This is a genomic window from Candidatus Eremiobacteraceae bacterium, from assembly GCA_036511855.1.
Taxonomy (GTDB): Bacteria; Vulcanimicrobiota; Vulcanimicrobiia; order Eremiobacterales; family Eremiobacteraceae; genus JABCYQ01.
Genome location: DATCBN010000022.1, coordinates 1 through 51,602, shown reverse-complemented (window position 1 = coordinate 51,602; position 51,602 = coordinate 1). Strand labels below are relative to the sequence as shown.

Genomic DNA, 51,602 nt, shown 5'->3' with positions numbered 1-51,602 from the left:
GCGCGCCGGGTTGCGCATCGCCCGGCTGTGTCTTTCGGATGTGTTCGACGCCTCGGTGGCGGCCATTGATCTTTCGCCGCGGCACGCGGTGCGGATCGATACTCAGGCGACGGAAATATTTCTTGAGGCCGACCTCGACCGCCTCACGCGGGCGTTCGCGCATCTTATCGGCAACGCCGATCGGTACTGGCCGGGCGACGGCGACATCGTCGTGAACACCGAACTCGACCACGACGGAGTGTCGATCGCGATCGTCGATCGCGGTTCGGGCATAGATGACGCCGTCGTCGGCGATCTCTTTTCGCCCTATCACCACGCGGCGCGCAAACACAATAACGCGAGTCAGGGCCTCGGGCTGGGTTTGAGCCTTAGCAAACGCATCGTTGAAGCCCATGGCGGACGGATATCGGTCGAGCCTACGCCGGGCCGCGGGACCACGGTCCGGGTGTGGTTGCCCCTGGGCTGACCGGTCATTCTTTGGCGAGCATCACCGACGATGACTTAATGACGGCACTGACCGCGTCACCGACGTGAAGATCCATGTCTTCGACGGATTCGCGCGTGATGACGGCGACAAGGCAGTTGTCGCCGCAGCGCATGGTGACTTTCGCGGTGATGCCGTCGACTTCGATGCGCTCTATGACGCCCGGCAATTTATTTCGCGCGCTGAGCTTCATGGTACTCCTTCTTGGGCACCGCGCTGGACGCCACCGCGAATGCGGCGAGAAGTGCTGCGGCGACTTCCGGATGATCGATGTCGGCGCCGAGCAATGAGCGCACGCGATCCAGCCGGTAGCGCACGCTGTTGCGGTGCAGGAACAACTTTTCAGCCGTCTTCGCCACACTTCCGCCGCATGCGTAGTAGCCGCGCAAGGTGTCGAGCAGCCGGCTTGCGCGCTCTTCATCGGCCCGTTCAAGCGGCAGCAATAAGCGGCGGCAGACGCCGGCCGCGACGGCATCCGCGTTTTCCGCGACTGCGCGGAGCACATCGTTGGCGGCGATGCCGTTCTTAGAAAACATTGAACGTCACGAGCGTGCCGTTGGGATCCAGACCGTAGATCCCGGCGCCGTCCGCATGCAGGTTGGTGAGCGGTACCTTGAATGAGGTGCCGATGGGCGGTTTAGTGACGCCGTTGAAAGCGACCAGCGTGACCGCCTGAATGGTGTAGGCGAGCGGATCGGTGCCAACGGCGTCATATCGTGCGATCGAGTACAGTCCTGCGGATGGCGATCCGGTGAAGCCGTAGATATCAACTCCGTTGATGGTCGCATTGCCGATATTCGTGGGCACCGGATTCAGAGTCGGTCCAAGCCCGGTGGTTGGTGGCGACGTCAACTGGATCTCGTGCGTCGTGCCATCTTGATGGAAGAGCAGGAACTGGCTGACCGAACTTCCGATCGATACGACCGCGTCTCTTGGATAAAGCCCCTTGCCGGTTCCCGAGGTGTACGTGTATGAGCCCGTTCCAACGTTGTTGGCAGCGAGATCGAACGCCGACCACGTGACAGTGCCGGCCCCATCGTCTCGTGCGATGAAGAGATGCTGGCCGTCTGCGGCGATGTATCGCGTGCCGCCGGTCGCAAGCGCATCGAAGAACGGAGCAGGGCTTGGCGTACAAACGGTTGGCCCGATCTGACAGCCGTCTACGAGACCGCTGCCGTTCACGAACCACTCCTGGTTGGTGGCCCCGCCGTCGATTGCGACCGCCGCCGGCTGGTATCCCACCGGCAGCGTGTATTGCGACGTCACCCCATCCGATGAGATATCGCCAAGCTCGAACACCGACGCCGACCCCGACGAGCCAGCAAGCAGCGCGCCGAACTGGCCCGGCACGAGCGGATCGAGCGTCACGTCGAAGGGCGTCGCATTGCTCAACCGGAGCGGAATAACGCTGCTCGGCGTCTGCGCAATCTTCGGGGATCCCGAGCTCGGCTTCTCGGCGTGATGGTGAATCGCCGCAATGGCAATGCCTAATCCGAGGAGCGCGAGCACGGTGTAGATCGGCTGGCTCTGTGCGGGGATATTGCTGCCCGTGTCGATCGGCGTGGAACAAGCGCCGAGGTTCACGCACAGCGTGACGACGATGACTGCGAGCGCGAGCGTTCGGCGCAACGAAGATTTCCTCCGGAATCGGGGAATGTGAGGGCTGGCGTTCTAGTCCGCGACGCGCCATTCCCTTTCTGTCCGCACGGGGGACAAGCAGTCACGTGTCACAGCAAATGAAGATCGGTTTTTCGTCCATCGTCCGGATCGAACAGATAACGGCGCTCGGCACCTTTGCCAATGTGGCGCACGCGATAGCGGAAACCGGCGGCCGGATCGGCGCGGTCGACGTCAATCGCGTCGGCAAGAAGACCGTGCTGCGCGATATAAGCATCGACGTGCAGGATGACGATCACCTGCTCGCGGTGGTGGCGGCGTTACGCAACGTGGACGGAGTCCGCGTGATCAACGTCAGCGATCGCACATTTCTTGCGCATTTGGGCGGCAAGATCGAGGTCGTTCCGCGAATGCCGGTCAACAACCGCGAGATCCTCTCGCGTGTTTACACGCCGGGCGTCGCACGAGTGAGTCTCGCCATCGCCGATGACCCAGCGAAGGCTTATGCGCTCACCGTCAAACGAAACATGGTGGCCATCGTCACGGACGGCACCGCGGTGCTCGGGCTCGGCGATGTCGGGCCATACGCGGCGCTCCCCGTGATGGAGGGCAAGGCCATGCTGTTCAAATCGTTCGCCGGCGTCGACGCTTTTCCGATTTGTCTCGACACAAAAGTCGTCGACGAGATCGTTGACACCGTCGTGCGCATCGCGCCGGTCTTCGGCGGCGTGAATCTCGAGGACATCTCGTCGCCGCGCTGCTTTGAGATCGAGCGCAGACTCGACGACCTTCTCGAAATCCCGGTGATGCACGACGATCAGCACGGCACCGCCATCGTGATCCTGGCGGCGCTGCTAAACGCGCTCAAAGTAGTCGGCAAGAAAATGTCGCAAACGCGGATCGTGGTCAACGGCATCGGCGCGGCCGGCGGCGCATGCGCCAAGATCCTCATCTCTGCTGGCGCGGCCGACGTCATCGGCGTCGATCGCGACGGTGCGCTCGTCGCTGGCCGCTCGTATCCCGGCAACGAGATGTGGCAGTGGCTCGCAGACAACGGCAACAAAGACCGGCGCGAGGGATCGCTCTCCGCCGTGCTACCCGGCGCAGACGTCTTCATCGGGTTGTCGCGTCCGGACGTTCTGACCGTTGCGGATCTGAAGACCATGGCCAAAGACCCCATCGTGTTCGCGATGGCCAATCCTTTGCCCGAAATCGCGCCCGATATCGCCGAACCTTACGTGGCGGTGATGGCAACAGGCCGGTCCGACTATCCGAATCAAGTCAACAATCTTCTCGCGTTCCCCGGCGTCTTCCGAGGCGCGCTCGACGCGCGCGCGCGCCGGATCAACGAGCCGATGAAACTTGCGGCGGCCAATGCGATCGCCGCCGTGATCGGGGCGGACGAACTGTCGAACGAATATATCGTACCTAGCGTGTTCGACACGCGCGTTGTCGAAGCAGTCGCCAAGGCGGTCTCCAATGCCGCGTTCGAGTCCGGTGTCGCTCGCAAAACGGTGACGCACGACGACGGAATCGAGATTTAGGCCGAACGCGTCCCAGGAATACGCGGCCGCACGGAACGAACCTCGCTCCTCATGAAGAGCGAACCGAGCGTTCGCGAGACGTTGCCGGAGGGACTCACCCCCGATCGTCTGCGCGATATGTATTATTTCATGATTCTGACGCGGACGTGCGACGATCGCGGATTCGCGCTCAACCGGCAGGGCAAGATACCGTTCGCCGCAACCTGCCAGGGACATGAGGCCATTCAAGTCGCGGCTGCGTTCGCATTGCGGCGCGGCACCGACTGGATCGTCCCTTACTATCGTGACACGTGCATGGCGCTTTCGTTCGGCGTGACGCCGCGCGAGCAACTGATGTGCCTGTTCGCGCGCAAAGCCGACGTGTTTTCGAGCGGCCGCCAATTCCCCAATCATTACAGCGTGCCGGATCGCAACATCGCGAGCATATCGTCCATCATCGCGGCGCATGTGACGCATGCCGTCGGCATGGCGCTCGCGCACAAGATGCGCAAGCAAGATGCGGTCGTGCTGACATCGTTCGGCGAGGGTTCGACCAGCGAAGGCGAATGGCACGAAGCGCTGAACTTCGCCGGCATTCATAAACTGCCGATCGTCTTCTTGTGCGAGAACAACGAGTATGCGATCTCGGTGCCGCAATCCATGCAGATGGCGGTGAAGAACGTCGCCGACCGCGCGGTCGCCTACGGCCTGCCGGGCGTGATCTGCGACGGCACCGATCCGATCGCGTCATACGTCACCGTGCGCGAAGCGGTCGATCGCGCGCGCGCGGGCGGCGGTGCCACGCTCGTCGAGGCAAAATGCTATCGCGCGATGTCGCACACGACCGACGACAATCAGCTCACGTATAGAACGCCGGACGAGATCGAAGCAGTCAAGAAACGCGACCCGGTGCCGCGCTTTGAGGCATGGCTCGCCGATCGCGGCTACCTCGACGAGCCGGCTGCCGCCGAGCTCAAGGCGCGCGCACTTGTTGAAGTCAATGAAGCAACCGATTGGGCCGAAATGCAACCGTCGCCCTCGCCTGAAGACCTGTACACGCACGTCTATGCCGAAGGCCCGCTTTCCTAACGTGTTCTATGTGGCCGATTCCGTTAGGGCCGATTCCGTTAGGGCCGATTCCGTACTAGGGCAAGCATCGCTTGCCCATTGCGTCACGAACGCCTCGAGGATCTAGATGGCAGTCAAAAATCTACTGGAAGCCGTGCGCGAGACATTGCACGATGCGCTCGCGCGAGACGAACGGGTCTTCATCCTCGGCGAAGATGTCGGAGCACGGGGCAACGTCTTCCTCATAACCAAGGATTTTCTCGAGGAGTTCGGCCGCGATCGCATCCTCGACACGCCGCTTGCAGAAGCGTCGATCATCGGAGTGGCCATCGGCGCCGCAATCGCGGGCTTGCGGCCGATCGCCGAGATCCAATTCGCGGATTTCATCTATCCCGCGTACAGCCAAATAGTCGGCGAAGCGGCGAAAATTCGCTACCGCAGCGCGGGCGGCAACACGTGTCCGCTTGTCATCCGGACGCCGTATGGCGGCGGAGTCGGCGGCGCGTTGTCGCACTCGGTGAGCATCGAAGCGTTGTTCTACCACGTGCCGGGCCTGAAGGTGCTCGCGCCGTCCACGCCCGCGGATGCGAAGGGATTGCTCAACGCCGCGATCGAGGACGAAGATCCGGTCCTTTTCCTCGAACACAAGAAGACCTACCGGCTGATAAAGGGCGATGTGCCCGATGGAAGGCACACCGTGCCCATCGGCAAGGCCGATATAGCGCGGCCGGGCCGCGATCTGTCGGTGATCACGTACGGCCTTATGCGGCATTTCGCGGTTCAGGCTGCGGAAGAATTGATCAAGGACGGCATCGACGTCGAAGTTCTCGATCTGCGATCGATCCGCCCGATGGACCGCGAGGCGATTCTCACTACCGCCACCAAAACGCGCAAAGTGCTTATCGTTCACGAGGACAACAAATTCGGCGGCGTCGGCGCGGAGATCTCGGCCATCATCGCCGAGGAAGCGTTGTTCGAACTCGATGCGCCGGTCCGCCGCCTCTGCGGGCCCGACGTGCCGGCGATGGGCTACTCTAAGGTCTACGAAGAAGCATTCATGCCGAGCCCCGAGCGCATCGCTGCGGCGTTGCGCGATCTCGCGGCGTTCTAGAGGGTCGCATCATTGGCAAAAGTCACCATGCCGCAACTCGGTGAGACCGTCACCGAGGGCACAGTCGGACGCTGGCTCAAGAAAACGGGCGAAGCCATCGCCAAATACGAGCCGCTGCTCGAAGTCGAGACCGATAAGGTCGCGTCGGAGATCCCCTCACCGTTCGGCGGTACCGTCGGAGAGATTCTCGTCCAAGAGGGCGAGACCGTGCCGGTGGGCGCCACGGTATGCGAAATCATCGAAGCGGGAACGGCAGCGCCGGCGGCCGCGACAAGTGCTCCGGCCGCAGCAGCGGCAAGCCATGTAGCTTCGGCAGCGCCGAGCGCAAGCTCGCCCGGCAATTCTCGAACGGCCGCGCCGCCCGCGCAGGCTAACGGCGCCCGCTATTCTCCGGCAGTGCGCAAGCTCGCGCGCGAGCATCAACTGGATCTTGGCGGAGTTGCGGGAACTGGGCGCGCCGGCCGCATCACCGCACGAGATGTCGTAAAGGCGGTTGAAAGCGGCGTGGCCACGAGGTTCTCGCCGGCAGCACAAGTAGCGCAAGCAACCGCCGCATCCGCTGGATCGAGCCAAGCCCGGACGGCAGCCCCGCCGTCCGCGGCGCATGCCCCCGTTCTCGCGCACGCCGGCGACGACGACACCATCATCCGCCTCTCGCAGATGCGCAAGACCATCGCTGAGCGCATGACGCAAGCCGCCACCACCATCCCGCACGCGTGGTGCATGATGGAGGCCGACGTCACCGAACTTTCACGCTGGCGCGACCGCGAGAAGGCCGCCTTCAAGGCGCACGAAGGCGTCAATCTCACATACTTGCCCATCGTCGTGCAAGCCGTCTGCCGTGCGTTGAAAGAAAATCCGCTGGTCAACAGCGCGTGGGGCGGCGATCATGTCATCCAACGCAAGCATATCAACGTCGGCATCGCGATCGACGTCGAAGAGGGACTGGTCGTTCCGGTCGTGCGCGACGCGGACCGCTTGAGCCTAGCCGGTCTTGCGCAATCCATCGCCGAACTCGTCGACAAAGCGCGGCGGCGCCGGCTCACCATGCCCGATCTCACCGATGGCACCATCACGGTCGACAACACCGGCGCGCTCGGCAATGTCGCTTCGGTTCCGATTATCAATCCGCCGCAAGCCGCGATCATCACTATGGAAGCAGTCGTGAAGCGTCCCTGGGTGGTCAACGATGCGATCGCGATCCGCTCCATCATGAATCTATGTCTGTGTCTGGATCACCGGGTGCTTGACGGTGCAGTGGCCTCGCGCTTCCTCAGCTCGGTCAAAAAGACGCTGGAGAGCTATCCGCAGTAAATCTTTTCGCCGGGCTTCACGCCAGCGCGCGCACGTCGCTGCGCAACGCGAGTAATGCAGCGGCCGCGACCACCAACGCGCCGCTCACGGCAAACGTCAGCGGCAATGACGTCAGGCTCGCGGTCCATCCGAGAAGGCCCGAACCGAGCGGCATAAAGCCGAGCACCGTCATGGTATAGATGGAGATCACGCGTCCGCGCATTTCGCTCGGCGTGTAGGTCTGGATCAGCGTGTTCGACATGCCCATGAACACCATGATCGATCCGCCGAGCACGATGAGCGCCGTCGAAGCCGCCCACACCGATGAGCTGTAGGAGAACCAGACGAGCGCAGCGCCGGCAAACGCCGCGCTGCCGACCATCAGAGCGCCCCGGCCGCGCGTGATCCCGATGAGCGCCGTGACGAGCGACCCCAGCAGCGCGCCTCCTCCGGCCGCCCCCATCACGATGCCGAGCGCCTGAGGACCGCCGCCGAGAACCACCTTGATGAATGCCGGCAGCAGCTGCAGGTACGGCCGCGCGACAAGCCCCATCAACGACAGCATGCCGAAGATCGCCAACAGCCGCGGCTCCCTTCCGACGTACGCAAATCCATCCATTGCTTCGCCCAACAGGCTTCTCTTTCGTGCGGTGCTCACGGGCGGTTGGGGCGTCATCATCGCGAGAGCGATCAAGACGGCGACGTACGATCCGGCGTTGATGAAAAAGCACGGGGCGATGCCGACCGCCGCGACGACCAAGCCGCCGAGCGCCGGACCGACGAGGGCCGGTCCGTTGAATGCGGCGGAATTAAGCCCTATGGCGCTCATGAGATCGCGCTCGCCGACGAGTTGTGGCAGCATCGCTTGCCGCGTCGGTGCGTCAAACGCGTTCGCGCCCGCCGAAATCGCCGCCATGATCATGACGTGCCAGATCTTCACGGCGTGGATCTCAACGAGAATGCCAAGTACGAGCGCGGACAAGCCCATCAAGACTTGCGTCAGCGTGAGAATCCGGCGCCGGTCGTGGCGGTCGGCGAGCGCGCCGGCGAATCCCGAAAGTGCAAGGACCGGGGCGGCGCGCACGAGGCCGACCATGCCGAGATAGAACGACCCTTCGGCAGCGCTGTTCGACAACTGCACGACGAGCCAGCCCTGCGCGAGCATCTGCATCCACGATCCGGCATTGGACACGAGCAGGCCGAACCAGAGCAGTCGAAATTGGCGGTAGCTGAAGGCGCCAAAGCGCGCGGTGTCGCGAGGCGGCTCTTCATGAACTACGTCGCGAAGGAGGCGGGTTTCGGGCACGACGAGGCTTTACTCCACAGAAACAGCCGAGCCTTTCGGCCCGGCCGTTATCTGATTGGCCGATGGCACTGTCGCCGCGTCATTGAGTGGTGGGTACCGGACCCTCTACTCGCTTAACGTTGGCTTCTCTGGGACGCGATCCCCAGGTCCATCATCCGGCGGGAGCCGGATCCCCAACGGCAGGGGTGCCTTTCCCGAGTCGTTCCGCTCTCTGCGATTGCAATCGCAGCATCCGTTGTGTGCTTCCTGTCTCGGCACCGCGCGGTCGGTGTAAGTGCAGTATAAGCACTAGGTTATAGCCACGCAAGCCGAATGTTCGTTCGTTTTTAAAATAAATTGTGGATAACTTCATTTTAGTGAACTGCTAAGTACACCGATGGCATGACGCAGTTGTTCTTCGGTGATGACGAGCGGTGGAGAAAGAGCGATCACGTCGCTGAGCACGCCGCTCGTGAGAACGAGTACACCGTGCCGAAGCGCCTCCACCGCAGCCCTCGACGCGATCTCGGCGTTCGCGCACTGGATGCCCCACATCATGCCGCGGCCGCGCACTGCTTTGACTTTGTCTGGTGCTTCGCGGCGCAGCTCGCGGAGCAGCTCCTCGATGAGCACCCCAAATGAAGCGGCGCGTTCGACCAGCTTCCGATCGCGGAGCTCCGTGATCGAGGCGAGCGCCGCGGCGCACCCCGTGGGACTGCCGAGGAACGTGCTTGTATGAATGGCTTCGCCGGTCGAGGGCGGCCAGCTATCCATCACGTCGGCGCGGCCGATGCATGCGGAGATCGGGAACCCCGACGCCATGCCCTTCCCGACGCACAGCAGGTCCGCCGCGATCCCGGCATGCTCGCACGCAAACCAGCGGCCTGTCCTGCCAAAGCCGGAATAGACCTCATCCAGGACGAGGAGCGGCCCGTCAGTCCGGCACAGTTCGCGAACCGCCCGCAGCCAGCCAAGCGGGGCGGGACGATCGCCGCCGCGACCTTGGATCGGTTCGACCAGCACCGCACCGATGCCAGGCGACGTGCGGTCGCCGAGGATTAGCTCGATCGCTGCGATGCTCTCCAGCCATGTCGAGTCATCCGGATAGGGCAAGCGCCGCGAAAAGCCGCCCAGTTGCCGGGCGAAAGGCGCGCGAAAATGATCGCGGTCTGTGACCTCGAGCGCCCCATAGGATAGTCCGTGATAAGCGCCCTCAAAGCAGATGACGCCGGGTTTGCCCGTGGCCATCATGGCGGTCTTGAGGGCTGCTTCCACCGCGTCGGCGCCGGTGACGCCGAAATAAACGCGTTTCTCGAACCGTCCAGGAGCGAGCGCGCACAGTTCGTGCGCTAGGACGACCTTTTCTTCCGTGGGATAGACATCACCCATCCCGTGCAGCAGACGGGCGGCTTGGTTCGCGATCGCCGAGATCACTCGCGGATTGCTATGGCCGACTGCCGCGACGGCAAACGCGGCGCATAGGTCGACGTATGTGTTCCCATCCACGTCCTGCAGATTTGCGCCGGCGCCGCTTTTCAAGAATATGGGCGAGTCCGGCCCGACGAAGGTGACATTGCGGCTCTCGACTTGCCTCAGCTCGGCAGACAGGCGGCGGCTCTCCGGCCCCGGGGGCGTCACCACGATTTCCGGCAGATCGCAACCGTTCATACTTGCCTCAAATCGAGCGCCATCTCAGTCGACATCGCCGGTGCGGCGAATGAAGTCGTTGGCCGACGGCAGACCGACAGCTTCTTGCATGCGGCCAAGGTCGACGAGATTGGGCTGATTCTTTTCAACGTCGCCCCGTAGCGCGCGAAAGACGTCGATTTCGATTTCTTCACGATCGCCGGCCGCTATGCCGAGTGCCTCGAATCGCATTGTGAGCACGGGCGGCCGCCCCAGTTCGAGCGGCATAACCACGACGATGCGCCCAAATCCGTGCGTGCGAGGCGGACCCTGCGGCTCGACGACGATGAGATAGTCCGCGCAGCCACCGTTCTCCGGCCCAGAGAGGATCGGCGACAAGCCGTGGCTATTAGCCGGCATCGCGGTGAGGTTCGATCGCCGCAAGACTTCGTTGGCGGCCGCCGCCTCATCGTAGGACGGTTTTATTCGCGGCAACCATAGGCTTGTGCGGTGCAGCGCACCGTCGAGTGCGTGGGCGAAACGCAATGCCCGCGACGCATCGCCGACGACGTAGATGGTCTGCGGTGACATACAGCCGGCTTGATCGAACATGGACACATCGATCGCGGCGCTCTCTGCGGCCGGCAAGAGATCGGCGCCGTGCGTCACGAGTCCCAAGCTATATCGCGTGCCGTAACCCTTGAAGTGCTTCGTCGCCGGCACGCGGCCTCGAATGGAATCGATAGTTTCATCGCTTCCAAACGCGATCACGCCATCGACATCGGCGACGGCATCGGCCTCCGCGGCAAGATCGCCGCCCGGCCAATAGCGCGCTTCGATCGCGCCGGCGAGCGGATATCCGATTTCGTTCCACTGGCGTGCGACGATATCGGCGACGGCGCGTTCCGAGCTTGCGGCCTTAAGAATTGCACTGGCCCCGGTTATCGCGACCGAATAGGCGGCGCATAGCGCCGGGCCGATGACGTTACCAGGTAGGATCACCAGCGCGCGACGAGCATGGTCGCTGCAGTGCTCGAACCAATTGCCAATGAGAATGTTGGGAGTTTCTTCGGCCCGATCACTGAACACTTTGTCGAAGGCACGCTCGATGACTTGCCCCGACCAGAACCCGCCTGCGAGCCGTTCGCGCGCTTCCCGGCGCACCCACGAATACGGGTCGCGCCATTCGCGCACGAAGCGTTCCGTGGCTGCCGCCCGGATCTCGCCGATGGGCGAAAGCGTCGTCATGTCGCAAGTCCGCGAAGGTTCGCATCGGCCGCGATGCTGCAGCCTTTCGGCGGCGCGCCGGGATGTCGGCCGACGACCTCGATGCCGCCGTCGCGTTCGCGCGCAAGATCGCCCGTGAGGACCGCGGCCACCGAACCGCGATTGCTCATGTCGAAGATCTGAAGGAGCCCGGTCTCGCCGGATGCGAGGGGCGAAGTGGTTACCGGATCGACGATGACGGTGCGAGTCCAATGCGGTCCGATTTTGACGTGGCGTCGCGGATTGCGGCCCGCGGAGACATCGGCGATATTCGCATCATACCATTGGCTGCCCAATTCGCACATGCCGTACTCTGAGAGACAATGCTCCGGCGGCACGCCGAGAAGCTCGTCGAACGACGCATACAGCTCTTCGCGCGTGATTTCGCGCGACTTTCCTTTGAAACCGCCCGTCTCCACCACGCGGCTTCCCGCAGCGAGGGAGAAACGCGTGCGTGTCGCGCGGCATTGCTCTGCGAGATGGACGAAGGAAAATGCCGTGCCAAAGACCACGCGTGGTTGTTTCACCGAGAGCGCGGCGCGAAGTCCCCCGAAGTCCAACGCGCCCGCTCGCACGTAAAATCCGCCGCCTGCAGCACCGAAGCGCAGATCGATCGCGGAAAGCATGTACGAGAGTGAAGAGGTGGGCGCATCGGAGAACGCCGGCGCGAGGAACACGTGCGGCAGAGCTGGGACATCGGGCAGCACGAGAGCGCGATACTGCGCGGCCAGCGCCGCGTCGTAGAGTTCAGCAGCATCGAGCTCGTGGCGCGATGCGCGTGCGCCGCCGGTCGTGGTGCCGCTGGAGACAAAGGTGAGTGCGTTGCGGTCGGGCGCAAAGCACGCGAGGCGTGCGTCACCAAAAGACGCCGCGGCTACCGCGGGGACGTCACGCCACGACGACGCGCGCGATGGATCGCTGCCCATACGCTCGCAGAATCGCCGGTATGGAGCGTTGCGCTCGAACTGATACGCGTATATATCGACCGCGAGGCGGTCGAAAGCGGCATCATCGCCGGAAGCATCCATAAGCGCGAGGATCCGCGCGTCCAGCGCCCGGCCGGCGTCGTCGCGGTTATCGCGGATGGTTGTCGTCTTCATCGTAGCCGGCATAGACTTGCACGGGGGCCGTGGCGCACCTTTCGCGAAGGCGCGACGTCATGCACCGTCTTCAACCCGGCATGCGATCGTCGCACACTTATCGCGCCGATGCCGAGCGGCTCGCCGACCACTACGGCAATCCCGGTGTTCGCGTTCTTGCGACGCCGCATCTCGTCAGTCTTCTTGAGACAGAATGTCTTTCGTGCGTGAGTGGCGGGCTCGATCCAGGCCAATCCACGGTGGGCACGCGCGTCGATGTGCGGCATCTCGCCGCCACGCCGGAGGGCATGTCGTTCACCATCACCGCCGAGCTCGCGGAAATCGACCGCCGGCGGTTGGTCTTCAACGTCGAAGCACGCGACGACACCGAAATAATCATGTCGGGAACGCACGAGCGGTTCATCGTGGAGACTGCGCCGTTTCTCGCCAAGGCGTCTGCAAAGCGTTCGGGCGCAACATCATGATCGTCGAGCATTTTCCGGTCGGCATGTTGCAGTGCAATTGCGTCATCCTTGGAGACGAGAAGACGAAACGCGCCGTGGTCGTCGATCCCGGCGACGATGTCAGCCGCATCGAAGCCGCGCTCGCCAAACACGGCCTGACTGTCGCTGCGATCGTCGCGACGCACGCGCACATCGATCACGTCGGCGGCATGGCAGATTTGAAGCAGATCACCGGCGCGAAGGCGATGCTGCACGAAGAGGATCTGGAATTATATCGTGAACTCGAGGTTCAAGCCCGTTGGCTTGGTGTCGCGACGCCGCCGATAGCGGACATCGACGCTTTTCTCAAAGACGGCGGCAGAGTCGAGTTCGGTGCTTCGGGTCTCGACGTGCTACACACCCCCGGCCATTCACCGGGAAGCGTGACGTTCGTCGGCCCAGGCTCCGCTCCACTCATCCTATCCGGCGACACGCTGTTTGCGGGGAGCATCGGCCGCACCGATCTGTGGGGCGGATCGTACGACACCATCATCGCTTCCATTCGCTCACAGCTTCTCACGATGCCGGATGAATGTGCGGTGATCTGCGGTCACGGGCCGATGACGACGATTGGTCGCGAGCGCGCGGAGAATCCGTTCCTGACGAAAGGTTTAGATTGAAAGCTGCGGCTCGGTGTTAACGCGGAGTTGGAGGAGGGGTGAACGACGGAGCGGCCGCGCCGCGAGGCCGTTTGCGGCTATAGCGACTGCCTTCGGTTTGCAAATGGATAACGCGATTTGAGTCCATCGTTTCAACGCCGCAGGCGGCGCACGTCTCGTCGCTCACTTCGAGGCTGCACGCACACCGCGTGCAATAGTAGAATATCTTCGTCATAAGGATCCTCGCACTCACTCGCTCGTCAATAGGACAACCGGGAGACGCGAGCGTTACACGGACGCCGAACAGTAAGGACAAATAGTGATGGCAGAACGCATCGGAAATGCGGTGCCCGCTCCCATGCGATTCGAACTTGGCCAAGCGCCGGTGCGTGGAGAGACGGCCAGAGCAGTGTTGCTCGTCACAGTCTGCGCAGACGGTGCACCGCGCGTGGCGGTCCTCTCGCCCGCCGAAATCAAAGTGGTCGGCGACAAGGTGCTTCATATAGAAGTGCGCGCCGGATCGACGACCGCCGCAAACCTCGAACGCAAGTCGAAGGCTTTGGTGTGGTGCGTGCTCGACGCGGCCGCATATTCGGTGTCTGGGACGTGCTCGACATCGACCGTGTCTCGCGACGATCCCAGCCGCGTGGCCTTCGAACTCGCGGTGCAAGACGTCTATCGCGATTTCGAACCTGAATCGCCGATGATCGCGCCGCCGACATACCGCGTGCCGTAATCTTATTTCGTCTGTAGGAGGGCAAGCAGCGCTTGCCCAAAAAAAATGGGTGAGCGATGCTCACCCTCCTACAATAGAACCGACAGAGTGTTAACCCTCCAGCTCGTTCCATTTGGCGACGTATTCGCTGACGGCCAAGCAATACGTGCCATGGCTCCAGGTGAGCGGCGAGACCGAGAGCGCCGCGCCGGTATACGGATGCGCCTGTTCGGCTAGCACGCCGCTTGGCAACGCGCACGTCAGTGGCCACTTGAGCAAGTCGCGGGCGCGCGCGAGATCGTTCCGGGTCTTAGCCACGGCGATGTCGTACTGCGCGAGCCACAGCGTGCAGATGAACCACGGGTTGCCCGGCACCTCGTTCGTGTCGTCGGTCACGCGCTGGTACCAGTCGTGTTCGTAGCGGGCGCAACCGCCGATGTGCGTCTTCACCCACAGCCGTTCGCGAACCGCGTTGATCGTCGCAGCGACCTGTGGGTCGTCGGGCGCGAACATCCCGAAATACCATAACCCCATCATGCTGCTCTCGATGGTCTCATCGCGGACGATCTCGCCGTCGTCATCGACGTTGATCATGCGCGAAAAACGGTTGTTCTCCGGCGACCAGAGGTACCGAAGCGCAGCGGCTTTGATCTCGGTCGCGGCGGTCTCGGACGTCACGGCGAGCGGTTCGTCGCCGAAGAGCCGGGCCAATCGGGCAGCTGCGTGAAGCCCGGCCCAGACGGTCGATGTGGTGAACGCGGTAATGCCATGGCGTTCTTCCCAAAGATCCCACGATGCTCTGGGAAGACCGGTGTGCGGTTCGCGGTACGTCGCCATGAAATGCGCCGGGTTCACGATAAGGCGGCGATAGACCGAGCGAAGGAAATCGACGTCGCGAAAATGCTTATAGTGCTCCCATAACGCGCACAAGACGAGCGCGGTCTCGTCCTCCTGAATGGGAAGCTGCGGCCGCTCGAGCGTGTCAAGCCACGGATGCCACGAAGACGCGAGCGATCCACCCGGATTATATTTGTGCAGCAGGTAGCCTTCGGGCGGCATGGCCTGAGCGCAGAACTCGAAAAAACGCGCCGCCGGCACGCTGTAGCCGGCATGGATGAGCGCGGTGGCGACGAGCGCACCGTCGCGCGGCCAGACGTACGAGTAGGTATCGCGCGATTGGCGCAGGATATCGGAGTCGTTCGCCGCCACGATCGCACCCCGCTCGTCGACTTGCGTCTGGATGATCAACAGGCTGCGTTTGTAGAGGTCGACGAGATCCGTCGAAAGGTCGGCGAAATCCGGCTCTTCCTTGTTGACCCACAGGCGCCAATAGTCTTCAGTCCGCGACAAAAACCATGAGGGACCCCGCAGGCGAACGACGTCGTCGAGCGTGGAGACGTCCTGCCACGTCTTGCCGAGCGCAAGCCAATGATGGAACACCGCATTGCCGCCGGACTCGATATCCGGTGCGTGAAGCGCGATCGTGCCGTCCACTGAGCCCTGCGCGATCGCATTGCGCTCGAGCACGCCGTCTTCGGCATCGCGCCACGTGCCTTCGGCGCCGTTCACCTCTTTGACGCCGGTCGCCCATGAATCGATTCCAGCTGAGACGCCGGGTCCTTCGCCGACCTGACCGTTCATGAGGAAGTAACGTCTGCGCTTGTAAGCGACCAGCGCGCGGACGTCGGGGCGATAGGCGAACGTATCGCCGATGCCGTTGCCTTCGATATGGAGATCGTAATGGAAGAACAGCCTCGCGGCGCGCGGGCGGTCGGCGAGATTGTGGACGGCGATGCGCCTGATCATGATGTCGCGTTCCCGGTCGACCGCATCACGGCATTCGACCCGGACCTGGAGTTGGTCGTGCTCGAGCGTCACGTCGGTGGCGATCGTCTCGTGCGCGTAGCCGATCGACCTGCGCCAAGCGTCATCGGAAAACCACGCGAAGTCGCCGTCGATCCATAGACCGGTGCGGCAAACGTCTCCTGGACTGTGATTTTCGGCGCCGACGTATGGGAAGTAGATGTCGCGGAGCTGGTACCGGTTGTCAAACGTGACGAGCATCCGGCCGTTGCCGATGGGGATGTCGCGAGGCATGGACTTAAGGTTTAGCGGCGCGTGAGCGCCGCTCCCGCCTCAGATCTTACGCCGCTGCCGGCGCGAACGCAGCGATTGCAGCGCCGACGGAAGGGTGAACTTTGAACACGCGTGTCAGTGCGGTCTTTTCGAGCATCTGCAACACTCGGCCGCCGGTCGCGACGAGGCGAACGCTGCCGCCGATCTCTCGAACCGCCCGCAATGCACAGACAAGCGAACCGAGTCCGGCAGAATCGATCATCGCGACGTTCGTGAGATCGATCACCGCGAGCGCCCGGCCATCCGAAATCATTCGAGTGAAGTCCGACTTGATGACTGCTGCAGCACGAGTATCGAGCGCGGCGTCGACGCGGATGATCTCAACATCATCACGTTCGACGTCGCGGGCCGCGGCCTTGGCGCGGACGAGCGCCGAATAATACTTATCACGCTTATGCATTTATCACTACCATGCCAATACGACAGTATCCAAGCGGTGGCGTTACGGAATTTGCATATACGGGACAAGCTGTGACCCAGCGCATCCTGCGGCGCCCGCGGCCGACTTGCCGATACCTATTAATAGGGCGCGTCACGCGCCACCCTCTGCGCCTGCCCGAAAGTTCATCTTGGAAGTCCGCCCGCCGTCGCAACCATCGCAGGATCAGAGCGAGAACTCCGATATGTTCGCGATTGCCGGAGCATTTGCAGAGCTGCGCGGCTCGGATGCGCTTGGCAAAGCGCATGAGATTCTCGCGCGCCACGGAGTGCGCCGCTTCGCTGTGGCCACGGTGGACGGCGACGCACAATCGCCGGTGCGCTACCGCTACAATCGCGATCTCGGACGCTCCGAACCGGAAGCCCTGGATCCCGGCACCCTCGCGGCCGCGCTCGCGGCGCACGAACCGGCTGTATTGGCGTCCGTTTCGTCTCTGCGCCGAGCCGGCGGACCGGCCCCATCGGCGCCGCTCCACACGATGGTCTGCCCCATTCATGCCGCCGGTGCGCGAGTCGGTTTTTGCGTGGCTCAAGGCGAGAGGCGGTTCGAACCTCAGGATCTTGCGCTGCTGGAATCCGCCGCCGTGCTCGCGGGGCATCAGTCGCTGTTGGCAGACGAAAGCGGCAGGTTGGAGGAGCGCGCGCGTGCGCTGCGACTGCTGCTCGAGACGGCGCGCGTCTTGTCCAGCGAATTCGACATCGCCACTCTCTTCCGAAAATTCCACGGCCAGATCGCCCGCGTCATGGACGCGACCACTTTCCTTGCGGCATTGCTCAGCGAAGACGGCAGCCGTCTCGAATTGCGCTACGCGGCCGAACTCGATCAATCGACGACGGAGATGATCGTCATTCCGCCCACCTCGCTGTCGAGCGTCGTCGTTCGCACGGGCAAAGCCGTGATCAACCGGCATCCTGAAGATTGGGATCAGTACCCGACTATCGACATCCTCGAAGGTCCGGCGCCATGTTCCGCTCTCTTCGTGCCGATCAAGCTCGGCGAACGCGTGCTCGGCGTATTCAGCGTGCAGAGCCATCGCGCCGAAGCGTACGATCAGTCGCACTGCGATCTTCTGACGGCTGTCTCCGAGCAGGCGGCAGTCGCGGTCGAAAACGCGCGCAATCTCTATGCGAGCACGCAGCGAGCGGCCGACCTCAACCTCTTGGTGGAAGTGGCCAACGCCGTGTCTTCGGAGCTCGATCTGCAACGCGTCTTCGCGCAGATCCACGGTCAGGTCAAGCGCGTGATCGACGCGCCGCTCTTCTTCGCCGCGCTCGAAACGAGTGAGCGCGATTCCGTACGGCTCGAATATCTCGTGGAAGGCGAAAAAGTCTTCGAGCCTCAGTTGTTTCCCACCGAGGGCACTATCGTGGGGATGGTCTTCGAATCGGGTAGAGGCGTGCTCGTGCAAGACGCGGTCGAGCGCGACCGTCTGACGCGACAAACCATCGGTCAGGGACCCGTCACCGTCCAATCGATCGTGGCCGCACCGATGGCGATCGGCGGACGGACGATCGGGGTTCTATCGGTGCAGTCGTACGAGAAGAATGCGTACAGCGATCGGCACCTCAAACTGCTCTCGGCGATAGCCGAGCAATCCGCCGGCGCAGTCCAGAACGCGCGGCTGTACGAGCAGGCGCGTGATTTGGCCGACCACGATCCGCTCACCGGCCTGCTGCACCACCGCGCCATTCAAGAGCGAGTGGCAATCGAACTGAAACGCGCCCAACGCGAAAGCACTCCCGTCGCGCTCGTCATGCTTGATGTCGACAATTTCAAAAGCTTCAACGACACATACGGGCATCCGGTGGGCGACCGTGTGCTGCGCCAGGTGGCGGAATCTTTGCGACGCGTCGCGCGCGAGAGCGACACCGTCGGCCGCTACGGCGGCGACGAGTTCTGCGCGATATTGCCGGGCGCCGACCGCGCTGCGGCAAGCGCGTTCGTGCATCGTTTGGGCCAGGATATCGCGCGCGAGCCATTCCGCTTCGAAGGGCGCAGACCGGTGCCGATCGCGTTGTCGGCCGGCTTTGCGATATTCCCCGAAGACGGCGACCGCCGGGAAGCGCTCTTGGTGGCCGCGGACGATGCCTTGTACGCCGGAAAGCGCGGCGACCATTCGCTACCGGGCGGCGCGACCGCTTCGACCGCCGGTCTGATCGGCGAATTCTCGCCGTTTGAGGCGCTGATCGTCGCCGTCGCAAACCGGAGTGGTTACGCGCGCGCGCATCAGCGCTCCGTCAATCAGCTGACCGCTCGATGGACGAAAAACGAACAGAACTCACCCCAAGAACGGACGCTGCTGTTGCTCGCGTCGGTGCTGCTCGATGCAGGCGAATTGGCCGTGCCGAGCGCCATCATGAGAAAACCCGGACCGCTAGAAGACGAAGAAATCGCGATAATGCGCCGCCATCCTGAACTCGGATACGAGTTGATCCGGCCTGCAGGCGGCTTCGAAGAGCTCGCCGAGGTCGTGCGCTGCCATCACGAACGATTCGACGGAACGGGCTACCCGCGCGGATTGCGCGGCGATGCGATCCCGCGCGATGCGCGCATCATGTCGGTGGTGGACGCATATTCGGCGATGACGGGCGAGCGGCCATATAGGCGGGCGCGACCGGAAGCCGAGGCGATCGCCGAACTAAAAGCAAACGCCGGATCGCAATTCGATCCGGCGGTCGTCGAGAAGTTCGTGAAGATGTTGGAGAGCGCCGGCTAACTGGCCGGAGCGTTCACACTCGCAGGAGTGATCTTGACGATGGCGAGTGCGAATTTTCCGCCTAGGTCGCGGCGCACGAGAAAGCCGTCGGCTGTCTTGTCAAAGAGAAAGTAGCCTTCCCTGCGGGCTTCTTCGAGCGATTCAAAGACGCGAATTCCATGCATAGGGGTTGCCATCAGCTCGCGAGCTCTCCGCGTTCGAAAGCGGAGAGAAGCGCGCGCGCATCTTCGATGCGCTTCACGACGGGCACGAGACGAGTGACGCCCGCGACTTCAAACAGGCGGCGTACGGTTGGGTTTGTGCAGACGACCGTTGTGGCGCCGCCCGCTTCCTCGACTTTGCGCACCGCGGCGATGAGCGAGCCGAAGCCCGACGAATCGACAGCTTCGATCGACGACATGTCGATGACGCACTCGCGATTGCCGCGCTCGAGCCAGCGCGTCATCGATCGCGCGAACCGCTTCGAAGTGGACGCGTCCAGCCGCGCGCCGACGACGATGACGTCGTCGGCGAAATCGCGGCGGCCGTGCGCGATGGCCGTGGTTCTGGGTCTGGTGATCGTTGAGGCGTTCTTCATATTCCTTGACTTCAGTCTGGGCGATGCGTCTATACGATATACGACGCAGCCCCGCTAATGGTTCTCTTCTATGAGTACCATTGTCGTCCTGAATTGTTACGATATCGTGAGAATATAAGGCGAATTGACTAATAACGCAAAGTTAATCTTCTAAGCTCTAATTAATCTTTGCGAAGTGCTCCGCTGCGCTGACCGGTTTGATGGCCTTACGGTAGTTGCCGATGGCGACGTGCAGCGCCTCGAGAACTCGTTCCGGATAATCTTTCTTTCGTTCCGGGAAGCCGCCCAGAAAACTTTCAATCTCGGCCGGTACGATGGCCGCAGCCTCGTCCACAGTCTTGCCCTTGACCAGCGTCGTGAGAATCGCGCACGTCGCGACACCGAAGCCGCAACCGGTGGTGAAATACGAAATGTCTTGAATACGTTGGTCGGCATCGATCTTGAGGTAGAAAGTGTACATATCACCACAGGAATCGGAGAAATACTCGCCGGTCGCAGTGGGATTCTCCATCTGCGCGAAGCCGAAGCGGGTTGTGACGAGTTCCTGGAACTTCGGGAAATCCATTAAATACCTCCGGCGGAGCCGGATTCCACCGGCAATAGAAATTCACATGCGTCGTCGCCGCGAGCGATCGACGTGCGCTGTTGCGGTCTGACCGGAAGCGCTTGTTCCAGCAGCGTGTGCACGACGGTGCATACTTGGGGATGTGCGACCGCGGTCTCTTTAAACGGGCAGTTGTGCTCGCGGAGCACGAAACCCTCAGCCTCTTGTTCGACATCGGCCATAACGCCCTGTTCACCGAGGATCTTGACCACTTCGGTCATGCGTCCGGCGGTGTCCTTACCTTCGAAGCGATGCGCGTTCTTTCGGGCCGAGCGCGCTCCGATATTGCGGAACAAGGAGGCGACCGCGTCGGGACCACCGCCGCGGCGTACTTCGTTCAGTACCGCGTTCAGTAGAACGTCGTAGCGCTGCGGGAACAGCCGATCGCCATCCGCCGTAAGGGCGTAGACGAGGCTCGGCTTGGTGGGGCCGCGGCGCGATGACGTCTCGGTTACGAGCGCGTCGCGTTCGAGGCGCGAAAGATGCTGGCGAACGGCGTTCGGGGTGAGGCCGTGTTCGGTAGAGAGTTCGATCACGGTCATAGGACCGCGTTTGAGCGACTCGACGATTCGTCCGCGTGTGGTCTGGAAAAAGCTAGCTTCTCTCATGGCTTCAAAGGTATTATAGTCCAAAGTCGCCAAGATTATCAACATAAATATTGACTATCTAGCATGCTCTGCCTACAATGAGGTTGAGCATCAATCATTTTCTGTCCCGTTTTGAGAGACGACTGTCACTTCGAGAGGAACCATGGCCGACGTAATCCTTGAGCTTCGCGACCTTCACGTCTCCGTGGGCGACACCGAGATCATCCGGGGCGTCGATCTGACTATCGAACGCGGCACCGTGCATGCGCTCATGGGACCAAATGGATCTGGCAAGAGCACGCTTTCGTTCGCCCTTATGGGGCATCCGAAATACACGGTGACCAAGGGCGACATTCTCTTTCAGGGCAAAAGCATCTTGGAAATGGCGCCGGACGAGCGTTCGCTCGCGGGCATGTTCTTGTGTTTCCAATATCCGTCGGCGGTGCCGGGCGTCAGCGTCGCGAATTTTCTGCGCAATTGCCTGATGGCTCGCCGAAAAGGCGCTGCGCCGCTCACACCCATCGAGTTCAAGAAATTGCTCGACGACGGCTGCGCGCGGCTGAAGATGGATCCGGCCACCCTGCGGCGTTACGTCAACGACGGTTTCTCGGGCGGCGAGAAAAAGCGCCTGGAAATGCTGCAGGCGCTCGTCCTGCAGCCAACGCTGTCCATTCTCGACGAGACCGACTCCGGTTTGGACATCGACGCACTCCGGATTATCGCCGAGGGCATCGAAGCCCAGCGCGCGCCGGAGCGCTCCGTGCTGCTCATCACGCATTATCAGCGCGTCCTCAACTACGTGAGGCCCGATGTGGTGCACGTCCTCGTCAAGGGCAAGATCATCAAAGAAGGCGGACCGGAACTCGCGCACGAGCTCGAGGCAGCCGGCTACGATCCTCTCATCAAAGAACTCGAACCGGCGGAGGCTTAACAAGTCATGGCTCTCAAGCACGATGAACTCGTCGACCAAGATTACAAGTACGGATTTCGCGACGACGATGTCAAGTACACGTTCAAGTCGCGCAAAGGCATCGATCACGACATCGTCGAGCAGATCGCGAAGATAAAAGACGAGCCGCAATGGATGCGCGATCAGCGCCACCGCGCACTCGACATCTTTTTCGCCAAGCCGCTGCCGCCGTGGGCGAACGTCGAGCTGCTCGAGCAGATCGACTTCGCGGACATTTTCTATTACATGCGCGCTTCCGACGTCGAGGGCGTGACCTGGGACGAAGTGCCCGAAGAGATCAAGAGAACGTTCGACCGTTTGGGCGTGCCCGAGGCCGAGCGCAAATTCCTCGGCGGCGTCACGGCGCAGTACGACTCCGAAGTGGTGTATCACAGCATCCGCAAGGACCTCGAAGCACAGGGCGTCATCTTCACCGATATGGGCACGGGCTTGCGCGAGTACGAAGCCACGGTTAAGAAGTATTTCGGATCTGTCATCCCGGCCGCGGACAACAAGTTCGCCGCGCTCAATTCTGCGGTCTGGTCCGGCGGCTCGTTCGTCTGGGTGCCGGCTGGCGTGCACGTCTCCGTTCCGGTTCAAGCGTACTTCCGCATCAACGCCGAGAACATGGGTCAGTTCGAGCGCACGCTTATCATCGCCGAGCCCGGCTCCTTCGTCCATTACATCGAAGGATGCACGGCGCCGAAATATTCGAGCAATTCTCTACATTCCGCCGTGGTGGAGCTCATCGCCATGGAAGGCGCGCACATCCGCTACACCACGATCCAGAACTGGTATAAGAATATCTACAACCTCGTGACCAAGCGCGCGGTGGCGTACAAGAACGCACACGTCGAATGGGTCGACGGCAACATCGGCTCTAAGCTCACCATGAAGTATCCGGCCGTCTATCTGATGGGTGAAGGCGCACGGGGCGAAGTCCTGTCGATCGCATACGCCAATTCGGGCATGCACCAAGACGCCGGCTCGAAGATGGTGCACGCGGCGCCGAACACCACGTCTATTATCACGAGCAAATCGGTCAGCAAGGGCGGCGGTCAGACCACCTATCGCGGGTTGGTCAAGGTGTACGAAGGCTGCGACGGCGTGAAGTCCAACGTGCGCTGCGATGCGCTGCTCATGGATGCCGAATCGCGCTCGTACACATATCCTACCATGGAGATCGACGCCAAGAACGTGCGCATCGAGCACGAGGCCACCGTGTCCAAGGTCGGCGAGGAGCAACTGTTCTACGTGATGAGCCGCGGCCTCACCGAGGTCGAAGCCACCACGATGATCGTCAATGGCTTCTTCGAACCGTTCGTCAAAGAGCTGCCGATGGAATATGCGGTCGAACTGAACCGTTTGATCGCGCTTGAAATGGAAGGGTCTGTCGGATAGGCATGGCCACCGAGACCCTCGGCGAATATTTGCCCGATCGCGCGAGCATCGAGGCGCTGTCGAAGCATCAGTCACTAGAACCTCACGACGTGCTCGAGGCTCGCCTGAACGCGTTTGAGAAGTATCTCGCCTTGCCGATGCCCGGCGAGCGCACCGAAGGCTGGCGCCGGACGAACTTCGGCGGCATCGATCTTTCGCCGGTCTCTCCCGATCGCGCGGTGTGCGCATTTACGGTCGCGCCTTCGGATTCCGGGCGCGGTTTTGTGGTCGACATCCTCGAAGAGAGCGTTGCCCGTGGCGCCACAAGCGCCCTAAATACGGATACCGGCCTCTCGATTTCAAAGTTCTCCGCGCTCGCGCAGGCACTGTGGATCTCGGGCGGGAGCATCCATATCCCAGCCGGAGTCGAAATGACCGCGCCGATCATCGTCGATTGGAAATCGGGCTCGTATCCTCGCTTAGATATTTATATCGGCAAAGGTGCGCGCGCATCCGTTCTCGAGATGAGCTCGCTGCCGGGTAGGTTGACCACGGGGATCGTGGACATCCATGTCGACGACGATGCGCACCTCACGTACGTCCACGCGCAGAATGCGCCGCGCGATGCGGTGGTCTTCTCTCATCAGCGAGCCAAGCTCGGCCGTAACGCCAAGCTCATCACGTTGAACTTCGCCATCGGCGGCAAACTTTCGCGCGCCGACGTCGAGGTGAATCTCGCCGGCCAAGGAGCCGAGAGCGATATGCTCGGCCTCGTCTTCGGCGAAGGCGATCAGCAATTCGCGTTTCAAACGCTGCAGGGCCATCACGCGCCGGACACGCGCAGTGATCTGCTCTACAAGAGCGCGCTGGACGATCAGTCGCACTCAAGCTATACCGGCGTGATCGAGATCGGTCACGATGCGCCGCGAAGCGAGGCGTATCAGGCCAACCGGAATCTGCTGTTGTCCGACGGAGCCCGCGCCGACACCGAACCGAAGTTGGCGATTCTCATCGACGATGTTACGCGCTGCACCCACGGCGCCACGGTCGGGCCGATCGACGAAGAACAGCTATTCTATTTGCGCAGCCGGGGAATCGATCCACAAGCGGCCACGAAGATCATCGCCGAGGGATTTTTCCAGGATGTCTTCGCGAAGGTCGGCGACGAACGCCTGACCGCATCGCTTCAAGAGCTGATCGCACCACATATCGGCCGTCTCGGGGCGCAATAGGGGCATGCCGCAGCTAGTCGCGGTCGGACAAGACAGCGAACTCGTCGAGGGCGCCGTCAAAGTCGTGGAAGCTGGCGGCCATCGCATCGCGCTCTGCAAGTTCGAGGGCTCCGTGTACGCGATCGACGACGTGTGCACGCACGATCGCGGTCCGTTGGACCAGGGCGAATTGATCGGCGGCGAGATCGAATGCCCGCGCCATGGCGCCCGGTTCGACGTGGCCACGGGACGGGCCACACGATTGCCGGCCATCCAACCCGTCCGCACGTATCCGGTGCGCGTCGATGACGGCATGATCAAGGTCGAGGTGGAATGAAAATGTCGGCTATCGCAGGACCCGCCGCTCAGCCCCTTACCGAAACGGATGTCGCGCGCATCCGCGCCGAGTTCCCGATCCTCAAGGAGCGGCCGCACGGCAAACCCCTGGTGTTCTTGGACAGCGCGGCGTCGTCGCAGAAGCCTATCCAAGTCATCGACGCGATGGACGACTACTACCGTCGCTATCACGCCAACATTCATCGCGGCGTCTATCACATCAGCGAATTGGCCACCGAGGCGTATGAAGAAGCGCGGCGCAAAGTGGCTCGCTTCATCGGCGCTCCGTCCGCCTCGGAATGCATCTACGTCCGCAACGCGACCGAAGCGCTGAATCTCGTGGCGTACTCGTGGGGCCGCCAGAATGTGCGCAAGGGCGATGCGATAGTTCTCACCGAGATGGAACACCATTCCAACCTCGTTCCGTGGCAGATCCTCGCGCAGCACACCGGAGCGTCGTTGCGATTCGTGCGTGTCGACGATGATGGACTGCTCGATCTTTCAAACCTCGATGCACTGCTCGATGGTGCGGCGCTCTTCGCGTTCACCGCGGTCAGCAATACGCTTGGGACGATAAACGACGTCGCCACGCTAACGGCGCGAGCGCGGGCGGCGGGCGCCGTCTCGGTCGTGGACGCGTGCCAAGCCGTGCCTCGGATGCCCGTCGACGTGCAAGCATGGGGATGCGATTTCGCAGCTTTTTCGGCGCACAAGATGTTGGGGCCGACCGGGGTCGGCATTCTTTGGGGCCGCAGAGAACTGCTCGACGCGATGCCTCCCTTCTTATCGGGCGGCGGCATGATCAACGTCGTGGGGCTCGAGTCATCGACGTACGCGGGTGTCCCTGCGCGCTTTGAAGCCGGCACTCCGGCGATCGCTGAGGCGGTCGGCCTCGGCGCGGCTGTCGACTATCTCGAGGCGATCGGCATGGCGCGAATCCACGAATACGAACTTCGATTGACCGAGTACGCGCTCTCGCGGCTTGCGCAGATGCCGGCGGTCACGGTCTACGGACCCTCGCTCGCCCATCGGACCGGCGTCGTATCGATGACCGTCGGCGACATCCACGCGCACGATCTGGCGACGATTCTCGACAGTGAAGGCGTATGCGTACGTGCGGGCCATCATTGCAATCAGCCACTGATGGAAAAGCTCGGCGTGGCAGCCACCGCCCGCGCGTCGTTCTACCTCTACAATACGCCGGCGGAAGTCGATGCGCTCGTCCGTGCGATCGATAAGGCCAAGTCCGTCTTCAAGATAAAATGAACGACTTCGGCGCCATGGACGAACTCTATCGCGACTTCATCTTGGATCACTATCGCAATCCGCGCAATGCGGGGACGTTGACGGATCCCGACGCGACCTTCGAGGACAACAACCCGCTGTGCGGCGACAAGATCCGGATGGATCTGCGCGTCGAAGATGGGAAAGTGACCGAGGTCAAGTTCGCCGGCCGCGGCTGCGCGATCTCAATGGCGTCGGCTTCCCTGCTCACAGAGCAGATCAAGGGGATGCCCTTGACCGAAATCGCGAAGATCGGCAAGGATGAAGTGCTGGCCAACGTCGGCATCAGCATATCGGCTGCGCGGTTGAAATGCGCGCTCTTGGGCATCAAAGTGCTTAAGCAGGCCTTGGCCATGAAATACGAACCGTCGCCGGAAGAAGAAGCGTTCCCCGACGGCCGCCCTTCGTAGCTCATGTAGGAGGGCAAGCCGTACTAGGGCAAGCATCGCTTGCCCCATTTTTTTATGGGCGAGCGATGCTCGCCCTAGTACAAGAGTGGGTGAGCTCTGCTCACCCTAGTACGGGTTGCTCACCCACCTACGCCGGTTCGAGCACCACGCCAGTGCCGTAACAAAGCACTTCCGTCGAGATACCGCCGGCGACTTCGGCGGCGTCGTAGCGCACGCCGATCAGCGCGTTCGCACCTATCACCTCGGCGTGTTGGATCATCAGCGAGTACGCCTCGGAGCGCGCCGCTTCACAGAGCTCGGTGTAGAGGGTGATGTTGCCGCCGAAGAGCGATTGAATCCCCGCACCGATGTTGCCGAAGATGCTCCGCGAGCGAACGGTGATGCCGCGAACTACGCCAAGTGTGCGCTGAATCTTATAACCCGGTATATCAAATCCGGTGGTAACTAGCCTATGGTCCACGTCAACATCCTTTTTTTGTCGCACCGCGCCTGAGCGAACGGGCGCCGGCAGCCCTCACATCCGGACGATATCGTCCGAAAGCGCTGCATTCAGGCAGGAACAAGCCGTTCCCGTTGTCGCAACTAGCGAGTGCGCTCCAAGTGGTACGCGCTGTTCGCTCGCGCTTTTTCAACCACTCGCTCTCAAGGAATGGATTCGTCCACAACTATGCCGGTACACCCGATCCACCATTTGACCATCGGCACCGACGCCCTGAAGGTCGCCAAAAAATTCTACGGCGCGCTTCTGCCCGCGCTCGGCTTCGATCTGGTCTTCGATAAAGACGAATCTTTCGGCTATCAGCGCGAAGGCTTTGAGATCATCATCGTCAGGGGCAAGAAGACGGCCGATGACCTTTACGACGGCGAAAAACGCGTTGGCTTCGATCACCTCGCGCTGAACGCGGATTCACGGACGAAAGTAGATGAGTGCCAGAAGCTCCTGGACGAGTTGGGCGCCGAAATCGACGACGAACCTTCGGTCGTGACCGACTACGGCGAAGATTACTATGCGATGTGGGTGCGCGACCCCAGCGGACTCCGCATCGAAGTGGTGTATCAGGGCGTCTGAGGAGCATCCGCCCGCGGGCAGATCACAAATGTCGGGATCGCCTGACCCCCGCGCGCCACGTTGACGATCGATGACGGGGAGAGGCGGGTAAGATATCCGCCCACTTCACCATTGCGAAAGATGAACGGATTGCAATCGGCGAGCAGCCGCTGAATCCGGTACCCGAGTTCCGGCGCATCGGGATCGAAGATCGGGAAGTCTTCGAAATGCGCGGTTGCGCGCGACTGGACCACGAAGCCGCCCGCGCGCGCAGCGCTCTCGACCGCAGCCCGCCACGAAGCGTCATCACATTCCCAACCCACGATCACATTTCGTCCGCCATAATCGTCATTGGGCTTAAGGACGAGCGAACTTCGATTTTCAACGGCATGGCCGACCGCGTCGCCGTCGAGCGACGATGTGTGCGGCACGAGCCGCGCGATTGCATCGAGTTGGTTTTCGTCGAACCATGTCCGCTTCGCCGGATCGCACATCATCGCGAGCGCCATCTTCTTGTGGGTGAACTTACACCGGAAAGAGCTTGCGACGCAGACGGCTCCATCGCGGTATGCGGCTGCGAGCGGATGTCGTAGGTCATAGTGGGCGAAGAAGTCGGCAACGAGCAATCGCCGATAGACGAGATCGACGTGCGACCCGCCGGCCCGCAGCTCCTTACCATCGTACGTGAGCTCCTCCGGCGAGCACACGGCTGCCTTCACGCCATGCTCGCCGAAATCGCGCGCGACGAGGTGGAATTCGGCGGTCGTCGGAGCCCCGGCGAGATCGACGATCGCCACGGTCGGGACCGGCGATGCATCCGGCGCTCGGCGCCGGCGAAATTCAGCCCATACCGAAAGCAACGACTCACGCAGACCGCGGTCGGCCGCGACGTGTTCGACGTCATACTCTTCCATGAAGCGCCGCATCACTGGGAGATCGCGAACGAGGTGCGCCTGACCGGCGTCGTAAGACATGCCCGCCGGACTATCCGCGTTATACTCCACGACTTGCACGCGTTCGTCAAAAAAAGTGTCGAGCCGTGAGACGGCGGTCGATCCTTCATAACCGGGGTCTACCGCCGCAAGCGCCGCTTCATCCGATGAAAGTCCGAGTTCTCGCGCGACCGAGGGGTCGTCAAGCGCGCGCCGCTCGATGACCGCGAACGCTGCCGACATGGCACGGACGGCTGCGCCTAGTTCAGCGACACGATCGTATGAGAGGAAAGCCGGCCGCAAGCTGCGGCACTGCGGCGACCCATCGAACGTAAGGCCCCGCATGCGCATCGCATCGCAGAAAGCGGCGATTATCTTCCGGTCGACGAGCGACGGGTCGGCACACAGCGCGTTGTAGCGATCGATCGCGCGCGTCAGCGCGGCGTCAGACGCCGTCGCGCGCGCAGCGGATTCCGAGGAAACCAAGGCGGAAATTGCGCCTGTAGAAATTGCGGAACGATGCGCGCAAAAGCGCCGGCGCGGTGAACCACGACCCGCCGCGTGCGACGCGGTGATCGCCGTCGAACCACAGCTCTGAGTATTCCGGGTACGGGTCGGCGCGGAAGCCGGGATAGCCCTCGAACGCAGACGATGTCCATTCCCAAAGATTGCCCGCGGCGTCGTGCAAGCCGGATTGCGCATCGCCAAGGGGATACGAACCGACCGGCGTGGTGGACCAAACGATGGCGGCGGCATTGGCAAGCTCGGGCGTGAACGCAGCGTCGCCCCACGGGAACGTGCGCCGGCGTTTAGCCGCGTCGTCCCACGCGGACGCAGCTTCCCATTCGAATTCGGTAGGTAAGCGTTTGCCGAGCGACCGCGCAAACGCGTCGGCCTCGAACCACGAGACGCCGGTAACCGGCGCGTCTTCGCGCAATGGGCCCTCATCGAAAAACCTGCGCTCGCGCCACGGCGGGCCGGACCAGCCGAGCGGATTTGCGATTTGTTCTTGCTCTTTCCAAGCCCATCCGTCGTCGCTCCACCATTCGCGCCGCGAGTAACCACCGCGATCGATGAACTCTGCATATTCCGCATTCGTCGTGAGATCGCGATCGATGCGAAAAGCGGCGATATCGATGTCGAACGGTGGAAGCTCGTTGTCGTATTCGAACGACGTGCCGTTGCCGCCGATGCGAAAGCGGACTGCGGGAATGGTTATTTCTCCGGCTGGCATCCGCCGCTTTCCTTGAACTGCGGGCGGCCCTGAATTCTTGAGCTGGTGCGGCATCGCGTTGATCAGCGCGGCGAGAGTCTCTTGATGCTGACGTTCGTGCTCCAGCACGAGATCGAAGACATAGCCATCTTTCAACAGCACGTTGTCCGAGCGCGCCCCATCGGTCTCTTCGAGCGCTCGTAAAACGTCTGCGCGCGTTTGATCGAGATAGGATTGCATTTCCGCGCGGCTTGGCAGCACGTCGGCCTGTTCGCGCGGCGTCTTGATGGGATCGAACAGCACGTCGTAACGCGGATTGATGCTCGGGCTACCGAGCGCTCGTTGGAGAACCCAATATCCCTCGAACGCGCCGATATGCGCGAGATGCCAAAGCACCGGCCGGAATCCGGGCAACGGCGCGCCATGGAGCACGGCCTCGGAGGTGGCAAGGTCGAAGAGTTGGAACGTCCGCGCCCTGGTCTTTGCGAGCGCGTCTTGGCGCTGCGTCACGGTCAGCGAAGCAATCATGCGCGATATAGTTGCCGATTCCGGCGGGTCCTTCCTCGCCCGTCCGCTGCGTGCGCCCAAAGTGGATGAGGCGGTCGAGTTTTTGCGCGCCGGCGCTAAGCCTCGCCCTGCTTGGTCGTCTGGCCTCGAACTCGAACTCATCGGTTTTGACCGTTCCAGCCTGCGGCGCATATCGCCCGAGCAGGTGCGCAGCATCCTCGAAAAATTGTGTCCTGATCCTGCGCAATGGGAATTGGAAGGCGCAGACATCGTCGCCGTCACGCTTCCCTCCGGTCGCATAACGCTCGAGCCCGGCGGTCAGATTGAATTTTCAGGATCGGCCCAAGGGACGCTTCACCGCATCGAGGCCGACCTGCGCGGTTATCTCGTCCAACTCGTCGGCGTGGGCCAATCGCTCGGCATAGATTTTTTGGCTGTGGGATTCGATCCGCTCCGGCGTCTCGATGAACAGCGCTGGATTCAAAAGCTGCGCTACGACGTCATGCGGCCCTACCTCCGCGAACGCGGGGCGCGTGCATGGGATATGATGACGCGGACGGCGTCAATTCAGACGAGCATCGACTACTGCGATGATGAAGATCTCGGCAAGAAGTTCGTCCTCGGCAACCGGCTAGGACCGATCGTCGCGGCGATGTTCGCAAATTCTCCCTTCGCCAACGGCGTTGCAACTGGCCGAAAGTCGGAGCGCTACGCCGCGTGGTTGGAAACTGACGCGGACAGAAGCGGCGTGCATTCAAGCGCGGTGATGCCTGAGTTTTCGTTGGCCGCATTCGTCGAGCGGGTCTTCGCGACGCCATTGATCTTTGTCAATCGCGGAGGAAGCGTCGAAGTTGGAGCCGGCAGAACGTTGCGCCAAGTCGAAGACGCGACCATTTCCGATTTTGCCGACGCATTGAGCACGATCTTCACCGAAGCTCGCATCCGGCCGGGTTATGTGGAAATGCGCAGCGCCGATAGCTCCTCGAGCGCCGATGCGCTCGCAGTCATAGCTTTGTGGAAAGGGCTCACGTGGGATGCGGCCACGCTCGACGCGGCGCTTGAGCTCGCGCCATCGCTCAATGCACAGGAGTTCGTTGAATTGCAGGGCGACATCGCGACACGAGCGTTGGCTGCCCGCGCGGTTAGCATCGACGTGCTCTCCGTTGCCCGCGCTGCGGGGGCGCTGGCCGCACAAGGATTGTCGCGCGTCGCGCCAGACGAGGCGCGGTACCTCGAGCCGCTTCTCTCGCGTCTGCACGACGGCGTCGCTCCTGCCGATATCATCTTGCGCGACAGCGGCGGCGACGTCGGGCGTGCGATGGCGGCGTGGCGGGTGGTGTGAAAAGTGCCCGCTAACGCCATGGATTCTCGTCCACGTCGGTGACCAGAGCCGCCGCTTACGGATCGACGGCGACTCCGGCGAGGATGCTATTGGTCTGGCCGCTTACGGTTCCGATGAGCGTACCGCCCGGATACGAGTACTCCTCGGTTTGGTCTCGGGACCCGTCTATGACAAACATATGATGGTCGTGCCTGTTGATCGCCATAGCATCTGGAAAACCGATGAGCGGAAATGTCGACGGGTTTGGATTGGGCAATTCGAATGTATCGGCGGTGAGCGCCATCGAATCGATAATCAACAAGTCGCCATTATCGTCCCAAGCCATTCCGCCCGGAAATTTCAATATCACGCCCGAAACGCGATGTTGAGCGGCGCACGCCCCGGCCGGACACGAAACTGACCATACGTATCCCTGGAGAATATGGAGATCGACGTCATCGAAGTAGACGATGCCGTTTTTCTTGATGGCGATGTGGGCGCCTTGGTAAGAGTGCGTCTCAGGAAAATTTCCGACAAATGTGCCGCCGTTCGGCCCCGCGGTCCACGTCGATATTGACCCTTCGTCTTTGGTGAAACTGATGTAATTGGCCGCCATGACGGTGCCGTCGCCGGCTACTGCGACGTCGTTCGGCAATTGACCGGTGGGGTCGGTATACGTGTCGTATGGGTCTGCGTGGCCCCTATGAAAAACCAGGACGTTGTGGCCTCCCTGATTCGCGACGTAAAGGTCGTGAGTCGCCGGCCGGACGTAGAGTCCCGTCGGAAATCTCAGTGACGATGAGGCGATCTGGCCGCACGGCGCCTGACCGACAAAGCTTCCGACATAGACGTTGACGACATTGTAGAAGAGATCGGAAACGTACTTGATTGAGCCGGTCGCGGGGCATGAATAGTAGCTCCCGAGGTGCCGGTTGCTCACCGCCGAGTACGGCACCGGCGCCACGGCGGAGGTCCCGATGGTCGAGCAGGCGGACAACGGAGCCATCGCAACGACTGCGATCAGTGTCCGGAACTTCGCGGAAACTTGCATTGATGTACTCACGATCGACGGAGCAAAATTTGCACCGACCTTCTTTGTTCCTCATCGCTGCCTGCAAGCATTCATTTGCCGCTAATCTGCGGCATTGTGCGCTTTCCATATGGATTCGCTTTCGACGAAGCTCTTGACAGGTCTCAGCCCGCGGGCATCCGAACACCGGGCGCTCATTGCACCGCATGTTGCGCAGAGGAGTGACCATGCCGCGTCCGACGCATTTCGAAATTCCATCCGACAATCCGCAGAAGGCAGCCGATTTCTACACCAAAATCTTTGGTTGGAAGATCACCAAGTGGGATGGCCCGACGGAGTATTGGCTGGTCTCCACAGGCGACGCATCGGAGCCCGGCATCGATGGCGGTCTCTTGAAACGCCGAGATCCCGTGCAGCCTTGTGTCAATACGATCACGGTGCCCGACCTGGAAAAAACAATGGGGACTATTTTGTCCTCGGGCGGCACGATGTGCGTGCCGAAGATGGCGATACCCGGAGTTGGCTGGCTCGCCTACTTCAAGGATCTCGACGAAAACATTTTTGGTGTGATGCAGCCCGACGGAGCGGCGAAGTAAGGACTGCCGTCCGTCAGGCTTTGCCCGCCGCCGCGCGTTGACGCCCAGCCATGCGTGCTTTCTTGCGCCCCTCTTCGTGGAGAAAGCGTTTGCGTAGTCGAAGTGACTTGGGCGTGACCTCAAGCAGCTCGTCGTCCTCGATGAATTCGAGCGCACGCTCCAGCGACATCTCGTCGGGCGGCGGCAGATTCGGAGCGTCGTCGGAGCCTGATGCCCGCATGTTGGTCAGCTTTTTCATCTTGCAGACGTTCACGACGATGTCGTCGTCGGTCTTGCCGCGTCCGACGATCATGCCTTCATAGACTTCCGTCTGCGGGTGGATGAAGAACGTCCCACGCGCCAGCAAATTGTCCAGCGCATACGCTGTGACCGTACCGGTTTCTGCGCTGATGAGTGCGCCGACACTGCGGCGCGGGATCTCGCCTCCCAAGGGCTGATGATCGTAGTACGTGTGGTTGATGACCGCGGTGCCGCGCGTCAATGTGAGCAGTTCGCCGCGTAGTCCGAAGAGCAAACGCGTGGGCATGGTGTACTCAAGCCGGCGCTGCGAGCCCATCGTGATCATGTTCAGCATTTGCGCGCGCCTTCGCCCCAAGGCCTCGATGACCGCGCCGGCATGATCTTCGGCCACGTCGACCACGACGTACTCCACTGGTTCTAGCTTTTTCCCATCCCGCTCGATCAACACGACTTGCGGTTTGGAGACGCCCAGTTCGTAGCCTTCGCGGCGCATGGTCTCGATCAACACGGACAAGTGAAGTTCGCCCCGTCCGGAAACGCTGAACGTGTCCGGCGAGATAATGGGCGCGAGGCGCAACGCGACATTGCTCTCGAGCTCGCGCTCGAGCCGGTCTTTGATGTGACGGCTCGTGAGATACTTGCCGTCGCGCCCGGCGAAAGGACTCGTGTTCACGAGAAAATCAACAGAGACAGTGGGCTCGTCGACGAGAACCGCATCCACAGCTTCAGGATTGGCTCCATCGGCAAGCGTATCGGCGATGTTCACGCCCTCGACGCCCGAGATCGCCACGATGTCGCCCGCGCGAGCTTCCGCGAGTTCACGCCGCTGTAGGCCGTAGAACTCCAAGATCTTGGTCACGCGGTGCGTCGTGGTTCCATCGCGACGGATCCGGGCGACGGAATCCCCCGGATGCACGACGCCCCTGAAGATGCGCCCGATCGCGATGCGGCCTACATACTCGTTGTGATCGATGTTCGAGACGAGCATCTGAAAGGGGCCTTCATCGTCACCGGGCGGCTCGGGGACGTGAATGAGGATCTGCTCCATGAGCGGGCGGAGATCGACGCCTGGAACGTCGAGGTCACTTGTGGCGGTTCCGGCGCGGGCATTTGCATAGATGACCGGAAAATCGAGCTGGTGATCCGCGCAGCCGATGTCGATGAAAAGCGCGAGGACTTCGTCGAGCACTTCCTTCGGACGCGCATCTTTGCGGTCGATCTTGTTGATGACCGTGACCACCGGCAGATCTTGTTCGAGGGCCTTGCGCAACACGAAACGAGTTTGCGGCAACGGACCTTCGGCAGCATCGACGAGCAAAAGCACGCCGTTGACCATTTGCAGCACGCGCTCGACCTCGCCGCCGAAGTCGGCGTGGCCGGGCGTGTCGACGATGTTGATCTTGGTCTCGCCCCAGAGTATGCCCGTGTTCTTGGCAAGAATGGTGATGCCGCGTTCGCGCTCGATCGGATTCACGTCCATGATGCGCTCGCCTTGAGCGGTAGGGTCGCGAAAGACACCGGTCTGGCGGAGCATGCCGTCGACCAGCGTGGTCTTGCCGTGATCGACGTGAGCGACGATGGCGATGTTGCGAATGTCCGGACGTGTGCGCATTACCAAGACATATACGACTTTAACGCACGAACGACCCGTTGACAACTCGACTTTCGTCGTTCGCAGGCAGCCCGCTATGGCTGACAGAAAGGCCGGGCATCTAAGCGATGAAGCGGAAACGTGCACGATGATCGATTCAGAGAGCGACAATCCGACGCGTCAAGAGTTGCGCCCGTATACGGGCGATGTGGCGCCCGACGCCGACCCATCGTACGATCCCGATCACGATCCGACCGTCCGCGCGATCGGCGTGATGGGTGCGGCCGGCGGCGAACTTCTGCCGGAGATACGACGGCGATGCTACGTATTAGGAGCCGCCATCGCACGAGCCGGCTGCGTTCTGGTCACGGGCGCATGTCCTGGACTTCCCTACGACGCCGCGCGCGGCGCACGCGATTCCGGCGGTCTCTCCGTCGGCGTTTCGCCGGCGCTCTCGCGCAGCGAACACGTCAACAAATATGAATCGCCCGTCGATGCGTACGATGTCATCATCTACACCGGCAGCGGGCTCATGGGTCGCGAAGTCCACAATATCCACTCCTCCGACTTTGTCGTGATCGCCGGCGGCCGCTCCGGAACGCTTGGCGAGTTCTGCATCGCATACGACGAAGGCAAACTCATCGGCGTGCTGACCGGCTCGGGCGGCATCGCGGACGAACTGAAGTCGATCGTACCGAAACTGGGCAAGGCAACCGGCGCGCTCTTGGTCTACGAATCCGACCCCGAAGTGCTCATCAACAGTTGTATCGTCGCATACCGAGATTCGCACTACTTACGTCCATCCACGTTTGTCGAAGAGAAGACGGCCTAGAAGGAACCAGATGGCAACCATCACTTTCATCGGCGCTGCCGGCGTCGTCACCGGCAGCAAGCATCTTATTGAGACAACCGAAGGCAAACGCGTCTTGCTCGATTGCGGCATGTATCAAGGCATGCGCGATCTCGAAGCACGGAACTGGACGCCCCCGCCCGTCGATCCGAAAACCGTCGACGCGGTCATCGTATCGCACGGCCACCTCGATCATTGCGGTTATCTTCCCGCCCTCGCCCAAGCGGGTTTCTCCGGGCCGATCTATACGACGCCGGCCACGATCGAAGTGGCCTCTCTCGTCTTGCGAGACTCGGCGCATCTGCAACAAGAAGAAGCATTGCGCGCGGCCAAACACCCCGATCGCAGGCTGCACACGACGCCGCTCTATACCTCAGCGGACGTCGATAAAGTCGCCTCCCTCTTCGAGCCGGTCAATTACGGCGAAACTCGCGGCGACATCGCCGGCATGACGTTCAAATTGAACGATGCAGGCCACATCCTGGGCTCGGCAATCATCGAGGTCTGGTTCGACAAGAAAAAGCTGACGTTCACCGGCGACCTTGGCCGATATGGACGACCGCTGCTCAACGACCCGACACCTATCGCGGAGAGCGATTTCGTCCTATGCGAGTCGACCTACGGTGACCGCATGCATCCGGAGACCGATCCGCAGGCGGATCTTGGCGACACGATCAACGCAGCGATCAAGCGTGGAGGCGTCCTGGTCGTGCCGTCGTTCGCGGTTGGCCGGACGCAAGAATTACTTTACGCGATCGGCCAGCTCCAATCAACGGGCGCGATTCCTAAACTGAAGGTCTTCGTGGATAGCCCGATGGCGATCGCTGCAGACGCGATAATGGAGCGTCACCCCGAAGCCATGCGATTCAATCCCAAGGCGCGTTTTGGTCCAGCGGACGAGAGCCTCGGCGCGCAGTTCGTCAAGACGACGGTCTCGGCACAAGAATCGATCGCGCTCAACGATATCGCTTCGAACGCGGTGATCATCTCCGCGAGCGGCATGGCGAGCGGCGGACGGATCCTCCATCATTTGCGAAACCGGTTGCCGCGCCGCAACGATACCGTGTGCTTTGTCGGATTTCAAGCGCCGGGCACGCTCGGTCGAACGCTTCTCGGCGGCGCGCCGACCGTCCGCATCTTCGGCGTGCCGGTTCCCGTCGCCGCGCACGTAACGCATATCGATGGGTTTTCAGCCCACGCGGACCGCGGCGAACTACTGCGCTGGTTTGGTTACTTCACCAACAAACCGCGCGCGTACATCGTTCACGGTGAGCCGGTGGCGGCGGAGTCTCTTTCGGCGGCGGTCATGGCGAAATGCGGCATCAACGCGACGCCGGCGCGAGCCGGCGAGAAAGTCGAGATACCGTAGCGCAATCGAGTCTTGAGAATCATAAAATGAAGCGGCCGCGATTTGTCGGCCGCTTCTTATTGGAAGGTCGGGCTGCCCCGAGTTTATGGTCCGGTGGGATGGCCCCGTTTGACCATCGCCGACGAGTCGTCGCCGGTTTCCGCGACGATGTTATCCGCGACTTGGCGCATCAAGCGCCGCCGCTCGTACTCGTTCACGACATCTAGCTTGAGAACGTCGTGCTCGGTTGGTTCGCGAAAGAAGTCGTCGGGTAATGTGATCATGGATGCTCCTCGTTGGGAAGTAAAGTACTTTCACGGGGCCGTATCTCGAATGTAGTAAGTTTCTTCTACCCAAGCACCAATGTCTTGAAACTTTATTCCTATTTCGGTCGGAGTAATTGTGAATTCGGCTCGAGACGCGGGACAACTATGCTTGTTTTAGGTACTCGTCGATGATCTTGCCGGCGGCGGCGCGAGGATCGATGTCGCGGCGAAGCACCGCCGCAAGGATGGGCTCCATCGAGCCGTCCTTAGTGAGTTGTTCTCCCACGATTCGTCCGATTCGCTGCTGGACGGCTTCGATGACCTCCTCACGCAACCGGTCATGCGTCCGGCCCATCCGTTCGTCCGCCAAGAGTATCTGGCGGTGCTCGACGCATTTTTCCCAGAGCGCAACGATTCCGGTGCCGGCCGTGGCGACCGTTTCCAGCACCGGCGGTTTCCAGCGCCGCCGCCGCTCTTCGGCGCCTCCCAATGTGAGCATGATCTTCAGATCCGCGACGCTCTGATTCGCGCCCGGCCGATCGGCCATGTTGACCACGAAAATATCGGCGATTTCGACCAGTCCGGCCTTGATCGTCTGGACGCCGTCGCCGAGACCGGGAACAGTGACGACCACAACCGTGTCGGCCACTTTCATGATCTCGAGCTCGACCTGTCCAACGCCGACGGTCTCGACGAGTACGACGTCGTGGCCGTACGCATCGAACGCGCGGATGACGTCGCGCGTCGCCGGAGCAAGTCCACCTGGATGACGGCGCGACGCCATGCTTCTAATGAAGACGCCGGAATCGCCGGCATGGCGCTGCATACGCACGCGATCGCCGAGCACGGCGCCGCCGGTATATGGGCTCGACGGATCGACCGCGATAATCCCTACCGTCATCCCTTGACTGCGGATCACGGAAGCCAAGCCGTCGACCAAGGTGCTTTTTCCCGCGCCCGGGGGACCTGTGATGCCGATGACGTGCGCGTGGCCGGTGTGGGGATAAAGTGCTTTGGCAAGCGCGCCGGCAGCGGGGTCGTCGTTCTCGACGATCGTGATGGCGCGCGCAAGCGCGCGCCAATCGCCCTTGATGACGCGTTTTGCAAGTTCGAGGCCGCGTTCGTCGTGATTTGCGTCGGCAATCGCGCCGGATGACTGCATCGGCGCGAAGTTCCTCTCGTGTACGAGGGGTGCCTGCGCGCCACCGCGGCGAATGCACGACGCTGGGCCGGATACGGCTCAAGATCGGTGTGCTTTGTCTCTTCGCATTTGTATTATTGCGTTGTCTGCGATTGTTCTGTTTGCATCGACAGTTGCCGCGGCCCGTGCCGATGTATGTCCTGTTGGCGTCTTGTCGCTGAGCTTAGAGGGCAAAGGAACGTCCGCCAGATTTATCGCTACCGCGTCGTCGTCGAAGCAAATTTGGATAAAGCGCCGAGAGACATCGACTTACAGATCCAAGCGGGAACCGGAGGCGCTCAGCTCCGTGCTCGCACACCACACCTGCAATACTATCGAGACGAAGACGCGTACGACGACGTCCTGGTCTTCGACCGGCCATCCCAAGACGTTACGGGCGTTGCCGTTGTCGATACCGTATCGGGCGATGTGGTGAGCCCGTGCACATCACCGGAGGTTCGGGTAGAAGATCAAGTCGCCGGGCTGAACGGATGGGACATTCCGACGGTTAACGCAACTTTTAGTGACGCTGGCGCGGCTTCGCCCGATGCGGCTCAGGCGAAATTGTTCAGCGGCAGATCGACGGAGGCGAAATTCACGACAAAGCCAAGCCCGAACTACCCTCTGCTGGCACAAAGTATGGACGTGAGCGGCAAAGTCGTCGTGATCGTCCAACTTGGTCCGGCGGGGCAGCTGGAATCCGCACACATCGGCGTGTCGTCGGGATTCAAGGCGCTCGATTCTGCTGCGATGGACGCGGTGCGAAAAAGCGCATTTTCCGGAAGCACGTTGGATGGGATTCCGATTGTCTCAACGTATAAGATCATCTATGAATTTCGCATGGACGACGAACCCATGCCGCCGGAAATTTCGGATTTGCTCAAAACGTACTGCCCCGCGATTCTCGACAGCCCGTTCGTCGTCGCGAGCCTGAATTCCGGAACGGCAACTTGGTACGAAGTCAATCTCTCTATAGCAGAATCACAGTTTGATTCCATTGCACTAAGAATGACCGACTCCACCTCACATGCGAACGATCTCCTTTGGACAATCCTCTTGCGCGGATATTTCGACACGATGGGCGCTGGTCGCGACATCAGCACGGACTACGCGTCGATGGACGGCGCGCTGTTCTGGCCCGGCGCTGCACTGACGTCGGGCACCGTCCAAACGGTCACGGAACATTTAAAGAAAAGCGCGACGTGCAGACCTTACCTAGCCAATGTTCAAAACAAGCTCGATAGCGACTCGCTTGTCGCAGTCGCCCAAACCGATCGACCGTGGTTGACTGCGCCGATCGTAGAGACGGTACTGCCCGCGCGTTTTGCGACGGTGAGCTGGCCACAATACGCTCCAGCGGTTGAGCCCCCACAGCCCCTTGCGATTCATGTCAGCATTCATGTGTCCGCGTCGGGCGAGCCTTTGGTCGCAGTAGTCCATGACGTCTCCGACGCGCCCGCGTTTTCCGCAGCGGCTCTCAACGCCGCGATGCAAAGTACCTACGTGGTCCCGCATACCGCGGACGGTGCGCCGCTGACGCAAACTTTTGACATTAACTATCTCTACGTTCCCGCAAAGTAGCTCCGGCAGGGAATCACTCCGGTCGCGTTTCACTCCGACGGCTAGATGGAAACCGCCGCCGCCCGCCTCACGATCAAGAAACCCTTCGGACTGTTCTCGACGGTCATCTCGCACGGATGGTATCAGACCTTGCCGTTTCGATGGCAGCACGAACGCGGCGTATTGCAGCGCGCGGAGCGATTGCATGATGGCCGCGTGATGCTCGTCGAGATGGTTGAAGATAAATCGTCAAAGCGAGGACATGTCGATGTGGCGATAAGCGTCACCGGCGATGGCGCAGGCGATCTAGGGGTGGCACAGGAGATGGCGCGCCGCTGCGCGGTGATGATGCACGCCGAAGAGGATCTGCGAGGATTCTACCGGCTTTGCACACAGCGCGAGGAGCTGCAGTCGGCGCACCTGCATGGCGCGGGCCGTTGCATGCGCGCGCCGACGCTTTTCGAAGACGTGATCAAGGCCATACTCGGCACCAATGTGCTATGGAAGCAAGCCGTCGTCATGATCAATCGCGTAGCGGAGCTCGGCGACGTGTGCCCAGCCGAACCGTCGCTGCGTTCGTGGCCCACTCCGGGCCAGGTCACACGCGCCGGCGAACGCTGGTTTCGCGATTACGTTCGCGCCGGCTACCGGGCGCCATACATCTTTGAGCTCGCCCGGCGCCAAAAATCGGGCGACATCGACCTCGACGCGATCGACGCGCAAGCGTCCACCGCCGACGCCGAGACGGTGTTCAAGACCCTCACAAAATTGAAAGGCGTCGGAAAGTCGTCGGCGCATTTCCTGATGAATCTCTTAGGCCACTACGACCACATCTCGGTTGATAGCGCCACGTACGCGTATGCCAAACGTGAACTGTTCAACGGGCGGCGGCCCACGGAGAAGCAGATCCGCAAGCGGTTCGCGGAATTCGGCGAATGGCAATCGCTCGTCTATTGGTTCGCGCGCTGGGATGCACAACTCGCGTGGTGGGAAGATGCGAGCGGCCGTTCCTCCGCCTGACGCGTACCAACCGCGTCGTCTCCGCCGGGCGCGTCTTCGCGCGGCGCGGCGCCGGTTTGCCGCCGTATGCGTCCTCGCTGCAATTGTCCTAGCCGTTATCTGGATCGCACACGTCTTCGCGCCGCATCCAAAGACGACGGTTGTCGCGCACGCGACGCCTCGACCGCCCGCGTTCGCCAGCAACTTCATTCGCGCCGGGTCGCCTTGGTCTGCTCGGCAAACGCATGAAATCGCAGGCGCTGCCGGCAGCGTATTCGGGAATGGCGATTTCCCAGCGTCCACCGGCGTCGTGATCGAAGATGCGCGGACCGGCGCGAAACTCTACGCGCGCAACGCGAATGGCGCGCTCGCGCCCGCGTCGGTGCTCAAGCTCGTCGTCGCGGCGACCGCGCTGCGCGACCTAGGACCCGCGTATCGATTTACGTCTCGGTTTGTCACCGGTCAGGCGCCGCAAGGAAATGCGATCACCGGCTCTCTCTGGTTTGTTGGAGGCGGCGATCCCGAATTGACGAGCGCCGATCTGCAACGCGCGGTCGCGGCGATGAGGGCGTCCGGCATCGACCGAATCGACGGTGACGTGATCGCCGACGGCAGTCTTTTCGGACCCGACGAGGTGAACCCGACGTGGGCTGCCGACGACCTCGAATATGGGTATGCCGCGCTCACGAGTGCGGTGACGATGGACGGGGGCACGGCGCAGTTCACAATCACCCCCTACCCGAGCGGCGGCGCCGCGAATGTGCGCGTCGATCCGGATGCGATCGCCGGCGCTGTGGTCGGAACCATTCGGACGACTTCGTCCGATGCTCAAAACACGCTCCGGATAGATCCGCTGCCAGACGGCGGCGGCTTTCAAGTCTCGGGCCTGATCCCGTACGGCGCACCGCAAAAATATTGGCGGAGCCTTTCGAATCCGACGCAAAAAGCGGCCGTCGCGCTGAAAGCAATGCTCGTGAAAGCCGGAATTGTCGTTGGCGGCGATGCGTCGGTAGGCACTGCCCCGCCCGGCGGCGTCGCAATCTGGACTCGAGAGTCGAGGCCACTCACGGCGATCATCCACCGCATGATGGTCGATAGCGACAATCACATCGCCGAGCAACTGCTCCGCTCCGTCGGCGCACAGCGATTCGGTGTCGGTACGTTGGCAAACGGACTCGCGGCAGAAAGAGATCACTTGCGAGAGGTCGGCGTTTCCGAGGCCGGTTCTGGCCTTGCGGACGGGTCGGGTCTATCCACGGCGAACCGGATCGACGCTTCGGCGGTGGCGGCCGTGCTGCGTGAACTCGTCTCGGGTCCCGACGCCGCAAAGTATGCGGCGCTGCTGCCGCGCGTGGGTTTAGACGGAACGGTGCACGTACGGGATCTCGCCCCCGATGCGCTTGGTCGCGTGCTCGGCAAAGACGGATACATCGAGGGAGTGAGCAGTCTGGCGGGGTATGTGAAGACCGCGCATCACGGTGTTGTGATCTACGCGTTCCTGGTCAACGGCTGGGAACACGGACTCGATTCGGTGTGGGCCGGCGAGGACGGCTTGCTCGCGCAGATCGCGAGGTATTGAACCACGAGGGGCAAGCGCTGCTTGCCCTCCTACTGGCCAATAAGAATTGGGATTTACGCGGCGTCGATCGCGGCTTCGGCCGCCGTCCCTGAGTGTTTGATCGCCGTCGCCACGAGTTCGTTAGCGGACTTCGCATCTTCGGGATACGATGCGACGCCACAGGACAAGCTGACCTTGCCAACTTTCGGCCACGAGATTCGCACCACTGTGGCGTCAAGCCGCCGCATCACCGCACGGGCCGTCTCGGCCTTTTCGCCCGGCATGAGCAGCACGATCCGCTGCTCGTCGTATCGTAGAAGAATATCGATTTGGCGCACGTGTTTTGCGAGCGTCTGCCCGAGGTGGCGCATGACGACATCGGCTGAGGACAATCCGTGCGTCTGTGCGATACTGCCGTGTTCCAGGACCTTGAAGACCACGCATCCGAGCGCGAGGCCAAGTCGCTGCGCGCGCTCCATCTCAAGCGCGAACGTTTCGTCGAAAAGATGCTGTGCGACCAATCCCGAGACGTTGCCGACGAACGACGAGGGAGCGTTATCGCGAAGGCTCATGCCCTGCAGCGCGCCGCCAAGCAAGCCGACGGTTGTGCGCACGAATGCGACGTCGAGAGCATTGAAGCCGCCGTATGGGGCGTATTTGTCGAACAGGAACAATACGCCGATGATGTCTTTGCCCGCCGAAACCGGGGCGATCAAGCAGTTTTGGGCGCCAAGAGCAGCCGCGACCTGCGGGAAACCCGTTAGATCATCCGCGCTCTGAAAAATCGTTGATTCGCCGCGCTGCAGCGCCGCGTCGATCGCCGCGCATTCTCCCGCGACCATGCGAAACGAGATCGCATCGGAATCCAGTATGCCGAGCGCCGGTGCGACGCCTCGGAGTGAAAGATCGCGGCCGTCTACGGTCATCATAAACGCGCGCTTTGCGTGACAGCCGGAGGCCGACGCGCGGAGCGCATATGCGAGCATGGTATCGACGTCGATGTCGCGAGCGAACGAAGCTGCCGTTTGCGCAAGAGCGCGAAGATGCTGCTCGAGCTCATCCGGGCCGTACGTGCGGGTGGCTTCTTCAGAAAAGTGAATGCTTGTGTCCATGTGAATGTGTAAGTCCTCCGAGCATATGACACGCGCGGAGGCGGAACATCACAGCAATGGGGTCAAAGGTCCGTCGAAGTGACGGCTGTCACGCCAGCCGTGAGACCGTTCCCGGGAAGTAGGCGCTCAAAATGGCGGCGGCGTTCATGCCGGCGTCGGCGCGGCCGTGCGCCCCCCATTGGCACATCCCAATGCCGTGGCCGATGCCGTGGCCGGTAAAGCCGTAGCCGCCGGGATCGGGCGCCACCCCGAACATCGTGCTCGGCAAAACCTTATAGCCCAACTGTGCACCGCATCTGCCGTAGAACACGCGGCCGTCCATGGTATTCTCAAAGCCACGGTGGCTTCTTGCTTTGACGTTCTTCACGCGACCATCCGGCCACGTGGCGCTCGCGTCGATGCTCGCGAGATCGCCGGCATCGAGATCAAAGATCCGTTCGAGCGCGCCCGTCGGAATCACATTCTGCCACGAAAAATACGGCGCTTTTGCACAATACGCCGCGCCGTTGTTGGCGACGTCGGCGATACCCCGCAAGTACGGCGGTGCGATGACGCCCGTGAGTTCCACCGAACTTGCCGTGTGGCCACCGCATGCGGCGCTGTAAAAAATGTCGGCGACCGACTCGCCCGCGTAGAGAGCGAGACCGGCCGTGGATTGGGCCGCCGACGTGAAGCGATCGGCGACCGCGTCGATACCGTGATAGACCTGGCTTGAAGTGTCATCGCCCAAATCGTACGGCTTCTTGCTGAAGGCTGCGGCATGCAACGCATAGGTCCGGACTAATATCGCCTGCGCTTTGAGCGCTTCTAAGGGCCAGCTCGGTCCCATCTCCGCGCCGAGCACGGACGGCGTATACGCCTCGAGGTCCACTGCGTTGATGATCAAGATGCCACCGGGGTCGGGCGCGATGGTCACCGTGCCGGCGTAGCGCCGCGACGCGACGAGCCCGCCTGAGTCGTAGGCGGTCACGCTGAGCGGCACGCCCCCGCCGATAGCGGTCGGCTTGAACGTCGTGTTGGCATCGAATGAAAACAGAACGGGGGTGCAGTTCGCATCGGCACCAGTCACGTCGGCGCGGATCAATGACTTGCCGCTGAACAGACGAATCCGGATGCTTCGCGCTTGAAGCGGTTCGGGCTGACCAGCCGGTGCTTGGTCCTGCAGTTCCAGCGCGAGCGAGGGTCCGCGGCACAGCGCGAGACCAACGGCGCTGAAAGCCGCCCCTAACGCGAATCTACCACGACGCATTGCGCCTGGCTTGCGCGCAGGGCGGCATGAAGTCCTTGGCGAGGGCAAGGGACCAAAGCGCCGAACGAGGCGGCATGATGATAGGGGCGCTTCTTTTGTCCGCGGTCGCTGCCGCGTCACCAGTCTCGAGCGGATCGTATTCGTCGTCGGGACCGTACGTGAAAGCGCCGGCTCTCGGCATTCATATTGGCCGGCTCCAGCCCGGCAAGTACGACGCGATAACCGATGTAGCGGGAGTCCGTGTCGGCCAGGTGACGCACGTGTCAGGCTCCGGAAAACTCGTGCCCGGTGTCGGCCCCGTGCGCACCGGCGTCACCGCCGTGATGCCTCGAACCGATGTCTGGCATCGCAAGGTCTTCGCGGCGGCGTGGGCGCTCAACGGCAACGGCGAAATGACCGGCACCACGTGGATAAATGAAGCCGGATGGATGGAAGTGCCGGTGCTGCTCACCGACACACTGTCCGTGGGTCGCGTTGACGATGGGGTCGTCTCGTGGTACCTCAAGCAGTATCCGGGCGTCGGCATCGATGACGATGTGCCGCTGCCGGTCGTGGCCGAGTGCGACGACGCGTTCCTCAACGATCAGCAGGGCCGGCATAACACAGCGGCAGACGCGGTCGCCGCACTGGATGCCGCGGTGGGCGGCCAAGTCGCACAAGGCGGCGTGGGCGCGGGCACCGGCATGGTGTCGTTCGAGTTCAAAGGCGGCATCGGCACGGCGTCGCGCGTGTTGACCGAGCGCGACGGCGGCTACACCACGGGCGTGCTCGTCAACACCAATACGGGGCGGCGCGCCGAACTGACGGTTGACGGCGCACCGGTCGGCGCTAATATCCAAGATCTGCAGCTGCGCGAACCGAAGGCGGGTGACGGGTCCGTCATCATCGTGATCGCGACCGACGCGCCGCTGCTGCACGATCAGTTGGAGCGGCTTGCAAAGCGCGCAGCACTTGGCCTTGCGCGCACGGGAGCGACCGCTCGCACCGGCAGCGGCGATCTCATCATCGCGTTCTCCACGGCCAACGTCGTGCCACACTATCCGGACGCGCGCACGATGACGGTGACCGTACTCGATCAATACCACATCAATTCGCTTTTCGACGCGACAGAAGATGCGACCGAGGAAGCGGTCATCAACGCGCTGCTGGCCGGTCAGACCACGGTGGGGCGCGACGGGAACACAGTGTACGGCCTACCCCATGATCGGCTTTTGCAGATATTGCGCCGCTACGGACATTGAGCGCGAGACCAACCGCCTATACGGGCGTCTGCCGCGCCGGCAAAGACAGCATTCGCGTGGTGTGGACGTTCATGGGCGTAGCGTTCGCGGAGAAAGACTCGCGCGCGGCCGTTGACGAGGCGCAGCGCCGCCTCAAAATGCGGCTCGAGAGCAAACCCGTGCCAAAGCTCATCCGCGAATCGCTTGCGGCGCTCGCGCGCGGCGAGCGCGACGTCGACGTTCCCGTCGATCTAACGTGGGCGCGCGACTACGAACGCGACGTGCTGTTCGCGGCGATGCGCATTCCGTGGGGCGAGACGCGTCCGTACCGATGGTTGGCGCGCGAGGCTCATCGGCCGCTCGCGGTTCGTGCCGCGGCTAGCGCCATCGCACACAATCCGCTCTGGCTGATTGTACCGTGCCATCGCGTGGTGCGCGCTGATGGAACCATAGGTGTATACGGCGGCGGTGCGGCGGGCGTGGCACGCAAGCGCGCGCTGCTCAAACGCGAAGGCGTGCTTCTGTAACATACCCCGGTATTGTAGTAGGGTGAGCATCGCTCACCCATTTTTTTTTGCGATGGGCAAGCGATGCTTGCCCTCCTACAAAATAAATCTCCCTAGACAAGCGCGGCGATCGCAGCACGCAATTCGGGCAATCCGGCGCCGGTTTTGGCTGAAACCGCTACACCGTCGCCGAGAATGTTCGATCCGGCGACATCGGATTTGTTCCATGCGAGAATGGTTGGTTTGTCGCCGGCGCCGAGTTCCCGCAGAATAACCTCGACCGACTCGCGCTGCCGCGCCCAAAAAGGATTACTGGCGTCGATGACGTGGACGAGCGCGGCGGCGCTGGTGACTTCTTCAAGGGTCGCGCGAAACGCCGCGACCAGCTCCTTCGGCAGATCGCTGATGAATCCAACCGTATCGGCGAGCACGACGTCGCGCTCTTCGCTAAGTCGCACTTTGCGCAACGTCGGGTCTAAGGTGGCGAAAGGCTGATCGGCCACGTAGACGGTCGCGCCGGACAGCGCGTTGAGCAGCGAGGATTTGCCGGCGTTCGTATAGCCGACGAGCGCGACGACCGGCGTGCCTTCTCGCGAGCGCCGCTGTTCGCGCCTCCGCGTTTGCACGTGGTCGAGCTGCTTTTCAAGGAGTTCGATGCGGGCTCGGATGTGACGGCGGTCGACCTCGAGTTTGGTTTCGCCGGGTCCGCGCGTTCCAATGCCGCCGCCCAAACGCGACAGCGCGTCTCGAGCGCCGATGAGATTCGCGGCCTGGTGTTTGAGCTGTGCAAGTTCGACTTGCAGTTTGCCCTCGCCGGTGCGAGCGTGCTGCGCGAAGATGTCGAGTATGACCACGGACCGGTCGAGCACGGAGATCTCACCGCCGAGCAGCTTCTCAAGATTCGTGCGCTGCCGCGGCCGCAACGCATTGAGCGTGAGGACGGTCGAAGCGCCGTTCGCCCGAGCCGCGTCGGCCACTTCGGTCACTTTTCCCGAGCCGAGAAGGCTGGCCGCGTCGACCGCGGACCTGCGCTGCACGATGCGCGCGACGACGTCGGCGCCCGCGGCGTTGGCCAACGCGCCGAGTTCGTCCATTTCGACGTCGAAACGCGTGTGATCGTCGCCCGTGTCAACGCCGGCGATGACGACTCGCTGACGGCCGGGGGACGTGGCCTGGGTGACGTTGGCTCTGGGCATAGGACCTCAAGCATAGAGCGGGCGGCCTTACGACCGCCCGTCAACCGTTGCGTTTGGTGCGCGGCGTCGGCCGTTAGACGGCAGTGGAAAGTTCCTGGGCGCGGCGCAGGCCAAAGGCGTGGTCGGCGACCGGCGTGAGCGGAGTAAATCTCATTTGGCCCTGATACGTCTGCACGAGAAGCTCAAGTCCGCCACGGACGCAGGCTTCTTCCTCGACGCACTTGGCGAGCTTCTTGTGGAAATATTCTTCAAGATTGTTCAGCGCGTGGAGCCAGTAGGTGTCCTTGGTCAATCGTGATCCGTCGAAATGATGCTTGTCCACAAGCCAAACGAAAACCGGCTCGCCGCCTTCTCGGTACCCTAGAACGAAGAGGGGTACTGGTGCAGTGGCCGGTTCGTCGTCTGGATGGAACGAGCACATCGTGTAAAACTCGAGCGTGACGTGTTCGGGCTCGATGGGTTTGCTCACGAACGCCTCCTTATTTTCGACCGGAGGTCGGACACGCGCGCAATAGGCGTGGGAGGTCCTTGGCGAAGGATTCGCTCACGGGAGGGTCGCCCCTTTGCTCCCGGTTGACTGACCGTAGACGTCGCGCATTTGTGCTTCGAGCGCGTCGAGGTCGCCCGTGATCGAGTGGTTTTCGGGCGTCAATTGCGCACGCGGCACCGCGTACGGAAGAAAATTGAAGCCCGGGGCCAGCACGAAATAGGCGGTCGGGGACATGCCCGTCATGGGGAAATCGCCGGAGAGCATAGGCTCGGCGGCCTCGTGGCCCACGATCCAAAAATTCGACGCACCGCCGGCGACGCACCGCGCCTTCACGCCGCGAAGCGTGAGCACGGGCGCGCCTTCGGGGGCCTTCGCCTGAGGGCTCGTCAGCAATCGTTCCACGGTCTGTTTTGAAGACCGGCCGAGATGCGCGTTGACCCAGTCCTGCTGGACGTCTTCCGGACGTTTTGTCATGTCTTTCTCCATCATCGAGTCGGCGGCGCCGGCGATCAGCGCAACACAAAGTCGAGGGCGACGTCGAGTGAGACCGCGCCGTGCGTGAGCGCGCCAACCGAAATCACGTCAACGCCGGTCGCCGCCACGCCCCGCACCGTGCGCAAGTTGATGCCTCCGGACGCTTCGACGATGGCTCGTCCGGCCGCCATATGGACAGCCTTTGCGATCGTCGCTTCGTTCATATTGTCGAGCAGGACGGCGTCGACGCCTGCGGCCAGCGCTTCGGTCACCTGCTGGAGCGTGTCGCACTCCACCTCGATCACGGGGCCGCCCGGAGCGCCTGTCCGGCTGCGGGCGACCGCTTCACCGACGCCCCCGTCGGCGGCGAGGTGATTGTCTTTGATCAACACGGCGTCGTGCAGCCCGAAGCGGTGATTGACGCCGCCGCCGGCTCGCACCGCGTAGCGTTCGAGCGAACGCAGACCCGGAGTGGTCTTGCGCGTGTCTGCGATCTTTGCTTTAGAGCCGCTAATTTCGTCGACGTACGAACGCGTGAGCGTTGCAATGCCCGAAAGCCTCCCGAGCAGATTAAGGGCGACGCGTTCGGCGGTCAGAATGCCTCGGGCCGGTCCGGACAATCGCGCGACCGTCGTGCCCGCGCCAACTCGCGTGCCGTCCTGGATTCTGAGATCGCGATCGATTCGCGGCTCGACGATTGCGAAAGCACGCAGCGCGACCGCGAGGCCCGCAAGCACGCCCTCGTCTCGCACGATCACATCCGCCGTGGCCGACGCGGAGGTCGGAACGACCGAATCGGTCGTGATGTCGCCGCCGCCCACGTCTTCCGCGATGGCGGCGTGCAAGAACGAATCGAACGTCGTTGCCTCGAGTTCGGTCATCGGTGTGAACGGCGGCGACGATTGATACGGATGACGCATGAGCGACGACTATGCGTTCGGCACGGGTGCGGCGACCGGTTCGAACGACGGACCGCTCGACGACCAAAGAATCCGGGTGCGCCATTTCGCGTCATCGCGGTCGATGAAATCGTCGCGATAATGGCTGCCTCGGCTTTCCTCGCGCATGAGCGCCGCGCGAGCGGCGATGGATCCTGCCGAGAGCACCGAACGCGCTTCCAGCGCAGCGCGAGAGATCGGACGCGGTTCACGGGGCATCGCGTCGAGCACGTCGATCGCCGCGCGCAGCGGCGCCGCATCGCGTTCCAGTCCGGCAGCGCTCCACATCAACTCTGCGACCGCTGCGATTCCATCGGGCGCCTCGACAATGGCGGGCGCAGCGTTGGGGTCGTCGATCGCAAATCCTTCGCTGTCCGATCCGCGGATATCGTCGGCGGCTCGCGCCGCGAAGACGAGACATTCCGCTAGCGAATTGGACGCCAATCGATTCGCGCCGTGCAAACCGGTGCACGCGCACTCGCCGATTGCATACAATCCGGCCACCGACGTGCGGCCCCAAAGATCGGTTCGGACTCCGCCCATGTGGTAATGCGCCGCCGGCGATACGGGAATCGGCGTCGTGCCGATGTCGATGCCGAATCGCGCGCACGCGGCGGCGATGTTGGGGAATCGTGACCGCACGTATTCCGGCGACCCGATCGGACGCGCGTCGAGCCTCACCAGCCCGGCGGGATCGCGTTGCAACTGGCGGGCGATGGCGCGAGCCACGATGTCGCGTGGCGCGAGCTCGCCGCGCGGATCCGCGTCGAAGCAGAAGCGTCTGCCGGCCGAGTCTACCAAGATCGCCCCTTCGCCACGCGCGGCTTCCGAGACGAGAAGCGCCGGCGCGCCCGCGAGCGCGAGAGCGGTCGGATGAAATTGAACGAACTCGACGTCGGCGAGCATCGCGCCGGCGTTGAGCGCGAGCAGCAAACCGTCGGCGGTTGCGCCGGCGGGGTTCGTGGTGCGCGCGAACATGCGTCCGCTGCCGCCGGTCGCGAGCGCGGTGACGGGCGCGAGCACGGCGACGAGTCGGTCGTTCACGTGCAGCCACGCGCCGCGGCAGCCGCGATCATCGACGATGAGTTCGACGGCGGTCGCGCGTTCGAGCACGCTGACGTTCGGATGGCGCATGGCGCGCGCTGACAGCGTCTCGGTTATCGCGCGGCCCGTCGCATCGGCGGCGTGGGCGACGCGCGCCGCACTGTGGGCCGCTTCGCGCGTGAGATCGAGCTCGCCGGGGCCCGCTAGGTCGAACGCGACGCCGAGACGTATGAGTTCGTCGACGCGTCGCGGCGCTTCCGACGCGACGATCGCTGCTGCCGCTTCGTCGCAGAGTCCGGCTCCTGCTGCGAGCGTGTCGGAGAGATGAGCGGCGGG

General features: G+C 62.2%; 52 protein-coding genes. 25 read left to right on the top strand and 27 right to left on the bottom strand.

The features are described 5' to 3' along the window. Positions 1-466 (top strand): ATP-binding protein (locus VII69_03600; protein ID HEY5094184.1); only part of this gene is annotated, 466 nt, incomplete at its 5' end. Between the two features lie 4 nt (positions 467-470). On the opposite strand, the gene VII69_03595 is transcribed toward VII69_03600, so the two are convergent. From VII69_03595 to VII69_03585, 3 genes are read right to left on the bottom strand one after another with little or no spacing between them, the layout of a single operon-like run. Further along, positions 471-677, bottom strand: a complete 207-nt coding sequence (locus tag VII69_03595) for a TOBE domain-containing protein (GenBank protein HEY5094183.1) — start codon at positions 675-677, stop codon at positions 471-473. Further along, on the bottom strand, positions 655-1,020 hold the full coding sequence (locus VII69_03590; GenBank protein HEY5094182.1) for a helix-turn-helix domain-containing protein: 366 nt from the start codon (positions 1,018-1,020) through the stop codon (positions 655-657). Before VII69_03590 ends, VII69_03595 begins: the two co-directional genes overlap by 23 nt. After that, entirely contained in the window at positions 1,010-2,113 is a 1,104-nt protein-coding gene (locus VII69_03585; GenBank protein HEY5094181.1) for a hypothetical protein, read from the bottom strand. The genes VII69_03590 and VII69_03585 overlap by 11 nt, the downstream gene beginning before the upstream one ends. A 95-nt stretch (positions 2,114-2,208) precedes the next feature. Here VII69_03585 and VII69_03580 point away from each other — a divergent pair, with 95 nt between their 5' ends. The 4 genes from VII69_03580 to VII69_03565 all read left to right on the top strand — a co-directional run bounded on the left by VII69_03580 (position 2,209) and on the right by VII69_03565 (position 7,117). Further along, the gene (locus VII69_03580) at positions 2,209-3,645 is read left to right on the top strand and encodes an NAD-dependent malic enzyme (GenBank protein HEY5094180.1); all 1,437 of its coding nucleotides are present in this window, start codon (positions 2,209-2,211) and stop codon (positions 3,643-3,645) included. A gap of 51 nt (positions 3,646-3,696) precedes the next feature. Beyond that, positions 3,697-4,713 (top strand): thiamine pyrophosphate-dependent dehydrogenase E1 component subunit alpha, encoded by a 1,017-nt coding sequence (locus tag VII69_03575; protein ID HEY5094179.1) that lies wholly within the window; start codon positions 3,697-3,699, stop codon positions 4,711-4,713. 106 nt (positions 4,714-4,819) lie between these two features. Beyond that, positions 4,820-5,803, top strand: a complete 984-nt coding sequence (locus tag VII69_03570) for an alpha-ketoacid dehydrogenase subunit beta (GenBank protein HEY5094178.1) — start codon at positions 4,820-4,822, stop codon at positions 5,801-5,803. A 12-nt stretch (positions 5,804-5,815) separates the two neighbouring features. Further along, positions 5,816-7,117, top strand: a complete 1,302-nt coding sequence (locus VII69_03565) for a dihydrolipoamide acetyltransferase family protein (GenBank protein ID HEY5094177.1) — start codon at positions 5,816-5,818, stop codon at positions 7,115-7,117. 16 nt (positions 7,118-7,133) lie between these two features. Here the strand turns inward: VII69_03565 and VII69_03560 are convergent, their stop codons facing one another. From VII69_03560 to VII69_03545, 4 genes are all read right to left on the bottom strand, one after another. After that, positions 7,134-8,402 carry an MFS transporter gene (locus tag VII69_03560; protein HEY5094176.1) on the bottom strand — a complete coding sequence of 423 codons (1,269 nt, stop codon included), beginning with the start codon at positions 8,400-8,402 and terminating at the stop codon, positions 7,134-7,136. Positions 8,403-8,750: 348 nt separating this feature from the next. After that, on the bottom strand, positions 8,751-10,049 hold the full coding sequence (locus VII69_03555) for an aspartate aminotransferase family protein (protein HEY5094175.1): 1,299 nt from the start codon (positions 10,047-10,049) through the stop codon (positions 8,751-8,753). A 24-nt stretch (positions 10,050-10,073) separates the two neighbouring features. Beyond that, entirely contained in the window at positions 10,074-11,255 is a 1,182-nt protein-coding gene (locus VII69_03550; protein ID HEY5094174.1) for an acyl-CoA reductase, read from the bottom strand. Beyond that, positions 11,252-12,373, bottom strand: coding sequence for a hypothetical protein (locus tag VII69_03545; protein ID HEY5094173.1), 1,122 nt, complete (start codon positions 12,371-12,373; stop codon positions 11,252-11,254). The genes VII69_03550 and VII69_03545 overlap by 4 nt, the downstream gene beginning before the upstream one ends. A 59-nt stretch (positions 12,374-12,432) precedes the next feature. Here VII69_03545 and VII69_03540 point away from each other — a divergent pair, with 59 nt between their 5' ends. The 3 genes from VII69_03540 (at position 12,433) to VII69_03530 (ending at position 14,190) form a co-directional block, all read left to right on the top strand. Further along, positions 12,433-12,837, top strand: coding sequence for a thioesterase family protein (locus VII69_03540; GenBank protein HEY5094172.1), 405 nt, complete (start codon positions 12,433-12,435; stop codon positions 12,835-12,837). Continuing rightward, positions 12,834-13,475: an MBL fold metallo-hydrolase gene (locus VII69_03535; GenBank protein HEY5094171.1), complete on the top strand. Its 642-nt coding sequence runs from the start codon at positions 12,834-12,836 to the stop codon at positions 13,473-13,475. The genes VII69_03540 and VII69_03535 overlap by 4 nt, the downstream gene beginning before the upstream one ends. 301 nt (positions 13,476-13,776) lie before the next feature. Continuing rightward, positions 13,777-14,190: a hypothetical protein gene (locus tag VII69_03530; GenBank protein HEY5094170.1), complete on the top strand. Its 414-nt coding sequence runs from the start codon at positions 13,777-13,779 to the stop codon at positions 14,188-14,190. Positions 14,191-14,280: 90 nt separating this feature from the next. On the opposite strand, the gene VII69_03525 is transcribed toward VII69_03530, so the two are convergent. Both VII69_03525 and VII69_03520 read right to left on the bottom strand, forming a co-directional pair. After that, on the bottom strand, positions 14,281-16,266 hold the full coding sequence (locus VII69_03525; protein ID HEY5094169.1) for a glycoside hydrolase family 15 protein: 1,986 nt from the start codon (positions 16,264-16,266) through the stop codon (positions 14,281-14,283). Between the two features lie 46 nt (positions 16,267-16,312). Beyond that, a complete protein-coding gene (locus tag VII69_03520; protein ID HEY5094168.1) occupies positions 16,313-16,705 on the bottom strand; it encodes an STAS domain-containing protein in 393 nt (130 codons plus the stop codon). 169 nt (positions 16,706-16,874) lie between these two features. Between VII69_03520 and VII69_03515 the strand changes: the two genes are divergently transcribed. Continuing rightward, the gene (locus VII69_03515; protein HEY5094167.1) at positions 16,875-19,460 is read left to right on the top strand and encodes a diguanylate cyclase; all 2,586 of its coding nucleotides are present in this window, start codon (positions 16,875-16,877) and stop codon (positions 19,458-19,460) included. Here VII69_03515 and VII69_03510 read toward each other — a convergent pair. The 4 genes from VII69_03510 to VII69_03495 form a co-directional block, all read right to left on the bottom strand. Further along, the gene (locus VII69_03510; protein ID HEY5094166.1) at positions 19,457-19,636 is read right to left on the bottom strand and encodes a hypothetical protein; all 180 of its coding nucleotides are present in this window, start codon (positions 19,634-19,636) and stop codon (positions 19,457-19,459) included. The two genes, VII69_03515 and VII69_03510, sit on opposite strands and share 4 nt — an antisense overlap. Further along, a complete protein-coding gene (locus tag VII69_03505; GenBank protein ID HEY5094165.1) occupies positions 19,636-20,037 on the bottom strand; it encodes an STAS domain-containing protein in 402 nt (133 codons plus the stop codon). The genes VII69_03510 and VII69_03505 overlap by 1 nt, the downstream gene beginning before the upstream one ends. Positions 20,038-20,194: 157 nt before the next feature. Beyond that, positions 20,195-20,602 (bottom strand): iron-sulfur cluster assembly scaffold protein, encoded by a 408-nt coding sequence (locus VII69_03500; protein HEY5094164.1) that lies wholly within the window; start codon positions 20,600-20,602, stop codon positions 20,195-20,197. Beyond that, positions 20,602-21,249 carry an ArsR family transcriptional regulator gene (locus tag VII69_03495; protein ID HEY5094163.1) on the bottom strand — a complete coding sequence of 216 codons (648 nt, stop codon included), beginning with the start codon at positions 21,247-21,249 and terminating at the stop codon, positions 20,602-20,604. Before VII69_03495 ends, VII69_03500 begins: the two co-directional genes overlap by 1 nt. A 142-nt stretch (positions 21,250-21,391) precedes the next feature. On the opposite strand from VII69_03495, the gene sufC reads away from it, so the two are divergent. Genes sufC through VII69_03465 form a run of 6 tightly spaced genes read left to right on the top strand, consistent with a single transcriptional unit; the run spans position 21,392 to position 26,798 of the window. Next, complete coding sequence (sufC, locus tag VII69_03490; GenBank protein ID HEY5094162.1) at positions 21,392-22,159, top strand: Fe-S cluster assembly ATPase SufC; 768 nt, start codon at positions 21,392-21,394, stop codon at positions 22,157-22,159. A 6-nt stretch (positions 22,160-22,165) separates the two neighbouring features. Further along, positions 22,166-23,578 carry a Fe-S cluster assembly protein SufB gene (gene sufB, locus VII69_03485; GenBank protein ID HEY5094161.1) on the top strand — a complete coding sequence of 471 codons (1,413 nt, stop codon included), beginning with the start codon at positions 22,166-22,168 and terminating at the stop codon, positions 23,576-23,578. Between the two features lie 2 nt (positions 23,579-23,580). Beyond that, positions 23,581-24,789: a Fe-S cluster assembly protein SufD gene (gene sufD / locus VII69_03480; GenBank protein HEY5094160.1), complete on the top strand. Its 1,209-nt coding sequence runs from the start codon at positions 23,581-23,583 to the stop codon at positions 24,787-24,789. 4 nt (positions 24,790-24,793) lie between these two features. Next, positions 24,794-25,105 (top strand): non-heme iron oxygenase ferredoxin subunit, encoded by a 312-nt coding sequence (locus VII69_03475; protein ID HEY5094159.1) that lies wholly within the window; start codon positions 24,794-24,796, stop codon positions 25,103-25,105. Next, positions 25,102-26,370 (top strand): cysteine desulfurase, encoded by a 1,269-nt coding sequence (locus VII69_03470; protein HEY5094158.1) that lies wholly within the window; start codon positions 25,102-25,104, stop codon positions 26,368-26,370. The genes VII69_03475 and VII69_03470 overlap by 4 nt, the downstream gene beginning before the upstream one ends. Further along, on the top strand, positions 26,367-26,798 hold the full coding sequence (locus tag VII69_03465; protein HEY5094157.1) for an SUF system NifU family Fe-S cluster assembly protein: 432 nt from the start codon (positions 26,367-26,369) through the stop codon (positions 26,796-26,798). The genes VII69_03470 and VII69_03465 overlap by 4 nt, the downstream gene beginning before the upstream one ends. A gap of 127 nt (positions 26,799-26,925) precedes the next feature. On the opposite strand, the gene VII69_03460 is transcribed toward VII69_03465, so the two are convergent. After that, complete coding sequence (locus tag VII69_03460) at positions 26,926-27,258, bottom strand: YbjQ family protein (protein HEY5094156.1); 333 nt, start codon at positions 27,256-27,258, stop codon at positions 26,926-26,928. Between the two features lie 207 nt (positions 27,259-27,465). Between VII69_03460 and VII69_03455 the strand changes: the two genes are divergently transcribed. After that, entirely contained in the window at positions 27,466-27,867 is a 402-nt protein-coding gene (locus VII69_03455; protein HEY5094155.1) for a VOC family protein, read from the top strand. Here VII69_03455 and VII69_03450 read toward each other — a convergent pair. Both VII69_03450 and VII69_03445 read right to left on the bottom strand, forming a co-directional pair. Beyond that, positions 27,855-29,264 (bottom strand): hypothetical protein, encoded by a 1,410-nt coding sequence (locus VII69_03450; GenBank protein HEY5094154.1) that lies wholly within the window; start codon positions 29,262-29,264, stop codon positions 27,855-27,857. The two genes, VII69_03455 and VII69_03450, sit on opposite strands and share 13 nt — an antisense overlap. Next, on the bottom strand, positions 29,224-30,519 hold the full coding sequence (locus tag VII69_03445) for an SUMF1/EgtB/PvdO family nonheme iron enzyme (protein HEY5094153.1): 1,296 nt from the start codon (positions 30,517-30,519) through the stop codon (positions 29,224-29,226). Before VII69_03445 ends, VII69_03450 begins: the two co-directional genes overlap by 41 nt. Between VII69_03445 and VII69_03440 the strand changes: the two genes are divergently transcribed. Further along, positions 30,518-31,840, top strand: a complete 1,323-nt coding sequence (locus tag VII69_03440) for a glutamate-cysteine ligase family protein (protein HEY5094152.1) — start codon at positions 30,518-30,520, stop codon at positions 31,838-31,840. The genes VII69_03445 and VII69_03440 overlap by 2 nt on opposite strands. 55 nt (positions 31,841-31,895) lie before the next feature. Here the strand turns inward: VII69_03440 and VII69_03435 are convergent, their stop codons facing one another. Next, on the bottom strand, positions 31,896-32,870 hold the full coding sequence (locus tag VII69_03435) for a hypothetical protein (GenBank protein ID HEY5094151.1): 975 nt from the start codon (positions 32,868-32,870) through the stop codon (positions 31,896-31,898). Positions 32,871-33,076: 206 nt separating this feature from the next. Between VII69_03435 and VII69_03430 the strand changes: the two genes are divergently transcribed. After that, on the top strand, positions 33,077-33,445 hold the full coding sequence (locus VII69_03430) for a VOC family protein (GenBank protein ID HEY5094150.1): 369 nt from the start codon (positions 33,077-33,079) through the stop codon (positions 33,443-33,445). A 13-nt stretch (positions 33,446-33,458) separates the two neighbouring features. Here VII69_03430 and typA read toward each other — a convergent pair whose 3' ends face one another. After that, positions 33,459-35,297: a translational GTPase TypA gene (gene typA / locus VII69_03425; protein HEY5094149.1), complete on the bottom strand. Its 1,839-nt coding sequence runs from the start codon at positions 35,295-35,297 to the stop codon at positions 33,459-33,461. 127 nt (positions 35,298-35,424) lie between these two features. Between typA and VII69_03420 the strand changes: the two genes are divergently transcribed. Beyond that, positions 35,425-36,108: a hypothetical protein gene (locus VII69_03420; GenBank protein HEY5094148.1), complete on the top strand. Its 684-nt coding sequence runs from the start codon at positions 35,425-35,427 to the stop codon at positions 36,106-36,108. A gap of 10 nt (positions 36,109-36,118) precedes the next feature. After that, entirely contained in the window at positions 36,119-37,495 is a 1,377-nt protein-coding gene (locus VII69_03415) for an MBL fold metallo-hydrolase (GenBank protein HEY5094147.1), read from the top strand. Positions 37,496-37,578: 83 nt separating this feature from the next. Here the strand turns inward: VII69_03415 and VII69_03410 are convergent, their stop codons facing one another. Together VII69_03410 and meaB are read right to left on the bottom strand one after the other, a co-directional pair. Further along, positions 37,579-37,758 carry a hypothetical protein gene (locus tag VII69_03410; GenBank protein HEY5094146.1) on the bottom strand — a complete coding sequence of 60 codons (180 nt, stop codon included), beginning with the start codon at positions 37,756-37,758 and terminating at the stop codon, positions 37,579-37,581. Positions 37,759-37,903: 145 nt separating this feature from the next. Continuing rightward, entirely contained in the window at positions 37,904-38,902 is a 999-nt protein-coding gene (meaB, locus tag VII69_03405) for a methylmalonyl Co-A mutase-associated GTPase MeaB (protein HEY5094145.1), read from the bottom strand. A gap of 261 nt (positions 38,903-39,163) precedes the next feature. Here meaB and VII69_03400 point away from each other — a divergent pair, with 261 nt between their 5' ends. The 3 genes from VII69_03400 to dacB are packed head-to-tail and all read left to right on the top strand — an operon-like array spanning position 39,164 to position 43,058. Continuing rightward, on the top strand, positions 39,164-40,501 hold the full coding sequence (locus VII69_03400) for an energy transducer TonB (protein ID HEY5094144.1): 1,338 nt from the start codon (positions 39,164-39,166) through the stop codon (positions 40,499-40,501). Between the two features lie 45 nt (positions 40,502-40,546). Then, positions 40,547-41,500, top strand: coding sequence for a hypothetical protein (locus tag VII69_03395; GenBank protein HEY5094143.1), 954 nt, complete (start codon positions 40,547-40,549; stop codon positions 41,498-41,500). Beyond that, the gene (dacB, locus tag VII69_03390) at positions 41,451-43,058 is read left to right on the top strand and encodes a D-alanyl-D-alanine carboxypeptidase/D-alanyl-D-alanine-endopeptidase (GenBank protein ID HEY5094142.1); all 1,608 of its coding nucleotides are present in this window, start codon (positions 41,451-41,453) and stop codon (positions 43,056-43,058) included. The genes VII69_03395 and dacB overlap by 50 nt, the downstream gene beginning before the upstream one ends. A gap of 53 nt (positions 43,059-43,111) precedes the next feature. Here dacB and VII69_03385 read toward each other — a convergent pair whose 3' ends face one another. Together VII69_03385 and VII69_03380 are read right to left on the bottom strand one after the other, a co-directional pair. Then, on the bottom strand, positions 43,112-44,149 hold the full coding sequence (locus VII69_03385) for a diguanylate cyclase (protein ID HEY5094141.1): 1,038 nt from the start codon (positions 44,147-44,149) through the stop codon (positions 43,112-43,114). A gap of 88 nt (positions 44,150-44,237) precedes the next feature. Further along, complete coding sequence (locus VII69_03380) at positions 44,238-45,398, bottom strand: SpoIID/LytB domain-containing protein (protein HEY5094140.1); 1,161 nt, start codon at positions 45,396-45,398, stop codon at positions 44,238-44,240. A 74-nt stretch (positions 45,399-45,472) separates the two neighbouring features. Between VII69_03380 and VII69_03375 the strand changes: the two genes are divergently transcribed. Further along, a complete protein-coding gene (locus VII69_03375) occupies positions 45,473-46,639 on the top strand; it encodes a P1 family peptidase (protein HEY5094139.1) in 1,167 nt (388 codons plus the stop codon). Beyond that, on the top strand, positions 46,636-47,145 hold the full coding sequence (locus VII69_03370) for a methylated-DNA--[protein]-cysteine S-methyltransferase (GenBank protein HEY5094138.1): 510 nt from the start codon (positions 46,636-46,638) through the stop codon (positions 47,143-47,145). The genes VII69_03375 and VII69_03370 overlap by 4 nt, the downstream gene beginning before the upstream one ends. Positions 47,146-47,237: 92 nt before the next feature. Here VII69_03370 and hflX read toward each other — a convergent pair whose 3' ends face one another. The 5 genes from hflX to nadB all read right to left on the bottom strand — a co-directional run. Beyond that, on the bottom strand, positions 47,238-48,320 hold the full coding sequence (gene hflX, locus VII69_03365; GenBank protein ID HEY5094137.1) for a GTPase HflX: 1,083 nt from the start codon (positions 48,318-48,320) through the stop codon (positions 47,238-47,240). A 73-nt stretch (positions 48,321-48,393) separates the two neighbouring features. After that, the gene (locus tag VII69_03360) at positions 48,394-48,789 is read right to left on the bottom strand and encodes a hypothetical protein (GenBank protein HEY5094136.1); all 396 of its coding nucleotides are present in this window, start codon (positions 48,787-48,789) and stop codon (positions 48,394-48,396) included. A 75-nt stretch (positions 48,790-48,864) separates the two neighbouring features. Further along, entirely contained in the window at positions 48,865-49,284 is a 420-nt protein-coding gene (locus VII69_03355; GenBank protein HEY5094135.1) for a hypothetical protein, read from the bottom strand. A 35-nt stretch (positions 49,285-49,319) separates the two neighbouring features. Further along, complete coding sequence (gene nadC / locus VII69_03350; protein HEY5094134.1) at positions 49,320-50,204, bottom strand: carboxylating nicotinate-nucleotide diphosphorylase; 885 nt, start codon at positions 50,202-50,204, stop codon at positions 49,320-49,322. 9 nt (positions 50,205-50,213) lie between these two features. Beyond that, positions 50,214-51,602 (bottom strand): L-aspartate oxidase (gene nadB / locus VII69_03345; protein ID HEY5094133.1); only part of this gene is annotated, 1,389 nt, incomplete at its 5' end.

Excerpts from the sequence above, each read along its gene's own strand:
- VII69_03595 (HEY5094183.1), bottom strand. The coding sequence starts at position 677 with ATGAAGCTCAGCGCGCGAAATAAATTGCCGGGCGTCATAGAGCGCATC.
- VII69_03590 (HEY5094182.1), bottom strand. The coding sequence starts at position 1,020 with ATGTTTTCTAAGAACGGCATCGCCGCCAACGATGTGCTCCGCGCAGTC.
- VII69_03575 (HEY5094179.1), top strand. The coding sequence starts at position 3,697 with ATGAAGAGCGAACCGAGCGTTCGCGAGACGTTGCCGGAGGGACTCACC.
- VII69_03570 (HEY5094178.1), top strand. The coding sequence starts at position 4,820 with ATGGCAGTCAAAAATCTACTGGAAGCCGTGCGCGAGACATTGCACGAT.
- VII69_03555 (HEY5094175.1), bottom strand. The coding sequence starts at position 10,049 with ATGAACGGTTGCGATCTGCCGGAAATCGTGGTGACGCCCCCGGGGCCG.
- VII69_03550 (HEY5094174.1), bottom strand. The coding sequence starts at position 11,255 with ATGACGACGCTTTCGCCCATCGGCGAGATCCGGGCGGCAGCCACGGAA.
- VII69_03545 (HEY5094173.1), bottom strand. The coding sequence starts at position 12,373 with ATGAAGACGACAACCATCCGCGATAACCGCGACGACGCCGGCCGGGCG.
- VII69_03540 (HEY5094172.1), top strand. The coding sequence starts at position 12,433 with ATGCACCGTCTTCAACCCGGCATGCGATCGTCGCACACTTATCGCGCC.
- VII69_03535 (HEY5094171.1), top strand. The coding sequence starts at position 12,834 with ATGATCGTCGAGCATTTTCCGGTCGGCATGTTGCAGTGCAATTGCGTC.
- VII69_03530 (HEY5094170.1), top strand. The coding sequence starts at position 13,777 with ATGGCAGAACGCATCGGAAATGCGGTGCCCGCTCCCATGCGATTCGAA.
- VII69_03525 (HEY5094169.1), bottom strand. The coding sequence starts at position 16,266 with ATGCCTCGCGACATCCCCATCGGCAACGGCCGGATGCTCGTCACGTTT.
- VII69_03520 (HEY5094168.1), bottom strand. The coding sequence starts at position 16,705 with ATGCATAAGCGTGATAAGTATTATTCGGCGCTCGTCCGCGCCAAGGCC.
- VII69_03510 (HEY5094166.1), bottom strand. The coding sequence starts at position 19,636 with ATGGCAACCCCTATGCATGGAATTCGCGTCTTTGAATCGCTCGAAGAA.
- VII69_03505 (HEY5094165.1), bottom strand. The coding sequence starts at position 20,037 with ATGAAGAACGCCTCAACGATCACCAGACCCAGAACCACGGCCATCGCG.
- VII69_03500 (HEY5094164.1), bottom strand. The coding sequence starts at position 20,602 with ATGGATTTCCCGAAGTTCCAGGAACTCGTCACAACCCGCTTCGGCTTC.
- VII69_03495 (HEY5094163.1), bottom strand. The coding sequence starts at position 21,249 with ATGAGAGAAGCTAGCTTTTTCCAGACCACACGCGGACGAATCGTCGAG.
- sufC (HEY5094162.1), top strand. The coding sequence starts at position 21,392 with ATGGCCGACGTAATCCTTGAGCTTCGCGACCTTCACGTCTCCGTGGGC.
- sufB (HEY5094161.1), top strand. The coding sequence starts at position 22,166 with ATGGCTCTCAAGCACGATGAACTCGTCGACCAAGATTACAAGTACGGA.
- sufD (HEY5094160.1), top strand. The coding sequence starts at position 23,581 with ATGGCCACCGAGACCCTCGGCGAATATTTGCCCGATCGCGCGAGCATC.
- VII69_03475 (HEY5094159.1), top strand. The coding sequence starts at position 24,794 with ATGCCGCAGCTAGTCGCGGTCGGACAAGACAGCGAACTCGTCGAGGGC.
- VII69_03470 (HEY5094158.1), top strand. The coding sequence starts at position 25,102 with ATGAAAATGTCGGCTATCGCAGGACCCGCCGCTCAGCCCCTTACCGAA.
- VII69_03465 (HEY5094157.1), top strand. The coding sequence starts at position 26,367 with ATGAACGACTTCGGCGCCATGGACGAACTCTATCGCGACTTCATCTTG.
- VII69_03455 (HEY5094155.1), top strand. The coding sequence starts at position 27,466 with ATGCCGGTACACCCGATCCACCATTTGACCATCGGCACCGACGCCCTG.
- VII69_03440 (HEY5094152.1), top strand. The coding sequence starts at position 30,518 with ATGCGCGATATAGTTGCCGATTCCGGCGGGTCCTTCCTCGCCCGTCCG.
- VII69_03445 (HEY5094153.1), bottom strand. The coding sequence starts at position 30,519 with ATGATTGCTTCGCTGACCGTGACGCAGCGCCAAGACGCGCTCGCAAAG.
- VII69_03435 (HEY5094151.1), bottom strand. The coding sequence starts at position 32,870 with ATGCAAGTTTCCGCGAAGTTCCGGACACTGATCGCAGTCGTTGCGATG.
- VII69_03430 (HEY5094150.1), top strand. The coding sequence starts at position 33,077 with ATGCCGCGTCCGACGCATTTCGAAATTCCATCCGACAATCCGCAGAAG.
- typA (HEY5094149.1), bottom strand. The coding sequence starts at position 35,297 with ATGCGCACACGTCCGGACATTCGCAACATCGCCATCGTCGCTCACGTC.
- VII69_03420 (HEY5094148.1), top strand. The coding sequence starts at position 35,425 with ATGATCGATTCAGAGAGCGACAATCCGACGCGTCAAGAGTTGCGCCCG.
- VII69_03415 (HEY5094147.1), top strand. The coding sequence starts at position 36,119 with ATGGCAACCATCACTTTCATCGGCGCTGCCGGCGTCGTCACCGGCAGC.
- VII69_03410 (HEY5094146.1), bottom strand. The coding sequence starts at position 37,758 with ATGATCACATTACCCGACGACTTCTTTCGCGAACCAACCGAGCACGAC.
- meaB (HEY5094145.1), bottom strand. The coding sequence starts at position 38,902 with ATGCAGTCATCCGGCGCGATTGCCGACGCAAATCACGACGAACGCGGC.
- VII69_03395 (HEY5094143.1), top strand. The coding sequence starts at position 40,547 with ATGGAAACCGCCGCCGCCCGCCTCACGATCAAGAAACCCTTCGGACTG.
- dacB (HEY5094142.1), top strand. The coding sequence starts at position 41,451 with ATGCACAACTCGCGTGGTGGGAAGATGCGAGCGGCCGTTCCTCCGCCT.
- VII69_03385 (HEY5094141.1), bottom strand. The coding sequence starts at position 44,149 with ATGGACACAAGCATTCACTTTTCTGAAGAAGCCACCCGCACGTACGGC.
- VII69_03380 (HEY5094140.1), bottom strand. The coding sequence starts at position 45,398 with ATGCGTCGTGGTAGATTCGCGTTAGGGGCGGCTTTCAGCGCCGTTGGT.
- VII69_03375 (HEY5094139.1), top strand. The coding sequence starts at position 45,473 with ATGATGATAGGGGCGCTTCTTTTGTCCGCGGTCGCTGCCGCGTCACCA.
- hflX (HEY5094137.1), bottom strand. The coding sequence starts at position 48,320 with ATGCCCAGAGCCAACGTCACCCAGGCCACGTCCCCCGGCCGTCAGCGA.
- VII69_03355 (HEY5094135.1), bottom strand. The coding sequence starts at position 49,284 with ATGACAAAACGTCCGGAAGACGTCCAGCAGGACTGGGTCAACGCGCAT.
- nadC (HEY5094134.1), bottom strand. The coding sequence starts at position 50,204 with ATGCGTCATCCGTATCAATCGTCGCCGCCGTTCACACCGATGACCGAA.